The sequence below is a fragment of the Sphingomonas sorbitolis genome (assembly GCF_036663875.1).
GTDB lineage: Bacteria > Pseudomonadota > Alphaproteobacteria > Sphingomonadales > Sphingomonadaceae > Sphingomonas.
In genome coordinates this window covers 115343-173013 of sequence record NZ_JAXOJS010000001.1, presented here as the reverse complement: position 1 = coordinate 173013, position 57671 = coordinate 115343, and the positions used below count along the sequence as shown (strand labels likewise).

General features: G+C 66.8%; 48 protein-coding genes (2 of these 48 running past the window's edge). 21 read left to right on the top strand and 27 right to left on the bottom strand.

Annotated elements, in window-relative coordinates:
* Positions 1-236: the final stretch of a glycosyltransferase gene (locus tag U1763_RS00730; RefSeq protein ID WP_332753671.1), read on the top strand. Its footprint begins 850 nt before the window's first position; the window shows 236 of its 1086 coding nt (coding positions 851-1086); the start codon falls outside the window, past its left edge; the stop codon is at positions 234-236.
* On the opposite strand, the gene U1763_RS00725 is transcribed toward U1763_RS00730, so the two are convergent.
* Positions 196-1266: a PepSY-associated TM helix domain-containing protein gene (locus U1763_RS00725; RefSeq protein ID WP_332753670.1), complete on the bottom strand. Its 1071-nt coding sequence runs from the start codon at positions 1264-1266 to the stop codon at positions 196-198. The genes U1763_RS00730 and U1763_RS00725 overlap by 41 nt on opposite strands.
* A 1-nt stretch (position 1267) precedes the next feature.
* Positions 1268-3415 carry a TonB-dependent receptor gene (locus U1763_RS00720; protein ID WP_332753669.1) on the bottom strand — a complete coding sequence of 716 codons (2148 nt, stop codon included), beginning with the start codon at positions 3413-3415 and terminating at the stop codon, positions 1268-1270.
* A gap of 169 nt (positions 3416-3584) precedes the next feature.
* On the opposite strand from U1763_RS00720, the gene U1763_RS00715 reads away from it, so the two are divergent.
* Positions 3585-4058, top strand: coding sequence for a nuclear transport factor 2 family protein (locus tag U1763_RS00715; protein ID WP_332753668.1), 474 nt, complete (start codon positions 3585-3587; stop codon positions 4056-4058).
* A gap of 151 nt (positions 4059-4209) precedes the next feature.
* Positions 4210-5661 (top strand): NAD-dependent succinate-semialdehyde dehydrogenase, encoded by a 1452-nt coding sequence (locus U1763_RS00710; protein ID WP_332753667.1) that lies wholly within the window; start codon positions 4210-4212, stop codon positions 5659-5661.
* Positions 5662-5847: 186 nt separating this feature from the next.
* Here U1763_RS00710 and U1763_RS00705 read toward each other — a convergent pair whose 3' ends face one another.
* Entirely contained in the window at positions 5848-6078 is a 231-nt protein-coding gene (locus U1763_RS00705; RefSeq protein WP_332753666.1) for a hypothetical protein, read from the bottom strand.
* Between the two features lie 240 nt (positions 6079-6318).
* On the opposite strand from U1763_RS00705, the gene U1763_RS00700 reads away from it, so the two are divergent.
* Together U1763_RS00700 and U1763_RS00695 are read left to right on the top strand one after the other, a co-directional pair.
* Positions 6319-9024 (top strand): TonB-dependent receptor plug domain-containing protein, encoded by a 2706-nt coding sequence (locus U1763_RS00700; protein ID WP_332753665.1) that lies wholly within the window; start codon positions 6319-6321, stop codon positions 9022-9024.
* 264 nt (positions 9025-9288) lie between these two features.
* Positions 9289-10032 carry a glutathione S-transferase family protein gene (locus U1763_RS00695; protein WP_332753664.1) on the top strand — a complete coding sequence of 248 codons (744 nt, stop codon included), beginning with the start codon at positions 9289-9291 and terminating at the stop codon, positions 10030-10032.
* 80 nt (positions 10033-10112) lie between these two features.
* On the opposite strand, the gene U1763_RS00690 is transcribed toward U1763_RS00695, so the two are convergent.
* The 9 genes from U1763_RS00690 to U1763_RS00650 form a co-directional block, all read right to left on the bottom strand.
* Positions 10113-10682, bottom strand: a complete 570-nt coding sequence (locus U1763_RS00690; RefSeq protein WP_332753663.1) for an ankyrin repeat domain-containing protein — start codon at positions 10680-10682, stop codon at positions 10113-10115.
* A gap of 67 nt (positions 10683-10749) precedes the next feature.
* Positions 10750-12453 (bottom strand): catalase, encoded by a 1704-nt coding sequence (locus U1763_RS00685; protein ID WP_332753662.1) that lies wholly within the window; start codon positions 12451-12453, stop codon positions 10750-10752.
* A 208-nt stretch (positions 12454-12661) separates the two neighbouring features.
* Positions 12662-13936: a histidine-type phosphatase gene (locus U1763_RS00680; RefSeq protein WP_332753661.1), complete on the bottom strand. Its 1275-nt coding sequence runs from the start codon at positions 13934-13936 to the stop codon at positions 12662-12664.
* Positions 13936-16836: a TonB-dependent receptor gene (locus tag U1763_RS00675; protein ID WP_443026865.1), complete on the bottom strand. Its 2901-nt coding sequence runs from the start codon at positions 16834-16836 to the stop codon at positions 13936-13938. Before U1763_RS00675 ends, U1763_RS00680 begins: the two co-directional genes overlap by 1 nt.
* Positions 16837-16936: 100 nt before the next feature.
* Positions 16937-17860, bottom strand: a complete 924-nt coding sequence (locus U1763_RS00670; protein ID WP_332753659.1) for a FecR family protein — start codon at positions 17858-17860, stop codon at positions 16937-16939.
* Positions 17857-18363: an RNA polymerase sigma factor gene (locus tag U1763_RS00665; protein ID WP_332753658.1), complete on the bottom strand. Its 507-nt coding sequence runs from the start codon at positions 18361-18363 to the stop codon at positions 17857-17859. Before U1763_RS00665 ends, U1763_RS00670 begins: the two co-directional genes overlap by 4 nt.
* 110 nt (positions 18364-18473) lie before the next feature.
* Entirely contained in the window at positions 18474-19391 is a 918-nt protein-coding gene (locus tag U1763_RS00660) for an EthD domain-containing protein (RefSeq protein WP_332753657.1), read from the bottom strand.
* Between the two features lie 26 nt (positions 19392-19417).
* Positions 19418-20395: a TIGR03571 family LLM class oxidoreductase gene (locus U1763_RS00655; RefSeq protein ID WP_332753656.1), complete on the bottom strand. Its 978-nt coding sequence runs from the start codon at positions 20393-20395 to the stop codon at positions 19418-19420.
* Positions 20395-21600: an MFS transporter gene (locus U1763_RS00650; protein WP_332753655.1), complete on the bottom strand. Its 1206-nt coding sequence runs from the start codon at positions 21598-21600 to the stop codon at positions 20395-20397. The genes U1763_RS00655 and U1763_RS00650 overlap by 1 nt, the downstream gene beginning before the upstream one ends.
* A 108-nt stretch (positions 21601-21708) precedes the next feature.
* On the opposite strand from U1763_RS00650, the gene U1763_RS00645 reads away from it, so the two are divergent.
* Positions 21709-22617, top strand: a complete 909-nt coding sequence (locus tag U1763_RS00645) for a LysR family transcriptional regulator (RefSeq protein WP_132896488.1) — start codon at positions 21709-21711, stop codon at positions 22615-22617.
* Between the two features lie 13 nt (positions 22618-22630).
* Here U1763_RS00645 and U1763_RS00640 read toward each other — a convergent pair whose 3' ends face one another.
* Entirely contained in the window at positions 22631-23989 is a 1359-nt protein-coding gene (locus U1763_RS00640; protein ID WP_277982398.1) for a chloride channel protein, read from the bottom strand.
* Between the two features lie 436 nt (positions 23990-24425).
* Between U1763_RS00640 and U1763_RS00635 the strand changes: the two genes are divergently transcribed.
* The 7 genes from U1763_RS00635 (at position 24426) to U1763_RS00605 (ending at position 34522) form a co-directional block, all read left to right on the top strand.
* Positions 24426-24740, top strand: coding sequence for a phosphonate transporter (locus U1763_RS00635; protein WP_277982397.1), 315 nt, complete (start codon positions 24426-24428; stop codon positions 24738-24740).
* A gap of 10 nt (positions 24741-24750) precedes the next feature.
* Positions 24751-26040: a sensor domain-containing diguanylate cyclase gene (locus tag U1763_RS00630; protein WP_277982396.1), complete on the top strand. Its 1290-nt coding sequence runs from the start codon at positions 24751-24753 to the stop codon at positions 26038-26040.
* A gap of 2 nt (positions 26041-26042) precedes the next feature.
* A complete protein-coding gene (locus tag U1763_RS00625; protein WP_332753654.1) occupies positions 26043-27257 on the top strand; it encodes an AMP-binding protein in 1215 nt (404 codons plus the stop codon).
* Positions 27258-27337: 80 nt separating this feature from the next.
* On the top strand, positions 27338-28903 hold the full coding sequence (locus tag U1763_RS00620) for a tetratricopeptide repeat-containing sulfotransferase family protein (RefSeq protein WP_332753653.1): 1566 nt from the start codon (positions 27338-27340) through the stop codon (positions 28901-28903).
* 141 nt (positions 28904-29044) lie between these two features.
* A complete protein-coding gene (locus tag U1763_RS00615; RefSeq protein WP_332753652.1) occupies positions 29045-31609 on the top strand; it encodes a TonB-dependent receptor in 2565 nt (854 codons plus the stop codon).
* Between the two features lie 63 nt (positions 31610-31672).
* Positions 31673-33058 (top strand): M20/M25/M40 family metallo-hydrolase, encoded by a 1386-nt coding sequence (locus U1763_RS00610; RefSeq protein ID WP_332753651.1) that lies wholly within the window; start codon positions 31673-31675, stop codon positions 33056-33058.
* A 180-nt stretch (positions 33059-33238) separates the two neighbouring features.
* The gene (locus U1763_RS00605) at positions 33239-34522 is read left to right on the top strand and encodes a DEAD/DEAH box helicase (protein WP_332753650.1); all 1284 of its coding nucleotides are present in this window, start codon (positions 33239-33241) and stop codon (positions 34520-34522) included.
* 85 nt (positions 34523-34607) lie between these two features.
* Here U1763_RS00605 and U1763_RS00600 read toward each other — a convergent pair whose 3' ends face one another.
* Positions 34608-35516, bottom strand: a complete 909-nt coding sequence (locus U1763_RS00600) for a LysR family transcriptional regulator (RefSeq protein ID WP_332753649.1) — start codon at positions 35514-35516, stop codon at positions 34608-34610.
* An 86-nt stretch (positions 35517-35602) separates the two neighbouring features.
* On the opposite strand from U1763_RS00600, the gene U1763_RS00595 reads away from it, so the two are divergent.
* Together U1763_RS00595 and U1763_RS00590 are read left to right on the top strand one after the other, a co-directional pair.
* Positions 35603-36637 (top strand): aldo/keto reductase, encoded by a 1035-nt coding sequence (locus tag U1763_RS00595; RefSeq protein ID WP_332754384.1) that lies wholly within the window; start codon positions 35603-35605, stop codon positions 36635-36637.
* 11 nt (positions 36638-36648) lie between these two features.
* On the top strand, positions 36649-37854 hold the full coding sequence (locus tag U1763_RS00590; protein WP_332753648.1) for an MFS transporter: 1206 nt from the start codon (positions 36649-36651) through the stop codon (positions 37852-37854).
* Positions 37855-37907: 53 nt separating this feature from the next.
* Here the strand turns inward: U1763_RS00590 and U1763_RS00585 are convergent, their stop codons facing one another.
* The 7 genes from U1763_RS00585 to mdcA are packed head-to-tail and all read right to left on the bottom strand — an operon-like array spanning position 37908 to position 43967.
* Entirely contained in the window at positions 37908-38819 is a 912-nt protein-coding gene (locus U1763_RS00585; RefSeq protein WP_332753647.1) for an acyltransferase domain-containing protein, read from the bottom strand.
* A complete protein-coding gene (gene mdcB, locus U1763_RS00580) occupies positions 38816-39649 on the bottom strand; it encodes a triphosphoribosyl-dephospho-CoA synthase MdcB (RefSeq protein WP_332753646.1) in 834 nt (277 codons plus the stop codon). Before mdcB ends, U1763_RS00585 begins: the two co-directional genes overlap by 4 nt.
* On the bottom strand, positions 39646-40275 hold the full coding sequence (mdcG, locus tag U1763_RS00575; protein WP_332753645.1) for a malonate decarboxylase holo-[acyl-carrier-protein] synthase: 630 nt from the start codon (positions 40273-40275) through the stop codon (positions 39646-39648). The genes mdcB and mdcG overlap by 4 nt, the downstream gene beginning before the upstream one ends.
* A complete protein-coding gene (gene mdcE / locus U1763_RS00570; RefSeq protein ID WP_132734388.1) occupies positions 40275-40991 on the bottom strand; it encodes a biotin-independent malonate decarboxylase subunit gamma in 717 nt (238 codons plus the stop codon). The genes mdcG and mdcE overlap by 1 nt, the downstream gene beginning before the upstream one ends.
* A complete protein-coding gene (locus tag U1763_RS00565; RefSeq protein WP_332753644.1) occupies positions 40978-42000 on the bottom strand; it encodes a biotin-independent malonate decarboxylase subunit beta in 1023 nt (340 codons plus the stop codon). The genes mdcE and U1763_RS00565 overlap by 14 nt, the downstream gene beginning before the upstream one ends.
* Complete coding sequence (mdcC, locus tag U1763_RS00560; RefSeq protein ID WP_332753643.1) at positions 41997-42314, bottom strand: malonate decarboxylase acyl carrier protein; 318 nt, start codon at positions 42312-42314, stop codon at positions 41997-41999. Before mdcC ends, U1763_RS00565 begins: the two co-directional genes overlap by 4 nt.
* 6 nt (positions 42315-42320) lie before the next feature.
* Complete coding sequence (gene mdcA / locus U1763_RS00555; protein ID WP_332753642.1) at positions 42321-43967, bottom strand: malonate decarboxylase subunit alpha; 1647 nt, start codon at positions 43965-43967, stop codon at positions 42321-42323.
* A 164-nt stretch (positions 43968-44131) separates the two neighbouring features.
* On the opposite strand from mdcA, the gene madL reads away from it, so the two are divergent.
* Genes madL through U1763_RS00540 form a run of 3 tightly spaced genes read left to right on the top strand, consistent with a single transcriptional unit; the run spans position 44132 to position 46041 of the window.
* Positions 44132-44566 (top strand): malonate transporter subunit MadL, encoded by a 435-nt coding sequence (gene madL / locus U1763_RS00550; RefSeq protein ID WP_332753641.1) that lies wholly within the window; start codon positions 44132-44134, stop codon positions 44564-44566.
* Positions 44567-44577: 11 nt separating this feature from the next.
* A complete protein-coding gene (gene madM, locus U1763_RS00545) occupies positions 44578-45342 on the top strand; it encodes a malonate transporter subunit MadM (protein WP_332753640.1) in 765 nt (254 codons plus the stop codon).
* 6 nt (positions 45343-45348) lie between these two features.
* Complete coding sequence (locus U1763_RS00540; protein ID WP_332753639.1) at positions 45349-46041, top strand: GntR family transcriptional regulator; 693 nt, start codon at positions 45349-45351, stop codon at positions 46039-46041.
* Positions 46042-46179: 138 nt separating this feature from the next.
* Here U1763_RS00540 and U1763_RS00535 read toward each other — a convergent pair whose 3' ends face one another.
* Positions 46180-47247, bottom strand: a complete 1068-nt coding sequence (locus U1763_RS00535; protein WP_332753638.1) for an LLM class flavin-dependent oxidoreductase — start codon at positions 47245-47247, stop codon at positions 46180-46182.
* Positions 47244-48074, bottom strand: coding sequence for an aldo/keto reductase (locus U1763_RS00530; protein ID WP_332753637.1), 831 nt, complete (start codon positions 48072-48074; stop codon positions 47244-47246). The genes U1763_RS00535 and U1763_RS00530 overlap by 4 nt, the downstream gene beginning before the upstream one ends.
* A 104-nt stretch (positions 48075-48178) precedes the next feature.
* Here U1763_RS00530 and U1763_RS00525 point away from each other — a divergent pair, with 104 nt between their 5' ends.
* The 3 genes from U1763_RS00525 (at position 48179) to U1763_RS00515 (ending at position 52917) form a co-directional block, all read left to right on the top strand.
* Positions 48179-49267 carry a Gfo/Idh/MocA family protein gene (locus U1763_RS00525; protein WP_332753636.1) on the top strand — a complete coding sequence of 363 codons (1089 nt, stop codon included), beginning with the start codon at positions 48179-48181 and terminating at the stop codon, positions 49265-49267.
* A gap of 99 nt (positions 49268-49366) precedes the next feature.
* The gene (locus U1763_RS00520) at positions 49367-51682 is read left to right on the top strand and encodes a TonB-dependent receptor (RefSeq protein WP_332753635.1); all 2316 of its coding nucleotides are present in this window, start codon (positions 49367-49369) and stop codon (positions 51680-51682) included.
* A gap of 5 nt (positions 51683-51687) precedes the next feature.
* On the top strand, positions 51688-52917 hold the full coding sequence (locus U1763_RS00515) for an MFS transporter (RefSeq protein ID WP_332754383.1): 1230 nt from the start codon (positions 51688-51690) through the stop codon (positions 52915-52917).
* Here the strand turns inward: U1763_RS00515 and U1763_RS00510 are convergent.
* The 4 genes from U1763_RS00510 to U1763_RS00495 form a co-directional block, all read right to left on the bottom strand.
* Positions 52889-53896, bottom strand: a complete 1008-nt coding sequence (locus U1763_RS00510; protein WP_332753634.1) for a LacI family DNA-binding transcriptional regulator — start codon at positions 53894-53896, stop codon at positions 52889-52891. The two genes, U1763_RS00515 and U1763_RS00510, sit on opposite strands and share 29 nt — an antisense overlap.
* 186 nt (positions 53897-54082) lie before the next feature.
* Complete coding sequence (locus U1763_RS00505; RefSeq protein WP_332753633.1) at positions 54083-55399, bottom strand: MFS transporter; 1317 nt, start codon at positions 55397-55399, stop codon at positions 54083-54085.
* Entirely contained in the window at positions 55396-57192 is a 1797-nt protein-coding gene (locus tag U1763_RS00500; RefSeq protein WP_332753632.1) for an alpha-amylase family glycosyl hydrolase, read from the bottom strand. The genes U1763_RS00505 and U1763_RS00500 overlap by 4 nt, the downstream gene beginning before the upstream one ends.
* Before the next feature lie 199 nt (positions 57193-57391).
* Positions 57392-57671: the final stretch of a TonB-dependent siderophore receptor gene (locus tag U1763_RS00495; RefSeq protein ID WP_332753631.1), read on the bottom strand. It continues 2204 nt past the right edge of the window; only the last 280 of its 2484 coding nucleotides appear in the window; its start codon lies off the right edge, out of view; its stop codon occupies positions 57392-57394.

Below are 57671 nucleotides of genomic sequence, written 5' to 3'. Positions count from 1 at the left end.
CGTTCGATTCCGGTGCGGTCCGCGAGATCATCGGCGAAACCGGAGCGTTCGCGCCCGCGGGCGATGTCGCGGCGCTCGCCCGCGCGATCGTCGCTGCGCTCGACGCACCCCGCGCGGTGCAACGCGAGCGGGTCGAGGCCGCGTTCACGCGCGACCGGTGGCTGGACCGCTGCGAAGCCTTGTACCGGGCCGTCCTCAGCGGCGCTCCGGCATCGACGACCGGCGCGGCCGCTTGAACCAGAAGCTCCAGACGCTGAGCGTTCCGAGCAGGCCGAGCACGAGCCCCGACAGCGTCATCACGAGGCGGTAGCCGAGACCGCCGACCTTCGCCGCGTGGAGCGGGTACAGGATGTTGTAGGCCGCGACCACGCGCGAGAGCGACGCGGCGTCGCGTGCCGCCAGCAGATGGCCGTCATCGGCGGCGAACCACAATGTCGTGCGGCCGTTCGGGAGCCATTCCGCCGGTCGCTTCATGCGCAGCGTAACGACGCCGCTGCCCTTGCGCGGAAGCGACAGGCTGCGCAGTTCGGCGTCGGGAAAGCGGGTCCGCGCGGCGATGATCATGCCCCGCCAGTCGAGATGGTCGGCGAGCGCGACCTTGGCGCCGGTCGGCGGCTTCAGCGCCGCGTCGATCGTCGCGGGTGCGGCGGGCCCGAGGAACACCGCCGTCAGCGGCCGGAACACCAATGTCGCGCCGGTGAGCAGCGACAGCACCAGCAGCGGCGCCGCGACGATCCCCAGATCGCGGTGATGCCGGACGATCGCCGGACGACTGAGCCGCTTCGGCAGCAACCGGAACGCGAACGTCTTGCGCGTCCGCCACCACAGGATCGTGCCGGTGATCACGAAGAACAGCCCCGCCACGCCTGCGATACCGATGATCGTCTCGCCCGTGTCGCCTGAAAGGAGATGATGGTGCAAGTCGAACAGCCACAATTCGGGCCGCGCCCATTGGCTCTGCCACTGGCTGACGATCGTGCCGGCCTGGTCGGTATAGGCGCCTGCCCCCTTGCCGAAATCGAGCCGGTCCACGCCGAGATTGGCGTTGGCGAACGTGATGCTCTGCGGCCGGGTCGCGGGGTTCACCATCAACCGCTCGGTGGTCGCGGCAAGCAGGCGCGTATCCTGGATCTGCGCGTCACCGGCGTGGGGCACCATGATCCACGCATCGCGGTGAACGAGGATCGCGCCGGTCAGCCCGAGGATCGCGAGTACCAGTCCGAGAAACCCGCCGGTCCAGCGGTGCAACGTGTCGAGCAGCGCCATGCTAGAACCTGACGTCCCAGCCGAGCGTGAAATTGCGGCCGCGCCCGGAGAAGAAATGCGCGTTGTCGGTCGGCCGCACCGTGTCGCTGTAATAATCGATGTAGAACTGGTCGAAGATGTTCTGCGCGCTCAACGTCAGCGCGCCGATCGGCAACGCGTAGCGTATCGACGCATCGGTGACAGTGTAGCCGCTGAAGTCATTGGCGGCGGGCAGCCCGGCATATTTGCGCGCCAGGTAGAATTGTTGCTGGACGCGGGCGGACACCTTGCCGCGGACATAGCTGGCGGCGAGGTTCAGGCGATCGGGCGAGATGTTCGCGCCGTCGAGATCGATATCGACCGCGCCGTCGTCGTTCGAGTCCGTCCGCCCGACCAGATGCGCAAACCCGGTCGACAGCGTCAGCCCCGGTAGCGGCATCCGCGCCTCCAGATTAACCTCGATGCCCTGGATCTCGACACGCTGGCGTTGCGCTTCATACGCACCGCCCGTGAACACCAGAACCTGTCCGCGCGTGCTGGTCGACCAGAAATAGGTCGCGCTCGCGTTCATCGGCCCGCGCTTCACCTCGACGCCGAGTTCGCGGTTGTTCGACACGATCGGCGCGATGTCGACATAGCTGTCGAGGTCGACCCCGTCGCGGTTGATCGCGCGTGAGATGCGGCCGACATCGGGCACGGTAAACCCTTGCGCATAGCTGCCATAGGCGCGGATGCCGGGGATTGGCTCGACGATGACGCCGCCGTTGAACAGCGCCTTGCTGAAGCTCGGGCTGCCGCCCGCCACCGCGTGGCTGCCGTAGGAAGCGAGCGTGGTGTAGTCGTCGATGACGATCTTCACATTCTCGTAGCGCGCGCCGCCCGCGATCCGGACGACCTTGTCGAACAGCGCGAGATTGACCTGTCCGAACGGCGCGAGGCTGCGAAAGTCGGCGGGTGGCACCCAGACGCGGTCGGTCGCGATCAGGCGTTGTTCGGTACGGTCGTACAGCGCGTCGAAGCCGAGCGTTGCGGTCAGCGCCTCGAAGCCGGGGACGGCGCGCTCGTAACTGAACTTGCCACCATATTTGCGCGAGCGGTTCTGCGACTGGTCGAACAACTGGCCGACGGGCGCGAGCCGCACGTCCTGAAACGTCGCGATCGGCGCGACCTCCCCGCCGAACGTGTCGCGCGACCGGTTGAAGAAGACCTGGGTCACGAGATTGCCGCCCCACAGGTCTGGATCGGTCAGCGACAGCGCGATGCTCTCGGTCCGGTTCTCGGCGGGATCGCCCGGCGGCGTGCCGCGCACCGACGTCGTCGGCAGGTTCGTGCGGAAATCACCATTGCTGGCGATGTAATTGCCGCCGCCCTTCAGTTCGAAGCGATTGGCGATCAGGTCGATCCGCGCGGTATCGGTCAGCGCATAGCCGGCGCGCGCGAATACCGACCAGCTGCGCGAATCCTGCGTCTCGCCCTGCGTCAGGTCGGTGCCGACGCGGTTGCCGTGACCGTCGTAGAACGCGCCGCGCTTGTCGTATGCGCCGCCCGCCATCACGTCGAAACGCCCCGACTTCCACGCGAGCAGCCCGGCGACCTTGCCGCCATTGCCGTCGCCGCTGAAGCCGGTGTCGGTCGTCCCCTGCACCAGCGCGCGGCCCGACAGCCCTTCGGTGCGTGGCGGTTGCACGGTCACCTGGTTGACGATCCCGCCGGTGCCGCCGATCCCCTGCAGCGCGTTCGAGCCGTAGATCAGCTCGACCCGATCGATGAAGAACGGATCGATCGTAAAGCCGTCGCGCGATCCATCGCGCAGCGGCGTCGACTGCGGGATGCCGTTGATCGCATAGAGCGGCGAGCGCCCGCGCAACGTCTCACCCGCGCCCGACAGCTTTTGCCGCGTCGGCGAGAAGGACGGCGTCAGGTTCGACACCGCATCGACCACGGACCCGCCGATCGCGACCTGCTGATCGAGCGCAGCACGGTCGATCACGTCGATCGTCAGCGGCAATGCGTTGGGCGGCAGGATGCTGCGCGTCGCACTGACGATGATGTCCGGCGAGGGTTGATCCTCGGTATCGCCAGGCGCCGAAACCGTAGCGACCTGCGCCGCCACCGGCGCCGTCGTGCCGATGATCGGCAGCGTCAATATCCCGAGAAGTCCGTACCGCATGATGTCCCCCGATTGCGGTTGCGCCCTAGCCGGGTCGGAACGCTAATGCAAATCGTTCGCACTTGCCGTTTAGGGAGCGCAGTAATTTGTCTATGTCGCCAGCTGGCGCTGTCGCTCGTGGTCGAGCAGGATATAACGTTCACCGGACACGAACTCGTTTGGAACCGTCATGACCAGCCTTCGCCTGCCGATACCTCCCTTCACCGCCGAAACCGCGACCCAGAAGGTCCGGGCGGCCGAGGATGGCTGGAATGGCCGTGATCCGTCGCGCGTCGCCAGCGCCTATACCGCCGACAGCGTATGGCGGAACCGGGACGTGTTCATCACCGGTCGCGACGCGATCACCGCGTTCCTTGCCGACAAATGGACCCGCGAGCAGGACTATCGCCTGATCAAGGAGCTATGGGCGTTCACCGACGACCGGATCGCGGTACGCTTTTCCTATGAGTGGCAGGACGACGCAGGAAACTGGTTCCGGTCCTATGGCAACGAGAACTGGGCATTCGCCGCGGACGGGCTCATGCGCGAACGGCACGCTAGCATCAACGACGTCGCGATCGCCCCGGACGAACGGCTGTTTCATTGGGATCGCGCGGGGGTTCGGCCAGCGGACCATCCCGGCCTTTCGGACCTGGGACTCTGATCCGCGGGCGAGATTGCGCTCGACCGGTCGGGCGATTGCCACGCACGATCTCTTGATCGCGCAGCGGGGCTTATCGTGGCGCGCCGGGACAACGACATCCCAGAAACGACATCATCGTTCAGCTACCTTCACGCCACAACGGAGACGATTCATGACGACGGCCTATGATACCAAGCTCGGTCTGTATATTGCCGGCGAATGGCTGAGCGGCGACGGTCGCGACACGCGCGACGTGCTTAATCCAGCGACCGGTTCGGGTCAGGCGGCCTTGCCGCTTGCCAATGCCGTGGACCTCGATCGCGCGCTCGAAGCGACGCAGCGCGGGTTCGTCACGTGGCGCGCGACGCCGCCCGAAAAGCGTGCGGCGATCCTGGTACGGACCGCGCAGTTGTTGCGCGAACGCGGCGATCATATCGCGCGCATCGCGACGCTGGAGCAGGGCAAGATCCAGGCCGAGGCAAAGGGCGAGGTCGCGTTCGCCGCAGCGCTGCTCGATTTCCACGCGGCCGAGGCGCAGCGGATCTATGGTCGCGTCCTGCCGCGCCCATCGGGGTCGCGCAGCTTGGTCCTGCACCAGCCGGTCGGGCCGGTCGCGGCGTTCTGCGCCTGGAATTTTCCGATCATGAACGTCGTGCGCAAGATCGCCCCCGCGGTCGCGGCCGGGTGCACGATCATCATCAAGCCATCGGAGGAAACCGCGGGTAGCGCGGTCGAGGTCATGCGCTGCTTCCAGGATGCCGGGTTGCCGGGCGACGTCGCGCAGTGCGTGTTCGGCGTACCCGACATGGTGTCGCGCCATCTGCTGGCCTCGCCGATCACGCGGAAGCTGAGCTTCACCGGATCGGTGCCGGTCGGCAAGGCGCTGATGAAGCTGGCGGCGGACACGATGATGCGGACGACGATGGAGCTTGGCGGGCATGGCCCGGTGCTGGTGTTCGACGATTGCGATCTCGACAAGACGCTCGACACGCTGGTCGCGCACAAGTTTCGCAATGCCGGGCAGGTCTGCGTCGCGCCGACGCGGTTCCACGTCCAGGACGGCATCTACGACCGGTTCGCCAAGGGCTTTGCCGAGCGGACGCGGACGCTGAAGATCGGCGACGGCATGGATGCGGCAAGCCAGATGGGCCCGATGGCCAATGCCCGCCGCCCCGATGCGATCGCCGAGCTGGTCGGCGACGCGACCGGGCACGGTGCCAAGCTGCTGGCGGGCGGCGACTATGGTGGCGGCGACTATGGTGGAGGGGGCGGGTTCTTCTTCCAGCCGACGGTGCTGGGCGACGTTCCGCTATCGGCGCGCGCGATGAACGAGGAGCCGTTCGGCCCGCTCGCGTTGCTCAGCCGCTTTGGGTCCGACGAGGAGGCGATTGCCGAAGCCAACCGCCTTCCGTTCGGTCTGGCGGCCTATTGCTTCACCGAGAATGGCCGTCGCCAGAACCTGCTCGGCGACGCGATCGAGGCGGGGATGATCGCGATCAACAATGTCCGGCTGAGCTATCCCGACAGCCCGTTTGGCGGGGTGAAGGAAAGCGGCCACGGATCCGAGGACGGTCCCGAGGGCATCGCCGCGCATCTCGTCACCAAGGCCGTGCATATCAGCTGATCCGGACACGTCGTCCGGCCGCTGGCCTGATGATCCCGTAGCACATCACGCCGCAGGGCTTTCCGTTCCAGGACGGAAAGCCCTGCGTTTCTGCGCGCGTTCGGCGGCGATCGAAGGAGGTCCGCGGATCGGCGCACTTGCGTCTTCAAGGTCGCTCGTGCGGCTCGACCGCTCCTCTCCCGCGCGTCATCGCATGAGATAAAAATGCAACAAAACGGCAGAAGGAATGCCTTCTGCCGCATTTTCTATTGTCAAACCGGCCCCGCTATGGCGAATTGTTGCAATAATGTTTCCCGGTCCACGCGACCGGGAACCATCGGTTGTCGCCTTGGCCCGGGAAGGAAGGTTTGCGTTGCAGTCTGCCGTTCGTCCTCCCAGCCCGATGCCGTCCGCATGTGGTTCGATCAGGGCCTTCATCCCTGTCCCGGCTACCCATGCCGACAACGCCGCCAGTGTTCATCGACGCGCGACCGTCGCGCGAGACCGTGCCCAGTTTGCCGTTTCGGCCGAGGGGCTCGCACCGCGCGCGCTGCCGCGCCGTGCCCGTCGCACCGAGTATAAAGACACTTGCAAACACGCCGAGCGCAATCGGCGGTCCAAAGCGAGGACGCGTTAGGGAAGGATCCTGAAAGCCACTTTTCAAGGGGGCTAAGGATAATGAAGTACACGACCTCAACCGTCGCCATGGCGGTAGCATTGGTATCCGGATCCCAGGCACATGCCGCTGGCCGAGCACCGCCGCAGGACTCCGTCCCCGCATCCGCGCAGGATACGGCACCGCAAGCCGTCGCGCCGGTCGAAGCCGAACCCGCTGGTGACATTCTCGTGCTGGGCACGCGCCGCACCGATCGCACGCTGGCAAATTCGGCATCGCCGGTCGACATTATCAGTTCGGCCGACCTGACGACGCAGCCTGCGGCGAACATGATCGATGCGCTCAAGAATATCGTGCCTTCGTTCTACGCCGGTCAGAATTCGATCTCGGACGCGTCGACCTTCGTCCGCTCGCCGTCGCTGCGCGGTCTGTCGGGCGACCAGGTGCTGGTGATGCTGAACGGCAAGCGCTACAATCGATCGGCGCTGGTGCAGGTCTATGGCGGCAGCGACACCGGGCTCGGCCGCGGTGCGCAGGGCCCTGACATCTCGGCGATCCCGTCGCTCGCGATCGGCAACCTGCAGGTGCTGCGCGAAGGCGCCACCGCGCAATATGGCTCGGATGCGATCGCCGGCGTGCTCAACTACGGGTTGCGCGAGGATCAGGGTATCGAACTGGTCGGACGCACCGGGCAATATTATGCGGGCGACGGCGAAAGCTATCAGATCGCGGGCAATGCCGGCATCAAGGGCGATTGGGGCTTCATCAACGCGACCGGCGAATATGTCGATGAGGGCCAGACCAGCCGAGGCCGGACCCGTCCGTCGGCGGCGAACTTCGCGCAGAACTTCCCCGAACTGGCGTCGCAGCTGCCCAATTATCCGCTGCCCGTGCAGATCTGGGGCAATTCGCCGTCGCACGGGTTCAAGTCGGTGCTCAATGCGGCAATCAACGTCACCCCCGACAGCAAGCTGTATTTCTTTGGCAACTACGCCGAGAACAAGGGTAACCAGAGCTTCAACTATCGCGCTTCGGTGAGCAGCACCGCGGTCGACACGAATGGCGTCGTGCGCAATCAGGGGGCCAATGGCGCGTTCAACAACACGTTCTTCCTGACCCCCTGCCCCGCTGGCAGCGCGACCTGCAAGGCGGGTGGCTTCGTGCGGGACGGCAACACCTTCAAGTTCAACCAGCTCTATCCGGCCGGCTTCACGCCGCGCTTCGTCGGCAAGACGCAGGAGCTCTACGGCGTGCTCGGGTACAAGGGGACCAGCGGCGACTTCAGCTACGACCTGTCGGGGACGCTGGCGCGCAACAAACTGTCGCTGTCGATGTATGACTCCGCCAACTTCTCCTACGGGCCGGCGACGCAGACGAGCTTCGACTTCGGCGATCTGATCCAGCGGGAAGTGAACTTCAACGCGGACTTCACCTATGCGGCCGAGGTCGGATTGGCGGCGCCGTTGACGATTTCGGCAGGCGGCGAATTCCGCAAGGAGACTTACGAGCAGACCGCGGGCGACCTGCAATCCTATGCCGCCGGTCCCTACGCCGTCGCGCAGCAGCTCTACACGCAGACCGCGCCGGGCGTGTACGTCGATTCGGGCACGACCGCGGCGCAAGGCGTCGGCGCCAGCGGCTATGCCGGCACCAGCGAGGCGACCGCGGGCAAGTTCGACCAGAAGGCCTATGCCGCCTATGTCGGTCTCGAAACCGATCTCACCGATGCGCTGACGGTCGGCGCCGCCGGTCGCTACGAGCATTACAACACGTTCGGCAGCGCATGGGTCGGCAAGGTCAACGCACTCTACAAGCTCGTCGAGGGCCTCTCGGTCCGCGGCAGCTTCGGCACCGGCTTCCACGCGCCGTCGCCGGGCCAGTCGAACGTCTCGATCGTCACGACGTCGTTCAACAACGGCAACGCGTTCCAGGCGGGCACCTATCCGGTCGACAGCGCACCGGCGCAATATTACGGCGCGGAGGCCCTGACGCCGGAGAAATCGACCAACTATGGCGTCGGCGTCATCCTCGAGCCGGTCCGCGGCATGACGATCACGATCGACGGCTATCAGATCGATCTGCGCAACCGGATCGGGCTGACGTCGCCGTTCATCGTCGACGCGGCGGCGGTCGCCGCGCAGCCGGCGCTGCAAGCGGTCGGCGTCGATGGCCAGGTGCAGTATTTCACCAACGGCTTCAAGACGCAGACGCGCGGCGTCGACTTCGTCGGTACCTATCGTACCAAGTTCAGCGGGGCGATGCTCAACTTCTCGCTGGCCTACAACTACAACAACACCAAGCTCAAAGCGTTCGACCAGCAGGTGATCGGGCTTGCCCAACGGATCGATGCCGAAAACCTGGCGCCGAAACATCGCCTGGTGGCAAACGCGAACTGGTCGTTGGGCAATCTGAGCTTCAACGTGCGGGAAAACTATTATAGCTCGTGGACCAGCGCGCAGGATTACGGGGTGACCGTCACCAAGGCGGCTACCGCGACGACGCCGGCGGAGGGGTACGCCAATCAACGGTTCGGCGACAAGTTCACCACCGATCTCGAACTGAGCTACATCTTCGCCGAGCATTTCACGCTGTCGATCGGGGCGCAGAACTTTACCGACGAGCATCCCGATCGCCTTGCGGCGAATTCGACGGTGCAGATCTATCCGCTGACCGGGGGCACGTCCGACGGTCAGGTCTATGCGCGGAACGGCGGACCGTTCGGGTTCAACGGCGGCTTTTATTACACCCGCCTGCGCGTGAAATACTGATCCGGACAGGGACGCAGGATGCGCCCCTTTTTGGCCAAACCGGTCTTTCTCGGCGGAGCATGCTTTGCGGCGTGCTCCGCCTTACCGATTCTGCTGTGGTTGAGCGCATCGGACTCCTCACGGACCGTCATCAGGCCGGCAAGGACCTGGCCGCACGGTTCGCACTAGGCATCTAGCAGACCAACCAAGTGGTAGATAGGCATTGACACGAGCGTGGTATGCGGACATTCAATGCGCTACCGATCACTTGGTAGGGATGAAACCTTGATTGCTCAGCTGCCCTCGACGCCCGCGACGACCCAATCAAACACGCCCGCGAAGCTTCGCCTGTTCACGTCGCCGTCCGCGTTCCCCAACCCGCAGCGTCTGCGCATCTTCCTGCACGAAAAGGGCATCGCCGACCGGTTCGACGAAACCGTCTACGACATGGCCCCGGTCGGCGAGCAACGGCAGTGGAAGCATCTGAAGATGAACCCCTGGGGCGAGACGCCGACGCTTGAACTGGCGGACGGCAGCTTCATCTCGGAGACCGCGGCGGTCGTGCGCTATCTCGACCAGGCGTTTCCGGGTCGGCGGATCATGGGCGAGACACCGGAAGACCAGGGTCTCGACACGATGTGGGACAATCGGATCTGGGTCCATATCCTCTACCGCATCACGACCGCGTTCCACGTCCTGCACCAGGGTCTCGGCCCCAAGCTCGAACTGACCGCCAACGCCGCGTGGGGCGAGCATTGCCGTAAGGAGGCGCTGGCGCATACCGCGCTGGTGGACCGGCATCTGGCCGATAGCCGCGAGTGGCTGCTCGGGGGTGACGAACCCACGTTCTCGGATATCACGCTAGCGACCGCGATCGCGTTCTCGAAGTTCGAGGTGAACGCGATGCCGCTCGACGAGCGGTATGAGCATATCGATGCGTTCTGGCAGCGTTGGCAGCGCCGGCCGACGTTCCTCGCCGCCTATGCGGACCGGAGCAGCGGCGTGCCGGAACTCGACAACCGTCGCTAACCAGCGCGCGGTCGGCGGACCGCACGTGCCGATGACCGGCACGTACGGTAGGAATAGGGGCGGTTCGGAATGAGGGCGCCCTAGCGCTTCACCCGCACGGCCATCGGCGCATTGCCCTGATCGGCGGCGACCGAACTTGCGGATCGACCTGCAGCGTCCTGGATCGTGCGGTCCGCGCCCGCCGCGAGGAGCATGTCGACCTGCCGCGTGCGGTTGAAGAGCGAGGCCATCATCAGCGCGGTCTGCCCGGCATTGTTGCGCGTGTTGACGTCGCATCCCGCCTTCAGCAGCCGCGCCGCGATCGCGTCCTCGCCCTTGAAGGCGACGCCCATCTGCGCGGTGTTGCCCTGATCGCGGTCCGGGCGGCATGCATTCGCTCCCTTCGCGATCAGCGCATCGACGGTCGCCGCCTGCCCGTTATACGCGGCCAGGATCAGCGGCGTGAAACCGCGATCGTCATAGGCGTTGACGTCCGCGCCTGCCTTGAGCAGCGCATCGATCATGTCGACGCGACCAAGCCGGGCGGCGTCGAACAGCAGTTGCTGGCGGCGTTCGGGCGATGGCGCGACCACCGCAGGCGATGCCGGGCGGTTGGCGGGCGCGACTTGCGGCGTCGCGGCGGCGGCCAGCGCCGCGAAGAATATCAGCATCGTCAGTCTCGTTTCTCGAAAGCCAAATGGAGGGGGCACGGATCACGCCGCACCCCCTGCCCGCTTCTCAGCGGCGCGCAGTCTGCGCCGGGTTCGCGGTGCGGTATTCCGCGACGGCGCGCGACACGTCCGCCATCGGCACGTTGACCGCGGTCGCGAGGCGCGTGCCGAAGTCCTGATCCGCCTGGTAGAAATAGCTGACCATGATCGTCTTCGTCCGCGCCGACGTGACGACGTTCAGGTCGCCCGCCAGGTTGGTGACGAGGTCGGTCCGGTCCTGCGGCTTCAGTGCGCGGTAGAACTCGCCCGCCTGCGCAAAGTTGTTGGTCTTGGCGATCGGCTTGGCGTCGACCGTCGCATCGACCGCGTAGGTCGAGGCGCGGTAGCGGGCGTCGGTCGACTTCGCGGCGGTTGCTGCCGGGAAATAATTGACGTCCGAGGTCCGCGTGGCGTGATCGAGCTGACCGTCTTGATTGTTGTTGACGACGCTGGCAAGCGGCCGGTTGACGGGCAACTGCATGACGTTGGCGCCGATGCGGTGACGCTGCGTATCCGAATAGGAGAACAGCCGGCCCTGGAGCATACGGTCGGGCGACGCCTCGATCCCCGGCACCATGTTGGCGGGCGCGAACGCCGACTGCTCGGTGAACTCGAAGAAGTTGGTCGGCACCTTGTTGAGCGTCATCTCGCCGATCTTGCGGAACGGCACGCCCAGCCACTCCTTGGTGTCGTCGAACGGATTATAGTCGAGCTTGGCGAACTCGGATGGCTTCATCGTCTGCACCATCAGATCCCAGGTCGGGAAGTCACCCTTGGCGATCTCGCCGTAGAGATCGTCGGTGAGGTAGTTCCACGACGCGGTCGCGACCTGTGCGCCGTTGAGGTTCTTCACGCCCTGGCGGCTGATCCAGCGGAACTTGGCGAACACGGTTTCGCCCTTGGCATTGACCAGCTTGAACGCGTGGACGCCGTTGCCGTCCATCGTCCGGTACGACGCGGGCGTGCCGAGGTTCGAATAGACGTGGGCGAGCATGTTCGTCGCCTCGGGCGTGGCCGAGAAGAAGTCGAAGAAGCGGTTGGGGTCCTGCTTGTTGGTGACCGGCGAGGGCTTCAGCGAGTGGATCATGTCCGGAAACTGGATCGCGTCGCGGATGAAGAAGATCGGCAGGTTGTTGCCGACGAGATCCCAATTGCCCTGATCGGTGTAGAACTTGGTCGCGAAGCCGCGTGGGTCGCGCATGCCCTCGGGGCTGCCCGACGGGTGGATCACGGTCGAGAAGCGGACGAACACAGGCGTCTGCTTGCCGTTCGCGAACAGCGATGCGCTGGTGATGTTCGAGATATCGGCGGTCGCGGTGAACACGCCGTGCGCGCCGGTGCCGCGCGCATGGACGACGCGCTCGGGCTCACGCTCGCGGTCGAACCGGGCGAGCTTTTCGATCAGCGTGGTGTCTTCGAGCAGCACCGGACCAAGATCGCCAGCTGCCTTCGAGTTACGGTTCTCGCCGATCGGCGCACCGTTGTCCCGGGTCATCTGCAGGGTCGTGGCGCTGCCTGCATCGCCCTTCGCATCGACCGTTCCTGCGACGCCCGCCTGCGCGAGCGCGGGCTTGCCGGCGCTGACCGGCGCGGCCGCGGTGGTCATGCGGGTCTCGGCCTGCGTGTCGGCTGGCGTCATCGTCTGCGCGGCAACCGGCTGGATGAGGGCGCTGGGCGAGGCTGCGACGAGCAGCATCGCCGCCATCGCCTGACGGCTGTTCAAGTTCTTCATCGGGACCCTTTGTCTGTGCTCGCGCCCGTAGACGCGTGCCCGCACGGAACGTGCGGCGAGCCGCGGTCCCTGGTCGAACGATGCCCGCTTTCGAAACGGGGAATATCCATGACAGCGATCGAGTCCGTCGATCGGCCGTTCCGGAGGCGTTATCGTCGGTTATCCTTGAGGGCGGCAGAAGCACCGGCGCCCTGCGTTTCGCACGCCGTCAATGTTGCGGGTCGGCCGACACCGTGCCGAGCAGGTGCGTCGTAAAACGTGGCAACGAACAGGGGTCGGCGCAACCGGCGATGGACAATGCGGCCAGCTCCGGCGGTGCGTCGATCGACAGCGGCGTGCGGTATCGCATCTGGTCGAGCCGTTGTGCGACATAGTTGATACGGACGACCTGCTGGCCGGTCGTGGTGAGACGCCAGACCTCGAACACGAGCCCGCCACCGGGTGCAGCTTCGCCCTTGCCATAGTCCCGCAGTTTCCAGTTCAGGCCGAGCAGTCCGGCGAGCATCGTCACGGTGCCGTCGTGCCCGCTGAGGACGACGATCTTCTCCGCATCGCCGATCGGATCGGCGAGTGCGGTCGCGCCGGCACCGCGCTGGAGCGTGGCGAGTAGCCGCATCGCGAGGTAGCTGCTGGTCTGGCGTCCCACCTCCGGCGTGCGGGTGCGCAGGTCGATGCCGGCGCCGTGCACGACGAGCGCCTTGCCGATCGTCGCCGCATCGATCCCGCGCCATCCGGGGAAGGCGAGCCCGTCGGCATAGGCCATCACCAGGCTCTCGGCGATCCCGGCGACTTGCAGGCTGGGGGATGTCAGGTCCGGTTTGCCATCGTCGATCCGCACCCCGACGGGCGTGTCGCTCAGGCGGCGCTGCACCCTGGTCCGCTCGACCGCCGAGCAGGGGATGCGGTGACATTGCAGCAACAGCGCCTCGAACCGGTCGCGATCGGGGGCCTGCCGCGCATCCCAGGCGGCGAGGTTGCCGTCCACTCGCGCGGATATCGCCGCCAGCATCCGCTGCGGGTCGAGTGGCGCGAGCGGCGTCTGTGGTGCCTCGAACAGCGGATCGGGGGCCGCGGCGAACTGGTGGATCGTCGCTGCACATCCCGGCGTCAGGCCGGCGGCGAGTGCGGTGGCGGTCGCCTCGGTCCGCTGCGTATGGTTCGCCCAATAATAGACCGCGCAGTCGTTTGCGCCGAGCAGCCCCAACTGCCGGTAATGGTCGCGGTACCAGCCACCGAGCATCGTCACGAGCGTCGCGCCGTTGGCGGTCAGATGGCCCGGCGGTACCGCGAACCGCGGCCACGCCCGGCGGCTGTAGCGGCCGAGGTCTTCCGGGCTCGACATCGCGCTGCGAACGCCGTGGCGCATGACGATAACGACGCGTTCGAGTTTGTCCTGTGGCGGCGGTGTGGTCTGCGCCGCAACCGCCCCCGCCATGGTCGAGACGACCAGTGCGAAGCCGGCTGCGAGCGGTGCGACCCGCATCAGAACTTCGCCCGGACGCCGGCGGTGAACGTGCGGCCGTAATCCGTGTAGCCCGCAAACTGATTGTCGCGGACATATTGCCACTGGACGCCGCCGGCGACGTTCATACCCTGCACGACGAAGGTGACGTTCGGCGTGACCTTGTACGACATGTCGAAATCGAGACTGCCGAACGCGCTGTCGTTGTTCGCAGCAAGCCCGGCCCCGCCGACGTCGCGCAGCACGTTGCCGCGCCAGCTGTAGCTGACGCGTGCGCCGACGCGGTTCTTCTCGTAGAACGCCGTCAGGTTGAAGCTGTCCTTGGCGACGTCGACCAGCGCGTCGCGGAACGTGCCGCCCGTCGCCAGCGCATAGGTGCCGCCAGTCGCGGTGTGCGTGTAGTTCGCCTGCGCGCCGAGACCATCGAACGGCGCGGGGAGCATCTTGAAAAGTTGCTGATAGGCGACCTCGATCCCTGCGACATAGGCGTCGCCGCCATTCTTGGGCGCGGTCAGGCGATAGGTCTGGCCATCGAGGACGAAGTCGCGCGTCTGCTGGAACACGAAGGTGGTGATGTCCTTGTAGAACACGCCGCCGACCAGCGCGCTGCCCGGCGCGAAATACCATTCGACCGTGCCGTCATATTGCCACGCCTCGAACGGCTTCAATTCGGGGTTGCCGCCGACCGCGGTGAGGACGGTCGGGCTCGAATTGATCGTCAGGCGCGGGGCCAGATCGGCGAGCGACGGCCGGGTGATCACCTTCGAGGCGGCGAAGCGCATCTGCAATTTGGGGGTGAACTCGGCGACCAGATTGAGCGAGGGGAGGAAATTGTCGTAGGTCTTCGCGTAGCTGACCGGCAGCGCGACCTTGCCGTCGTCGGCATAGCCCGACGAGGTCTGGCGCGTCCGGGCATAGCGCACGCCGACGTCGCCGCGCACCGCGATGCCGCCAATCGGGAACGCGAAGTCGGCCATCCCGTAGCCCGCCAGGATCTCCTCGCCGATCGCATAGCTGTTGCGCAGATCGCCGCGCGCGAGCGGGGCGGCGAGCAACGCTTCCTTGCCGGTGGCGGCGGCGAGGAACTTGGCTGGGTCCGGTATCGCCCAGGTCGTCGGCAGATCGCCCTTGGCACCGTCCAAGAAGTCATCGACCGGGAACGGCACGAAATAGCTGGCGTCGAAATACTTGCCGGTGATGCCGCTCGTGAAGTTGATGTCGCGGCGATTATAGGCGCGCGTCCGCTTCTGGTATTTTGCGCCAGCGTGCAGCGCGCTGAAGACGCCGGTGAGGTCACGCGTGATGTCGAGTTTCGCGGCGCGTTCGCGGTCCTTGGAGTCGTTGACGCGGTATTCGATCCGCCGTCCGGGCAGCAGTGCCGGGTTCGACAGGTCGGCGTTCAGCAGCGTGACGTTGGGCAGCCGGTCGCCCGCCTTGCCGAAGTCGAACATCGTCGCGCCGACTGTCCCGAGCAGGCGGGTCCGATAGATCGGCTCGGGCGTGTTCGAATACGCCTGGCCGATGCTGCCGTCCGCGGCGATCGTCCAGCCGTCCGCCTGCCACCGGGCATTCGTGCCGACCAGCCAGTTCTTGTACTGCAACACCGACGTCTCGCGACCGATCTGCGTGGTCGAGGCGGTCGTCGTCGCGCCGGTCAGCACGCCATTCTCGATCACCGCGCTACCCGGTACAATCCCGCGCGGCAGGCCGGCGCCATCCGCCGCCGAATAGGTCAGCTCGTCATAGGCGACGTTCAGCCGGCTCCAGAGCCCGTCGACGTTCAGCTCGAACCGGTCGTCGGGCTTCCACTGCGCCGCGCCGTTGAGACCGATGCGGTCGCGGTTCTCGCGCTCCAGCGTCGGGCGGATCGCGGTGGGGATCAGGATCGTCTCGCTGTCGAGCGAGCCGTTGCCGTCGGTATCGATCTTGCCGTCCGCCCAGCCGACGCCGGTGATGCGGTCCTGACGGGTGGTGCGCTCGTCATAGACGGCGGCGATCAGCGCGCCGATCTTGCCGTCGGGGCTCGCCCAGCTCGCCATGCCGGACAGGCGCGGGTCGACCGTATCGGCAAGCCGCGGCGAACTGGCGGTGGCGGACAGCGACAGCACGGGCTTCTTGAGGTCGAGCGGGCGGAAGGTGCGCAGGTTGATGGTGCCGCCGATGCCGCCTTCGTCGAGGCTCGCGCGCGGGCTCTTGATCACCTCGACCGCGGACATCAGTTCGGACGGCAGCGTGTCGAAGCGGAACTGGCGGCCGCTCTGGCCGCTGTCGCGGACGTTCTCGTTCACCGCGACCGAGCGATCGTTGAGCGTCACCACCTGGAAATTGGCGCCGAGCCCGCGGATCCGGACGAACACGCCTTCGCCGCGATCGCGGACGATCGAGACACCGGGGACGCGCTGGAGCGCCTCGGCGATGTTTTGCGCGGGGAATTTGCCGATGTCCTCGGCCTTGACGACGTCGATGACGTTGGTCGCCTTGCGCTTCTGCGCAAGCGCGGTGGTCAGGCTGCTGGCATAGCCGGTGACGACGATATCGGCGGTGTCGGTCTGAGGAGCATCGGTCGCCACCGTCTGTGGCGCGGTGCCGACGATCGCACCCGAGACGAGCAGCGCGCCATTGGCCTCGCGACGCACGGTGAGCCGCGTGCCGCTAATCAGGCGCTCGACCGCAGCCTGCGGGGCCATCGTGCCGTTGAGCGCGGGGGCGGTCATTCCGGCGACCGCGGCGGGCGTGAACAGGATGTCGGTGCCGCTCTGGCGGGCGAGCGCTTCGAGCGCCTTGCCGAGCGGTTGGGCTACGAGATGCAGCGTTACGCGCGCCTGCGCGGTCGCGGCGGTGGCGAGAAAGGCGGTCGACAGCGCAGCAACGGCGGCGCCCAGCACGAACGATCGGCGCAGACGCCGGCGATTGGTGATCACGGTGTTCATCCCCCCAAGGAAGGCGGCGATGATGCCGCACCTCCTCGACGGGCGAGGATCGATCTACCCCACCCCACCCCACAGCGAATTGCGGCAAACTTTATCCGCCGAGCAGGACCGCGCCCTCGATTGTCCGCACCCGCAGCTCGAGCAGCGTGGCGAGCGACCGGCCGAGCGCGACGTTGTCGCCCATCCGGTACATCCCGCTGACGCGCACTTCGGCGACCGCCGGGTCGGCGATCACCAGCCGGGTCGTGCTGTAGCGGTTGGCCTCTTCGGCGACTGTCGTCAGCGTATCGTCGTGGAACGCCGCGCGGCCGCTCGTCCAGGCCTGCGTCGCGGCGAGGTCGGGGCGGTCGATCCGGCCATCGACCAGGCGCTCGCCACCGGTCAGCTGCCTTGCGCCGCCGGTGGTCTCTGTAGCGCTCCCCTCGATCGCGGTCACCGCCACCCGGTCTTCGCGGTCGCGGCGCAGGTCGAACCGGCCTGCGCTTGCGGTCATGTCCCCGCGCCCCGCGTCGATCGTGAACGGGATGGTCCGCGGCGCCACGGTCAGGTCGACCCGACCGCGCTCAAGCCAGAGCTGACGCCGCTCAGCGGTCGCGATCAGGCGAACACGCGTTGCCGCGTCGAGCAGCAGCGACGAACCATCGCGAAGCCCGATCCGCCGCTGTTCGCCGATCCCCGTCTCGTACGGCGTCGCGGCATGCGCGGCCTGGAATGCGATCGTTCCGCCGGCGGTCGTCGCAGTCAGCGCCACGAGACCGGCGATCGCCCGGCGCCGCGTCACCGGTGCTCGCGACGGCGCCGTTCCCCGCACCATGTCCCAAAGATCGGTAGCACGCTCGAACCGGTCGGCATGATCGGGGTTCGCGGCGAGCCAACGCCGGAAGTTCGCCGCGTCCTGCGCGGTCGCGTCGTCGGCATTGAGCCGCGCGATCCAGTCGGCCGCGCTTCGGTTGGTTGCAGCCGGGTTCGCATCAAAGCTGTTCGAGGAACGGCGGCCGGGCATCGCGAAACTCACCAACCCTCCGTCCAATCGGCCAAGAAGGTCATCGCCTTGGCCATGTGCTTCTCGACCGCGCCCTGGCTGATGTCCAGCCGTTCGGCAATCTCGCGGTATTTATACCCGTCGAGCCGCTGCATCAGAAATATCTCGCGGGTCCTGGGTGTGAGCCGGTCGATGCCCTCGCGAACCCGCGCCAGCCGCGCCTTGGCGATCATCACCTCGTCCTGGATCGGTGCGGGGTCGCGCAGCCAGTCGATCGTCTCGGCCGGTTCGCACGCCCCGCGCACCGCCTCCCGGCGAAACGCATCGCGACCCCGGTTGACCGCGGCGTGGACCAGAAACGCCTCGTCGTTGCGCGGCGCGTTCGCCAGCCCCGCCATGCTGACATAGGCGTCATGGAGCAGATCCTCGCCATCCGTGCGCCGCGTCATCCGCTCGACCTGCGCGCGCAAACGCGACCAACCCTGCCACAGACTGCGTGGCGCAGGATCGGTGGCGGTGAGGTTGGCAGCAGTCATCCCCCGACCGGGTATGAGCCTGCCGGTACAGTTTGATGACGTCACGGGGTCGGATCAATGACACGGACGTCGCCGATCCCGATCCGCAAACACCGCGACGTCAACGATCGCTAGTCGACGGAGCCCGTGTGCATCAGACCGCGCACGTCGGCGGCCACCTGATTGTTGGCGCCGAGCCGCTCGATCAGCTGCGCCTGACGGCTGCCGCGCAACCCGGCGGTGGTGAGCTGCTTGTCGCGGACATAGGTGTAGACGCCGCTGACCGCGAAGGCCGAGACATACGCGATGTGCGCCTTTTGCGCAGCGTGCGTTGCGGTGAACGCGTCGGATTCGAAGAACGCACGCCGGGTCAGCGGGCTTTCGAAGGCGAGTTCGATTACCGCGATCCGTGCGCGCTCCGGGGGTACCAGATGATCGACATTGGGTGCCGGCGGGGCGGGTTCGGCATTGTCGTAGCGGTCCGGCACGTGGAGGCGAAGCTTCAACACCGCGGCGTCGGCGGCGAGCGTTTCGGCAAACTCGGTCATGAACGTGGCGAACGTCTCGGCGTCGCCGTCGGCCGCGCCGAAGTGGACGTGGATACGGTCGAAGCCGTCGTCGCCATTGGGGATCGGATCGGCGATGCGGTCGACCAGCGTGCGCGATCCGTTGGGCAGCGCATAGGCGACGGTGGCCGCGAACATGTTCTGCTCGTCGGCGAACAGGATGTGGCTCGCCGCGTTGAAGACGTCCTGATCGGCCTTCGATGCGAACCCGATCTCGACCCCGCCATCGAGTTCATAGTCGTCGAACGGTGCAATGCCGTCGATCGCTGGCCAGAGATGCGCGTCCTGTTCGCGGTTCAGATGGTTCTGGACGTACCAGCCGAGACCCGGGATGCGCGAGCACAGCGGGCCGTGGACGTCGCGCCAATAGGTCGCGAACACGTCGTGCGGCACGCGGGGGCGGCGCAGGACGGTCGTGTAGCTGTTGATCGCGATACTCGCGTCGCGCGATGCGTAATCGGTCGTGGTGGAAACCTTGGGCATGGGTGACATCCTGATGATGAGGGGGGTTAACGCGCGTCGGTCGGAAAATGCGGCAGGACATAGGCCGCGAGTTCGTCGGCCACGTCCGCGAAGGGGCGGCGCGACGGCTTGGGGTTGAGCGCGACGTGCGCCACGCCCTCGTCTCGCTGACGCTTCCAGAGGTCGATCAGCGCGTTGCGACCGCTGCGGATACCGCCGCTGGCATAGGCCAGCGGTGCATCCGGGTCCGCGAGCAGGTCGAACATCGCACCGTAGCCGTAAGGCTTGTACGGGCCGCCGGCGGTTGCCGTTCGCCACCGGGCGAGAACGTCGGGCAGGCGCCGCGCGTCGCTGAGATGCCAGATCCAGCCATCGGTGTTCGCACCGAGCCAGTCCAGCGTCTGCCCGGCGCGGCCGATCGCGAGGATCGGCAACCGCGGTCCGATCGGTTTGGGGACCATGTCGATGCTGCCGTCGAGCGTGCCGTAATACGCAGACGCATGCCGGGCGAACGACCGTTCGGTCGCGGCGCGGATGACGTCGATCGCATCGCGGTAGCGTTCGGGACGATCGTCGAGATTGCTGTTGAACGCGGCGAACTCCGACGGCCGGTCGCCGGTCGACAGCCCGAGCAGAAAGCGCCCGCCGAGCAACTGGTCGACGCTCGCCGCCTGCTTGGCGACGATCAGCGGATCGCGCAGCGGCAGGACGATACCCGCGGTGCCGATCGCGATCCGAGTCGTCTGCGCGGCGAGCCAGCCGGCATAGACCATCGGATCGAGGACTTGCCCGACGTCGCCGAAGCCCGGATCGTAGAACGGCACGTCGCGCAGCCAGATCGCCGCGAAGTCGAGCGCATCAACCTTTCGCGCCAGTGCCGCGTGATCGGCAAGCGTCGGCCACGGCGCGGTCGGATACGCTTCGAGCGGGGCGATGAAGCCCAGCGTCAGCCGGCCGGGCTGGAACACGCGCGCATAGGCGGCGTGTCCGGCCAGATCCGGTGCCAGTGCGTCCGGCGTGTCCATCAGCTGGCGCTCCGGGCCTTCAGCCGGTGCACCAGCGGCGTCACCAGCACCGCGAGGATCGCGATCGCGGCGGCAACATAGCCGACTGCGCCGAGCCCGAGATGCTGGATCACCGAACCGCCGATGATCGCGCCGAGGCCGATGCCGGCATTGGCCATCGAGACGTTGAGCGTGCCCGCCAGCGCCTGCGCATGGCTCGCCGACTGCATGACGCGCACCTGGCAGATCGGATAGAGCGCGGTGTTGGCGATGCCCCAGACCGCGAGCGCGATCGCCAGCCAGACGGTCGAGCCCGCGACCAACGTCGTCGCCGCCATGCCGATCGCCAGCACCAACGCCGTGATCGCCGTCACCAGCAGCGGCCCGCGGCCGACGAACTGCCCGCCCAGCCAGTTACCGGCGAGACCGACGATCCCGAAGCCCATCAGCCACCAGCCGACCTGCCCTGCCGGGATATGCGCGATCTGCTCGAGCGTGTCGGCGAGATAGGTATAGGCGGTGAACATCGCGGTAAAGACGATGACCGACAGCACGACGTTGCCGAGGAAATACGGGTCCTTGAGGATGCGGGCCTGTTCGGCGAGCCTGACGCGCGCGGGGCGTGCCAGCGTCGGCATCACGACCAGCAACAGCACCGCCATCAGCAGCGACAGCCCCGACAGCCCCCAGAACGTCCCGCGCCAGCCGAACGCGGTCGAGGCGAGCGTACCGAGCGGAATGCCGAGCACCATCGCGCCGGAAATCCCGAGATAGACGTTGGCGACCGCCTTGCCGGCCTTTTCCGGACCTGCGAGCTCACCTGCGGTTTCGCTGGCGGTGCCCCAAAACACCGGTAGCGCCAGCGCCGGCAGGAACCGCGCGAGGCCGAGGACCCAGATATCGGGCGCTGCGGCGGCCAGAGCGTTCGCACCGGCGAAGATCACGAGGATCACGACGAACAGCCGCTTGCGCTCGAAGTGCGAGAGCATCGCGGTCAGGAACGGCCCTGCGAGCATGACCGTGAAGGCGAACAGCGTGACGAGCTGCCCCGCGACGGTGATCGAGATGCCGAGATCGCGCGCGAGGCTTGGCAACAGTCCGACGATGATGAACTCGGTGGTGACGATCACGAACGCGGAGATCGCCAGTAGCAGCACGGCGAGGCCATGCCCCGCCGACTCGGTGCCCGGCGGGGCGGCGTGGATAGAATGGCTGGGGGACGACATTGGCAAAGGACTCCTAAATGTCGCCCTCTCTACGCGCGACGAAAACGCACGTCGTGCGGCATTAATTCGTGCATAGAGCGACAATTATTCCATAATGGACGCATCCCCATGATCCCGTCGGAACGTCTCAAGGGTATCGAAGCCTTTGTCTGCACCGCCGATGCGGGCAGCTTCACCGCCGCCGGGGCGCGGCTCAACCTGACCAATTCGGCGGTCAGCAAGAGTGTCGCGCGGCTCGAGGCGCGGCTGGGCAGTCGGCTGTTCGAACGGACCACCCGCCGCCTGACGCTGACCGACGTCGGTGCCGCTTTCTACGAAACATGCGTGCGGGTACTCGGCGAGCTTGCCGATGCCGAGGCGGTGCTTGCAGCGCACCGATCGGAGATCGTCGGGCGGTTGAAGGTCGACGTGCCGATCGCGTTCGGGCGGATGCAGGCGATGCCGCTGCTGCTCGCCTTTGCCGAACGCCACCCGAACTTGCGCCCGAGCATCACCTTCACCGACCGCAAGATCGACATCGTCGAGGAGGGCGTCGACGTCGCGATCCGGATCGGCGCGGGGGAACCCTGGCCGGACAATCTCGGTCACCGCTACCTCGGCAGCGAGCGCGTCATCATCTGCGCATCCCCCGCCTATCTGGAGCGGCGGGGCATGCCTGCGAATGCCGATGCGCTCGCGGCGTTCGACTCCATCCTCTATGGCCGCGGCGATGGCAGCACGGCCAACTGGCGGTTCGCCCGCGACGCCGGGCGCATCGAGGAATACCCGATGGAAGCCCGCATCGTCCTCGGCAGCGCCGAAGCGCAGGTCGGCGCGGTGAAAGCAGGGTTCGGGATCGCGCAGCTCGCGACGTGGCTGATCAAGGACGAGCTAGATCGCGGCGAGCTTGTCGAGATCCTCCCGGAACTGGCGACGGTCGGCCTGCCGCTGCATCTGGTCTGGCGCCGAAGCCGCCAGCTTACGCCCAAGGTCGACGCGCTGCTCGAAGCGCTGACCGAGGGGTTGCGGATCGAGTGACCGGCGGTGCCGGTCAGCGTGCCGGGGTGACGGGCGGGACGGCGGACGGCTGGGCGGCCGGGACGGCGAACGTCCTGGACAACCCGTGATAGAGTTTCTCGCGACAGACCCACTGGCTGGCGGCGTCGGCGATGAACGCGGTCGCGAACATCGGCAGCATCAGCCCCCGGCTCGCGGTCGTCTCGGACAGGATGATGACCGCGGTCAGCGGCGCGCGGACGACGCCTGCGAAATACGCGACCATACCGAGGATGACGATCGCGCTTGCCGGCTCGCCGGGGAATACCTGCCGCAGCAGATTGCCGACGCCTGCACCGACCGCGAGCGATGGCGCGAAGATCCCGCCCGGCAGCCCTGCGATCGCGGTCGCGGCGGTCGCCACGAACTTGGCCGGTCCGAACCACAAGGGCGCATCGACCCCGACGATCATCGCGCGCGCCGCGGAATAGCCGGTGCCCCAGGTCAACCCGGTCGCCACGCCCAGAACCGCCACCACCACGCCGCAGCCGCCCGCGAATGCGACCGGGTTGGCGCGGGTCCACTGCGTCACCCGGTTGCGGGCGAGCGCCATCGCCAGCAGCGTGCGCGAGAACAGGCCACCCGCCATCCCGCCGGCGATCCCCGCGACCGGTGCGACGAGCAGCGCCGACAGCAACGGCATATGCGCGCCGATCGCACCAAAATAGATATAGTCGCCCTGGACAGACTGCGCGACCATCCCGGCGATCACGATCGCGGCGAGCACCAGCAGCGTCACGCGCTGTTCATAGGCCGACGCCAGTTCCTCGATCGCGAACATCAGTCCGGCCAGCGGCGTGTTGAAGGCAGCGGCGACGCCTGCCGCACCGCCGGCGATCAGCACGCCGCCACGCAGCGGCACGCGCAGGATGCGGTGCGTCGCCCCCATCACCGCGGCGGCAAGCTGGACGGTCGGTCCCTCGCGCCCGACCGACGCGCCACCGAGCACCGCGCCGATCGTCAGCACCGCCTTGGCCGCGACCGTGCGCACCGAGATCAGCGTCCGCGTCGCGGCGTTGGGATCGGCCTGCGCGGCGATGACCTGTGGGATACCCGATCCGCGCGCGAACGGTGCGTATCGACGCGTGAGCCAGACCAGCGCCATGAACGTCAACGGAGTCGTCAACAACGGCAACCAGTGCCAGCGGCGGGCATAGCCGGCGAACATCGCCGCCGCCCGGTCAGCCGCCTCGGCGAACAGCGTCGCAACGATGCCGACGAGGATCGCGCCGACGAGGATGGCCGCGCGCGTCCGGAACTGGACCGAGCGAGGACCACGTGCTCGCAGCAGCGCGCGATACCGGGACGGGGTCCAGCGCTTTGCCGGCATCAGACGATCGAGAAACGCAGCCATGAGGCCGACCTAGATCAGGATGCGGGCGGCGTCACCCCGATGCGGACCTCTGCCCGAGACACCGACGATGCGGGAGCAGAAGCGGATGCCGTGATAAGACAGACGCGGACACGCTTGCGCGCGACCGTGACGCCTATGCGGCGCGGCACCGCTAACGCGCCAGCCGACGATCGGGCGCGACGTCCTGGCGTGGACAGCGGGAGCGTCGCCAACCGGCGTAATGGAGCGCGGCAACCGCAAACTCGGCCGCGTACATGCGCGCTCGTACCGGGTCATGTGCGGCCCTTCGGCGCGATCCCTAACGCACTGCGACCCGACACTATTCTTAGCTGATGTTTAACGATCTTGGGGCATTATCCAGCCGTTGAGGGAGCTATTGTTCGTGCCGACCACAGATGCGAGTTTTGACGTCGTTTCGCTGAACGATCTCGAGTCCATGTCCGACGAAGATCGCGATGCGCTGCCGTTCGGGGTGGTCGGCTTCGGGGCGGACACGATCGTGCAGACCTACAACGCGACCGAGGCGCGGATGTCGGGACTGGATCCCTCGACGGTCATGGGTGTGCCGTTCTTCGACGCCGTCGCGCAGTGCATGAACAACTTCCTGGTTGCGCAGCGGTTCGAGGACGAGCCGGACATCGATGACATCGTCCCCTATGTGCTTACCTTGCGGATGCGCCCGACGAAAGTTCGCCTGCGGCTGCTCGCGAACGCGGGGATGCCACGCCGCTACATCCTGATCGAACGATGAGGTTGCATCGATGACCGGCAAGTCGAGCGAGGAACAGCTTCTAGAATTCCTGTATGCATGCCCCGTCGGGTTGATCGAATGCGACCTGACCGGCGACATCGCCTTGATGAACCCGCATGCGATGCAGCATCTGCTACCGCTTGCCGGGCCGCGCGATGCCGGCAATCTGTTCACCGCGTTCGAGCAGCACGCCCCGGAATTGCGGAGCATCGTCGCGGGCTATGCCGCCGCTACCGGCAAGATCTGCGACGGGCATCGGATCTTCGTCGATCTCGGTCAGGGCCGGCGCGCACAGGCACCAAAGGTGCTCGCCTGTACGATCGTCAAGCTGGGCGCGGATCGCCTGATGGTGACGCTGAGCGATATCAGCCAGCAGGTCGTCCAGGAGGAGCGGCTGCGGCAGGCGGACACCTGGTTCGCGACTCTGCTGGACGGGGTCAACGAATATGCCGCGCTCGCGATCACGCCGGATGGCCGGATCGCGTCGGCCAATGCCTGCTTCACCAAGCAGACCGGTCATGACTGTGCTGCGGTGACCGGCCATAATCTGGCGGACGTTCTCGACAGCGACACGTCCGGCGGCGACCTGCGTCTCGACGAGCAGCTCGAAATCGCTGCGCGCGATGGCTGGCATCTGCAAGAGGGGTGGCAGCAACGCGCCGATGGCGAACGCTATTGGTGCCAGCGCCTCGTGGTCGCGCGATCCGATGGCGATGGTCCGCGCCCGACCGGCTTTTCGGTGATCCTGCGCGATGTCCCGCGGCGCGAGGCAGCCGCCGAGGACATGCGCCGCCTGCTGACCTGCGATCACCTGACGGGTGCGTCGAACCGCCGCCACTTCAGCCAGATCATGGAGCGCGAGCAGGCGCATTGGCGCGAGCTGCGGCAGTCATTGTCGTTGATCGTCCTCGATCTCGATCATTTCAAGGCGGTCAACGATACACATGGCCATCCGGTCGGCGACGTCCTGCTTCGTCGGGTCGCCGAGGTCTGCACGCTGCTTCTGCCGCCCCGCGGCATCTTCGCGCGACTGGGTGGCGAGGAGTTCGGCGTCCTGCTGCCCCGCTTCGATCACGAGCAGGCGATCGGGTTGGCCGACGACATGCGCAAGGCCATCGCCGCACTGGAATTGGACACGCCGCGCGGGCCGCTAAAGGTCACGGCCAGCCTGGGCTGCGCGACGCTCGACGAGGCCGGCGGATCGATCGATGCGGTCATCGCGCTCGCCGACAAGCGCCTGTACGCGGCCAAGCGCGAAGGACGCAATCGGGTCTATCGGTCCACCGCCTGCGCGGCGTGACGGTGACCGCCCTCTCCCGCGCCGCCCTCTCCCGCGCCGTCCTCTCCCGCGCCGCCGTCCACCGGATCGCGTGCGCCGTCGTGGCCGCAGAACTGCGTCGCTGGCGCGCAACCGGCGGTGCGCCGGTTCAGCCGGACGACTGGCTCGAAGCCCTGCCGATCGGCGACGACGGACTGGGGCTGGATTCGATGGAGCAATTGGGCGCGCTGGGCGCGTTGGCGGAGACGTTCTGCCTCGACGACGCGCTGCTGGGCCGGGAACCGCCGCGCATCGTCGGCGAGTGGATCGATTGGATCATGCTCGGACAGGATGCGACCAATGGTCGGATTACGGTTCGGACATCGGGGTCGACCGGCAGTCCCAAGTCTTGCGCCCATGCGACCGTCGACCTGCTCGACGAGGCCGCGTTCCTCGCGACGCAGCTTGCCGGACGCCGCCGCGTGGTAGCGCTGGTCCCCGCGCATCATCTCTACGGAATCATCTGGACCGCGCTGCTGCCGGCTGTGCTGAATGTCCCGGTCGTCGTCCGGACGATCGGCACGCCGCTCGATCTGATCGCGGGAGACCTCGTCGTCGCCGTACCGGACCAGTGGCGCGCGATCGTGCGCCTGACCCGCTGCTTCCCCGCGGACGTCGTCGGCGTAAGCTCGGCGGGGCCGCTCGACGACCGGCTGGCGGCCGACCTGCTCGCGATCGGGCTGACGCGACTGGTCGATATCTACGGCTCCTCGGAAACCAGCGGTATCGCGCTGCGCGATCTGCCGGCCACTGCGCATGCGTTGCTGCCACGATGGCAGCTGATCCCCTCCGGCACCGCGCAAGGTGACGGCGCCGGCGCATGGCAGCTGCGTGACGCACGTGGCGGGCATCATGACCTGCCCGATCATATCGAGCGGATCGGTGACCGCTGCCTGCGTCCGATCGGCCGGCGCGATGGCGCGGTGCAGGTCGGCGGCCACAATGTCTGGCCCGGACGCATCGCCGACATACTGCGGGCGATAGACGGGGTCGCCGACGCGGCGGTCCGGTTGCACGTCGACGGGCGGCTGAAGGCGTTCATCGTGCCGGACGATGATGATTGCGACGCCGACGAACTCCGCGGGCGGATCGACCGGGCGGCGGCCGATCAACTGACGGGACCCGAACGGCCAAAGTGTATCCGGTTCGGAAATATGCTGCCGCGCGATGCGATGGGGAAGCTTTGCGACTGGGGGTGACCTGCGCAAAGATCTGGCGCCGCTGGACCGCGCGACGGCGCGCTTGACGTTCACGTTGCGCGTCGCGACTGTCCGGACCGATGGCTTCCACCGCTCCCCCCCGCTGGCCTGAAGATCTGATGCAGGCGGCGCTGGCGCTGCACGACAATCAGCTTCACGTCGCCGAACCGTTGCTCAAGGCGTATCTCAAGCGCGATCCGTTCGATGCGCGTGCAATCCGGATGCTGGCCGAACTGGCAGGGCGGATCGGCCGCTATGGCGATGCCGAGGCGTTGCTGCGGCGCGCGGTCGAGCTGGCGCCGGGCTTTACCGCGGCGCGCGCAAACCTCGCGCTCGTGCTGTACCGCCAGAACCGCGCACCCGAGGCGCTGACCTTGCTCGATGCGGTGATCGCGGACGAGCCGGACAATCCGGGGCATGCGAATTTGAAGGCCGCCGCACTTGGCCGGCTCGGCGGGTTCGAGGATGCGATCGCGCTGTACGAGAAGGTCCTGCACGATGCGCCCGGCCAGCCGCGGGTGTGGCTGAGCTATGGGCATATGCTCAAGACGGTCGGGCGTCGCGACGACGGCATCGCCGCGTATCGCCGCGCGCTGTCGCTGTTGCCAACGCTTGGCGACGCGTGGTGGAGCCTCGCCAACCTCAAGACGGTAAAGTTCGACGACGACGATATTGCGGCGATGGAGGCCGCCCTCGCGCGCGACGATCTGGACGACGAGGACCGCTTCCACCTCGATTTCGCGCTCGGCAAGGCGTTCGAGGACCGCCGCGATCCGGTGCAGTCGTTCGCGCACTACGCGGCGGGCAACGCGCTTCGCCGGACGCGGATCGTGTACGACGCGGACGAAACGACGGCGTTCGTCGATCGCAGCATCGCGCTGTTGACGCCCGAATTTGTTGCGGCTCGGCACGATCATGGGTCGACCACGCCGGACCCGATCTTCGTGCTCGGGATGCCGCGCGCGGGCTCGACGCTGATCGAACAGATTTTGGCCAGCCACAGCCTGGTCGAGGGGACGACCGAACTGCCCGACATGCCCGCGCTGGCCCGCCGGATCGTGCACTATCCGCAGGGACTGGAGGCGCTGTCCGCCGACGCGTTGCGTGACATCGGCGAAGACTATCTGCGTCGTGCCGCGATCCAGCGGCGCACCGATAGGCCGTTCTTCATCGACAAGCTGCCCAACAACTGGGCGCATGTCGCGCTGATCCACCTCGCGCTGCCCAATGCGCGTATCATCAACGCACGTCGCGATCCGCTCGACTGCTGCTTCTCGAACTTCAAACAGCATTACGCTAGAGGGCAGACGTTCAGCTATTCGCTCGACGATCTTGGCCGCTATTACACCGACTATGTCCGGCTGATGACGCATGTCGACGCAGTGCTGCCAGGAAGAGTCCACCGCGTCGATCACGAGGCGCTGCTGGAGAATACCGAGGTCGAGGTCCGCGCGTTGCTCGCGGCCTGCGGACTGGATTTCGAGCCTGCCTGCCTCGCCTTCCACGAGACCGAGCGCGCGGTCCGCACCGCCAGCTCCGAACAGGTGCGCCGGCCGATCAATCGCGACGGCGTCGATGCGTGGCGTCCCTACGACCAGTGGCTCGGGCCGCTGCGATCCGCCCTGGGACTCGCCGCGACGACCTGACCCGTGGCGAAAACGTCACGGATGCGTCACAAAATGTTTATTGCCGCGAAGCTTCGTTTGACGTTTGTTGCGCCGCAACACAGGTTGCGGACACAAATCGTCGTGGGGGCAACGAGCATGCACATAATCGATCGTCGCGTAGTGATCGCGTCGCTCTTGGCGTCATCGGCCATCGTCACGCCAACCTTCGCGCAAACTGCGACCACTGCCGCGCCGACCACCGCCCCGCAGACCACCGCCCCGCCGACCATCGCTGCGCCGACCCCGGACGCGACGGCACCGCAGGCCGGCGAGTATGAAGGCGATATTGTCGTCACCGCGCAGAAGCGCGACCAGAATATCCAGGCGGTCCCGATCAGCATTCAGGCGATCGGCACCAAGCGGCTCGACGATCTGAACATCTCGAACTTCAACCAATACACGCAGCTGTTGCCGTCGGTGTCGTTCCAGACGACGCAGCCGGGCTCGACGGTCGTCTATATGCGCGGCGTCGCATCGGGCGGCGATGGCAACCATTCGGGGCCGCTGCCCTCGGTCGGAACGTATCTCGACGAGCAGCCGGTGACGACGATCGGCGGCACGCTCGACGTCCACATCTACGACATCGCGCGGATCGAGAGCCTCGCCGGGCCACAGGGCACGCTCTACGGCGCGTCGTCCGAAGCGGGTACGATCCGGATCATCACCAACAAGCCCGACACCAGCGACTTTTACGGCCGTGTCGATGGCGAGGTGAACAGCGTCAAGTCGGGCGGGATCGGCAGCAAGATCGAGGGCATGCTCAACATGCCGCTGTCCGAAAGCGCGGCACTGCGCGTGGTCGGCTTCTATCAGCGCGATGCCGGCTTCATCGACAACGTCGCCGGGTGTCGCAGCTATCTGCCCGAGCCGACCGCGACCTCGTGCACCTCGGCGAACGGCGGCGTGGTCGTCGACAATGCCGCGTTCGTGAAGAAGAACTACAACGATACCGAGACCTATGGCGGCCGCGCCGCGCTCAAGGTCGATCTCGACAGCAACTGGACCGTGACACCGACAGTGCTGTACCAGGAACAGCGCAACCACGGCACCTATGGCTATGATCCGAAGGTCGGCGATCTCCAGGTCCAGCATTTCTTCCCAGAGTTCCGCCGCGACCGCTTCATCCAGGGCGCGCTGACGATCGAGGGCAAGGTCGGCAATTGGGACGTCACCTATGCCGGCGCGTATCTCGACCGGAAGACCTACACGTCGAGCGACTATACCGATTACGCCGAGGCGTATGACTCGGCCTACTCCTCGGTCGGCGGACTCGCCGGCTATTTCTATTACCAGGACAATGCCGGCCGGACGATCGATCCGCGGCAGAAGATCATCGGCACCGACCATTTCAAGAAGACCAGCCAGGAACTGCGCGTCGCCTCGCCCGTCGAGGATCGGTTCCGGATCGTCGCCGGTGCCTTCTACCAGCGCCAGACCAACGCGATCTTCCAGGATTACCAGATCGCCAATCTCGGCACCGCAGTGTCGGTCAACGGCTCGCCGGGCACCTTGTGGCTGACCCAGCAGAAGCGCGTCGACAAGGATTACGCGATGTTCGGCGAGGCGAGCTTCGACATCCTGCCGAACCTGACCGCGACGGCGGGTGGCCGCGCGTACATCTACGACAATTCGCTGATCGGCTTCTACGGGTTCGGGCGCAATCCCGCGGTCGATCCGGACGATGGCCGGCCCTACACCGCCACGCCGTTCAATGCCGCGGGCAGCAGCCAGACCGGCGTCGCGGGCTGTTATCTGGCGAACGGCCAGACCTTGCGGGAAGCCTATCTGAGCGGTGGCGACACGTCGACGTTGTTGCCCGCAGCCGTGTCGGGCTCGCCGTGTACCAATCTGGCGACCTACACGACCACCGGCCTGATCCCGAAGAAGACGCAGGGGCAAGGCGGGACCTACCGCTTCAACCTGACGTTCAAGCCCACCGACACGGTCATGGCCTATGCCACCTTCTCGCGCGGTTTCCGACCGGGCGGGATCAACCGCCGGGGCGACGTCGCGCCGTATGACGCGGATTTCCTGACCAATTACGAGCTCGGCCTGAAGACCACCTTGTTCGACCGGCTGCGGTTCAATGCGTCGATCTATCAGCAGGCGTGGGACAAGTTCCAGTTCTCGTTCCTCGGGCTGAACAGCTTCACGATCATCCAGAACGGGCCGAATGCGCGGATCAGGGGTGCCGAGGCGGATGCGAACTTCTCGACGGGCGGCCTGTCGCTGACCGCGGCGGCGGCGTACACCGATGCGAAGACGCGCAGCGATCTGTGCGCGACGCAGATCTGTAGCGGCGACGGTACCGATGTGCTGGCGCCATCGGGTACGCGCCTACCGATCACGCCGCGGTTCAAGGCGAGTGGCACGGCGCGCTACAGCATGCCAATCGGCTCGGCAAAGGCGTATATCCAGGGGCTGGTCGCGCATCAGAGTTCGGCGTCGGCGGATATCCGACTGGCGCAGGCGGCGACGCTGGGACGACTCAAGGCCTATACGACGGGCAATGCCTCAGTCGGCGCGGAGGTTTCGAACTTCACCTTCGAGGTGTTCGTCCAGAACCTGTGGGACGAACGCGCGCAATTGTCGCGGTATCAGCAATGCGGGACGTGTTCGCAGCGGACCTACATTGTGACCAGCACGCCGCGGACGATCGGGCTGCGCGCTGGGGCGAAGTTCTAAGAATGGCTCGTTGCGATCCTCCCCCGCCAGGGGGAGGATAGTTTTCTCCGAAGAAAGATGATGATGACGTCAAAGCTCAAGCTTCTCCTGGCCTGCACCGCCGCGATGACCGCCCCGCCCGCTGCCGCGCAGGCGCAGACCGCCGCGACCAACGGGCTCGAGATTGCCAAGAAGATGATCGCGTTTCGTAGCGTTCGTGGTCCCGGCAACCAGACGCCGCAGCTCGCCGCCTATCTGAAGTCGGTGCTGGTTGGCGGCGGCTTTGCGGCGAGTGACGTGACGGTCACGCCGGTCGACGACACCGCTTATCTGATAGCCACCTGGAAGGGCAGCGATGCGGCGTTGAAGCCGATCGTGATCTCCGGGCATATCGACGTGGTCGAGGCCAAGCCCGCCGACTGGCAGCGCGATCCGTTTACCGCAGTGGTCGAGAACGGCTATCTCTACGGCCGCGGCGCGACCGACATGAAGCTCGACGCCGCGCTCGCGATCGCGACGCTGCTCGACATGAAGAAGGCAGGCTATGCGCCCAAGCGCGGCATCGTCCTGGCGCTGTCGGGCGACGAGGAAACCGTGATGAAGACCTCGTCGCTCATCGCCGAAAAGCTAAAGACTGCCGAGATGGCGCTCAACATCGACGGCGGCGGCGGGCTGTACGCGGAAAGCGGCAAGGCCGAGTATTTCACGATCGGCGCCGCCGAAAAGACCTATGCCGATTTCCAGCTCGAGACGACCAGCGCGGGTGGTCACTCGTCCGCGCCGCGCAAGGTCAACGCGATCAACCAGCTCGCCGCGGCGCTGGTCAGGATCGGCGACTATCGTTTCACGCCGCAGCTGTCGCCGATCACCAAGGGCTATTTCGAGGGTGTCGCCCCGCGCCAGACGCCCGAGATCGACGCCGCGATGCGCGCCTTCGCGGCGAACCCGAAGGACCAGAAGGCGATCGAGACGCTCGCCGCCAATCCGGGGTATGTCGGCCAGATCGGCACGACCTGCGTCACATCGATGATCAACGGCGGTCATGCGCTCAACGCGCTGCCGCAGCGCGCGACCGCCAACATCAACTGCCGGATCTTTCCCGGCGTGAAGCCCGCGACCGTGATGGCCGAACTCGCCAGGGTCGCCGCCGACCCCGGCGTCAAGTTCAGCGACGTCACCGAGGGATCGAACCCGACCGACGCCTCGCCGCTGCGCGCCGACCTGACCGGTGCGGTGAAGAAGGCAATGGGCGCGATCCGTCCCGGCGTACCGATCTTTCCGAGCATGTCGGCGGGCGCGAGCGATTCGATGTGGTATCGCTCGGTCGGCGTGCCGAGCTACGGCGTGAGCCCGACCTTCATCAAGCAGTCCGACGACTTCAGCCACGGCCTGAACGAGCGCACCCCCATCGACAACATCCCGCTGGCGATCACCTATTACCGCTCGCTGCTGACCGACCTGACGAAGTAACGCGCAGAAAAGGCGCGCGGTCCTCTCGCGACGTGACGAATTGGTAGGGGAGCCGGGCATTAAATGCCGCCGCCCGGCTTTCTACATTGACGCAGTGCAGCATCACTTCTAGCTGCCCGCGCTCACCCTACGCTAAGCCCTTCGGCGCAGCTTGCCCAGCGCCGGAGGCGCCGCGTTACCATGACCATGACCTTTGCCGATCTCTCCCTCGCACCGTCTTTGCTGCAGGCGCTAGCGGAGGAAGGCTATGTGAGCCCTACCCCGATCCAGGCGCAATCGATCCCGATGCTGCTGCAGGGCCGCGACATGCTCGGCATGGCGCAGACCGGGACCGGCAAGACCGCGGCGTTCGCGCTGCCGCTGCTCCACCGCCTCGCCGCCGATCCCCGGCCGGCGCCCAAGGGCGGCGCGCGTATCCTCGTCCTCGCGCCGACGCGCGAGCTGGTGTCGCAGATCGCTGCCGGCTTTGAGAGCTTTGGTCGGCATCTGAAGCCGAGCGTGATGACGATCTTTGGCGGCGTCAGCCAGTTCCACCAAGTCAAGGCGCTGGAAACGGGCGTCGACATCATCGTCGCCGCGCCGGGACGCCTGCTCGACCTGGTCGATCAAGGCGTTTGCGACCTGTCGCAGCTCGAAGCGTTAGTGCTGGATGAAGCGGACCAGATGCTCGACATGGGCTTTGCCAAGCCGATCGAGCGGCTCGTTGCGACGCTGCCGACGGATCGGCATACGCTGCTGTTCTCGGCAACGATGCCGAAGTCGATCGCCGCGCTGGCCGAGAGCCTGTTGCGCGATCCCGCCAAGGTCGAGATCGCACCGCCATCGACCACCGTCGACCGGATCGACCAGTCGGTGATGTTCCTCGACGCCGCCGACAAGAAGGCGGCGTTGCTCGCGTTGCTCAAGACGCCCGACATGGGCCAGGCAGTGGTGTTCACACTGCAAAAGAACATCGCCAACGACGTGTGCGCGTTCATCGGCGAGGCGGGGATCACCGCCGAGGCGCTGCACGGCAACAAGTCGCAAGGCCAGCGCGAGCGGGCGCTCGACGCGTTCCGGGCGGGTACCGTGCAGGTGCTGGTCGCGACCGATATCGCCGCGCGCGGCATCGACGTCGATACCGTCACCCACGTCTTCAACCACGATTTGCCGAGCCTGCCGGAGAGCTATGTCCACCGGATCGGCCGCACCGGTCGCGCCGGCCGCAGTGGCTTTGCGATCACGCTGTGCGATGCCGAGCAGCGCGCGTGGCTGCACGATGTCGAGCGCGAGATCGGTCGCACGCTGACCGTGCAGGACGACCATGAATGGCATTGCGAAGTGGCGCGCCACTCGACCAAGCGCGCGCCCGTGCTGGGCGGCGGTCCGGTCAAGCAGGTCAAGCCGGCCAAGGCACCGCGCGAGCGGAAGGTCTGGACCGAGGAAGAGAAGATCGCCGCGCGGATGGCCGCCAAAGCCGCTTGATGCGATCCTGACCGGCGTGACGGGGCGAAGGAACCGCCCCGTCACGCCGGTCAGGATCACCGGTCGGAATTGGGGCCGATAAAGCTCAACCGGCGAGGCGGGCGGCCAGGAAGTCGACGAACACGCGGACGCGCGCAGGCATGTTCCCACCGCCGACGAATACCGCATGGATCAGCTCGACATCGCCGGGATTGAAATCGTCCAACACAGCGATCAGCCGACCAGCGGCGATATCGTCGACGACGCTGAACGCACCGACCCGCGCGATGCCGACGCCCGCCGCGGCAAGCTGGCCGAGCGTTTCGCCGTTGTTCGCTTCGATATTGCCCTTCACCGACAGGGTGACGTCGCGTCCTTCGACGCGGAACGGCCAGACTGGCTCGACCCGACGGAAGTTGAAGTTGAGGCAATTATGCTGGTGGAGATCTTCGGGACGCATCGGCATGCCGCATCGCGCCAGATAGTCGGGTGCGGCGACGATCACCCGCCTGCTCTCGCCGAGCTTGCGCGCAGTCAACAGGCTGTCACCAAGCGGCCCGAACCGGATCGCCACGTCCGCCTGCCCCGCGGCCACGTCGGCGATCGTATCGGTCAACGCGAAGTCCACCAGGATATGCGGGTAGAGGCGCGCGAATACGCCGAGTAGCGGCACGATGCACAACCGCCCGTGCGACAGCGCGGCGCTGATCCGCAGCCGTCCACGCGGCGCGCCCTGATCGGCGATCTGTTGCTCGGCATCGTCGAGATCGGCTAGGATCCGCCGGGCCATCTGCAGATAGGCCTGCCCTTCCGCGGTTACCGTCAACGCGCGGGTGGAGCGGAGCAGCAGCCGTACCCCGAGCCGCGCCTCGATCCGATCGAGCGACCGGGCGACCGCCGATGGCGTCAGCCCCAGCACCCGGCCCGCACCCGAGAAACTGCCTTCGCGCATCACCGTCGCGAACAGTTCGAGCGCGCGCGCCCGATCAGCCCCCAGACCCATCTTTGCGTTCATTTCACAAATCCTTCGCGCACTCGGCCGCTAATAGATTGGCCTCGATCCACCCATCTATGCATCAGGTTAATAGCGGGGATATGGATATGGACTATCGGCAATTGGGATCCTCGGGACTACGCGTCCCGGCCCTCAGCTTCGGAACGGCTACTTTCGGCGGATCCGGGCCGTTGTTCGGCGCCTGGGGACACAGCGACGAGACCGAAGCACGCCGCATGGTCGACATTTGCCTCGACGCCGGCGTCACGCTGTTCGACACCGCCGACGTCTATTCGAACGGCGCGTCGGAAACGGTACTCGGTGCCGCGATCAAGGGTCGGCGCGATCAGGTGCTCGTGTCGACCAAGACCGGACTGCCGATGGGCGATGGGCCCGGCGACTGGGGCACGTCCCGCGCGCGCCTGATCCGTGCGGTCGAGGCGTCGCTGCGACGTCTTGGCACGGATCATGTCGATATCCTCCAGGTTCACGCCTATGATGCGTCCACCCCGGCCGAGGAGCTGATGGGGACGCTCGACACGCTGATCGCCGCCGGCAAGGTGCGCTACGCGGGAGTCTCCAACTATCCGGGCTGGCAGGTGATGAAGGCGCAGGCGATTGCCGACCGGTACGGCTGGCCGCGTCTCGTCGCGCATCAGGTCTATTACTCGCTGATCGGGCGCGCCTATGAAGCCGATCTGATGCCGCTCGGGGCCGACCAGGGTCTCGGCGCGCTGGTGTGGAGTCCGCTCGGCTGGGGCCGACTGACGGGCAGGATCGGGCGGGATCGGCTGATCCCCGCGGGCAGCCGCCTCCACGATACCGAGCAATTCGCGCCGCCGGTCGAGACCGACCATCTGTACCGCGTGATCGATGCGCTCGAGGCGGTTGCAGCGGACACCGCCAAGACCGTGCCGCAGGTCGCGATCAACTGGCTGTTGCGGCGTCCGACCGTGGCGTCGGTCATCATCGGCGCGCGCAATGAAGAGCAGTTGCGTGACAATCTCGGGGCGGTCGGCTGGACGCTGTCGGCGGATCAGGTCGCCACGCTCGATGCCGCCAGCGATGTCCTGCCGCCCTACCCGCACACGCCGTACCGGCAGCAGGAAGGCTTTGCCCGCCTGAACCCCGCGCTGGTCTGAGGAGCGCCATCATGAAACTCAATCCCGGCCTGCTGGCCCTGTCCGTCGGCGCCTTCGGCATCGGCGTGACCGAATTCGCGCCGATGGGGCTGCTCCCCGTCATCGCCACCGATCTTGGCGTGTCGATCCCGACTGCCGGGCTGCTGATCAGCGCCTATGCCTTGGGCGTGGTGATCGGCGCGCCGCTGATGACGCTGACCACCGGACGCGTGCCGCGGCGAACGCTGCTGATCGCGCTCGCCGGGATCTTCACCATCGGCAACCTGCTTGCGGCGGTAGCGACCGGATACGGCATGCTGATGGCGGCACGAGTCCTGACGTCGTTCAATCACGGCGCGTTCTTCGGCGTCGGCGCGATCGTCGCGGCCAGTCTCGTCCCGGCCGAGCGCCGCGCGGGCGCGGTCGCGGCGATGTTCATGGGGCTGACCATCGCCAACGTGGTCGGCGTGCCGCTTGCAACCTGGGCCGGCGATCATCTCGGATGGCGTTCGGCATTCTGGGGAATCTCGGCGCTCGGCGTCGCGACGATGGTGGCGCTCCGCCTGACGCTGCCGGCGCTGCCCGCGCCCGTGGGCAGCGATCCGATCGCGGAACTCCGCGTGCTGACGCGGGGACCGGTGCTCGGGGCGCTGGGCCTTACCGTCTTCGGTGCGAGCGCGATGTTCACGGTCTTTACCTACATCACCCCGATCCTGCGCGAGGTGACGCACGCCTCGCTCGGCTATATCACCGCGATGCTGGTGACGTACGGCGTCGGCCTGACGATCGGCAACTGGCTCGGCGGACGCTTCGCCGATCGCTCGGTCGACCGGACGCTGATCGTGACGCTCGCTGCGCTGGCCGCAATCCTCGTCGGGTTCGCGATGCTGATGCCGTTCAAGGGACCTACCGCGATCCTGATATTCCTGTGGGGCATCGCAAGCTTCGCGCTGGTCCCGCCGCTCCAGGTCCGGGTGATGCACGCTGCTGCGGACGCGCCCAACCTCGCGTCGGCGATGAACATCGGTGCGTTCAACCTAGGCAACGCGATCGGCGCAGCAGTGGGCGGCGGCGTGATCGCGGCGGGCACCGGCTATCCCGCCGTGGCGCTGGCGGGAGCCGCCGCCTCCGGTCTTGGCTTGGTCGCGGTGATCGTCGCACGGCACCGCGCGTCGAAACGCGATCGCCGACAGCCAGACGTGGCGATCGAGGCGGCGGCTCGGTCTGCCAATGCCTGACGATCGGGGCTGACTTCGCGCACTGTGCTCGGGCGCGCTACCGGTCCCGCCGGTTACCGCGCCAGCCAGTCCCTGATCCCCGATACGCTGCGAAAATCATCGATGGCGCGGACGTCGAGCGCCGGATCGACCGCACGCACCATATTGGCGAGCGCGGTGCCCGGCCCGAGTTCGAGTATGCGATCGACACCGCGTTCGAGGACCGCCTCAAGGGTGGCCGCCCAGTCGACCATCGTGTCGATCTGCCCCGCCAATCCGGCTATTCCGCGCGTGCCGCTTACGATCGACGCGTCCGCAGCGCCGATAAGCGTGCGGCCTCGCGCACGTTTCACGGGTTCCGAACTGTCCAGTGCGGCACGGAACGGTGCGACCGCGGTCGAAAGACGTGGCGTATGCGAGGCGACGTGTACCGCGATCGATCGCGCAGACGTCGCCCCCTCCTCCAACGCAGCGCTGCAACACTGCGCGACGTGGGTCCGCTCGCCACCGATAACGAACAGCAGATCGGGATTGACGATCGCGATGGCGCAGCCGAACCGGGCGACAAGCGCATCGACGCGCTCGCGTGGCAGACCCCGGATAAAGCCTAGCCCGTCGTCGGTACCGCTTGCAGCATCCATCGCTTCGGCGCGCGCGGCGGTCAGATGCAGCGTGCGTTCGGGTGACCAAATCCCTGCAATGCCCCATGCGGTCATTTCGCCGACGCTGTATCCTGCGACGACAAACGGCATCGTCGGCGCGAGACAGGCCGTCGCTACGAGTCCGCGGGTGACACAGAGGATCTGGCTCGTCCGGTTGGCGAACAGCGTCGCCTCTTCTTCGGTGCGCAGGACCGTGAAGACGTCTCGCCCCAGCACGTCGCTCGCCTCGGCGAGGATCGGTGCGGCGCGCGGATCGTCGGCGAACAGGTCGAGCATCGCGCGATCCTGTCGGCCCTGGCCTGAGCACAAGAGCGCAAGCGTCATAGCGCGGTGGTTTCGACGAACAGCGCCATCGCGAGCAGATCGGCACAGCCGCCTGGGCTGAGCCGTCGTGCCGTGAACGCGTGATGGATCTTGATTGCACGGTCGCGCCAGTCGGCGGCGTCACCCCCCCCGGCGTCGAGGAACCCGCGCGCCTGCCGTTGCGCGAAGGCGAGCCCTTCTGCGCCACCGCGGTAAAGGAGATTGGTGTCGTCGACCCCGACGATCAGCGCCATGAGCGCGTGGACGCGACAGGCTTCTTCGTCCGCGCTCCGATGTCGCGCTTCGGCGAGCGCGGGCACGGCGATCCGGTAGAGCGAGGGAAAGCCGCCCGCCGCCTCGGCGCGCGCGCCACCGGCGGCATGACGTCGCGCGACGCTGCTGCCGTGGCTGTGCAGCGCAACCGGTCCGTGCATGATCTCCGCGCCCCAGCGTTGGGCGACGATCACGCCGAGTGTGCCGCGAGCGCCGTACACCATGCGAAACCCGGCGGCGGCGGCTAGCAGCCCCATGCCGAAGATCGCGCCGCGATGCGTGTTCACGCCGCCGGTGGCCGCCATCATCGCGACTTCGGCCTCGATCCCGATCGCGCGGAGGCGGTCCATGGCTGCACCGGCCGCGCCCGCTTCGGCGAGGCTTGCGAAGAACGGTTCGAGCGCGTCGGCGCTGCGGTTCATCATCGCCGCGTCCATGTCGTCGTGTGCGCCGGTATCGACCGGGCTGACCAGGCCGGGCTTGGGATAGGTCGCGATCTCGAGCTTGAGGCAGTCGGTCGCGAGCCGGCCGATGCCATCGCTGTTGATCGCCGTTGCCGAGCGGGCCAGCGCGGTCATGTAAACAGTTCGGTTCGCGCGATCATGCGGTTGCCGTCTGCTGCCTTGGTGAGCAGTTCGGGCGCGTCGGAAGCCAATTCGCGCCACTGGACCGCGAGCCCCGTCGGCGTCACGATCTCGCCGTCGAGCCGCATCGGCGCCGCCGCGTCGATCCGCGCCAGTGCAGCAACCAGGCGGGCGGCTTGGTCGGCTTTTGATACGTGCCAAACGAGATCCAGATCGGACGTCTCTGACAGATACGGCAGGCCGGTCAGGTACGTCCACGCCAGGCTGCCGAAGCACCGCGTCTCGGGATCTAGCACGACGAGTGCCGCAATCGTTGCCTGCCACGCGGTCGGCGCTTCCCGCAACGCATCGGAGAGCAACGGCGATGGCGCATCGGACGTGATCGCACCGGGCGGCACCGCAAAGGCCAGACGCTGCTTTCCCAGCGACGGCGACAACGGCAGGCCGAGCGGTACGCGGCCCGCCATGTCTTCGCATACGGGGCGACGCGCGATTAGCGGACGCCCCGAGCCGACCCAGTCGACCACCACGGGGATCGCCTGAAGTGCCGGATAGGCGGCTAGCGTCTCGTTCCAATGGGCTGGATCGAGATAGACCAATCGGTGACGCTCGAACCGCATTACGCCGTCGCCGCCGCCGCCACTTCACCGGAGATGCGGGCCGATTTCGGCCGCCCGCCACGCTCCGCGCCGAGGGAGGCCCGGTCGTCGCCCTTGCGCGAGCATGCGAGCAACGTTTGCAACTGGTCCGCGAGACTGTCGTCCGGATCCCAGACCGCCGCGATACCGCCGACGCTGACGAGGTTGTCTAGGCCGGGTGCGAAGACCGGCGTGGTATTCGCCTTCGCCTCCAGTACGTCGATCGGCAGTTTCGTCACGCGGGCCATTGAGGCTAAGTCCATCACCTCGGGATGCGCGCCGGGCAATGCGACCAGCGTGCCGCAGGCGAGTGCTGTGGCAATAAACGCGCCGGCCGCGCTGCCGCCGTAGAGCAGCCCGATCGTGCGGTGGCCACGCGCTTCGGCAAGCAGCAGCGACTTGGCGAGGTGCGCGAGGTATTCGCTGAGCCCGAGCAGTTCGTCGCGGCGGCTCATCCGCTGGCTAGCGCTGTCGACGAGGAACAGGATCGGCGTGGTGTCGTCACTGCGCGCGATCTGCAGCACCGCGGCGGACAGCCGGATCGCCTGGTCGATCCCGATCGGCGCACGCGCGGTCGCGCCGACGACATGGACCACCGCGCCACCGGGCAATGTTCCCTGCCCGAACAGCAGGTCACCCTCGGCGGTCACCGAATGACCGGACGGAAACAGCGAGGCGAGGATCTCAACGGGCGTCATCGGCGCTCTCCCGATACTGGGCGGCAAGGGTTACGAAAGCGGTGGCCGGCATGTCGGGGATAGCCTGCGGATCGTCGATCCCGAGTGCGTGCCAGATGTCGGTTGCGTCGGCAGCCGTCCCGAACCGTTCGATCCGCCGTTCGAGCCGCGCCTGCTCGGCTGCCAAAGTATCCAGATCGAGATTGGGTCGCCCCCCCCTCCCGTTCGTGCCGAGCAACGTCGAAGCATCGTCGATCGGGCCAAGCCCTTCGACTTCGCTCAGGGCGAACGGATGGGGAGAGGCGCTCCGATCGGATAGCGGTCGAGCCGACCCAGTCAGCGCCGCGCGCGCCGCGCCGCGGAATGCCGCCGCGTCGTCGTCGACGAACACGTCGGCGCCACCGATCAACGTGCGGTGCTTGCCGCCCATCGTGCGCCAGACGAGCGCGCGGTCGCGTGAGTCGAACTCCTCGACGCCCATGTTGGTCTCGATCACCTCGGGGCCGGTCACGCTGATGCGGCCCTGTTCGGAGACGATCAGCGTCGAGCAGCACCCTGCGATCAAACCGCCGCCGCCGTAACAGCCGGCGCGACCGCCGATCAGGCCGACGACGCGGACGCCCGCCATCCGCGCTTCGGCGACCGCGCGCATGATCTCGGCGATCGCAATCTCACCGGCGTTCGCCTCCTGCAAGCGCACGCCGCCGGTGTCGAACGCGATCACCACGTCGCGCCCGAGCGCATTGGCCGCGCGCAACAATCCGGTCAGCTTGGCGCCGTGGACCTCGCCAAACGCGCCGCCCATGAAGCGGCCCTCCTGCGCAGCGACCAGGATCGGCGTGCCGTCGAGCGCTGCGCTGCCGACTACGATCCCGTCGTCGAACTGCGCGGGCAGGTCGAAGATGCCGAGGTGCGGACTCGTCTCGCGCTGTTCCGGCCCGACGAACTCGGCGAAACTGCCGGTGTCGACCAGCGCGGCGATCCGCTCGCGCGCACCCGCCTCGTACCAGCTCAGGCGGATATCACTCATGCCTCGGGCTCCTCGATCATGCGGACGCCTTGCGCGAGCCGCAGCGACACCGTGTCTGGCCGCGCGCCGCCGTCGTTGATCGCGATTCGCAAGCCGCCGGCCGCACGCCTGCCGACGAAATCGGCGACCACCGCGTCCCACAGATCGCGAAACCCGTGTGCCGCGGTGCTGATCTCGATCGCACACCGGTCGGGTGCGTCACTACGCTCGACCAGCACCTCGAGATTACCCGACGCGACCACGCCGACCAGCGCCATTTTCCGCGTGCCGCCTGCCGGGATCGGCGCGGCGATATCGAAATGGAGAATTTCCATGTTGTCCTACCAGTTCCGGAAGCGGCTCGGTGGCCGGTACAGCCCGCCCGAGGCGAGCATGAGGTCCTTGATCGATCGGGCGGCGAGCATGTTCCGGTTCGCATCGAGCGGATCGATGCCGAGATCCTCGGGTCGCTGGATGATCTTCCGTTCGCGCAACCGTTCGACCATCGCCTTGTCGCGTCCTCGGCCGATCTCGGTGAAGCCCGCGACGCCGCGGATCGCCTGCTCGCGCTCGTCGACGGTGCGGCACAGCAACAGGTTGGCGATGCCCTCCTCGGTGACGATGTGCGTGGTGTCGTCGGCATAGACCATGATCGGCGCCAGATCGAGATCCAGCTTCTCGGCGAGTTCGAGCGCGCCGAGCTTCTCGACGAACAAGGGTGCATTGCCCTCGCCGAACGTCTCGCCGATCTGCACCACGAGCTTACGCCCGCGCCTCAAAGGCGCTGCGGTGTCGGGATCGGCTTCCGCCCCCGCCTGGAGCCAAGGCGCGCTCGGATGGCGCCGACCGCGCGCGTCCGACCCCATGTTGGGCGCGCCGCCAAAGCCGGCGATTCGGTTCGCGGTGATCGTCGAGCTATGCCCGGCAAGATCGATCTGGAGCGTCGAACCGATGAACATGTCGCAGGCATAAAGCCCCGCGGTCTGGCTGAAGGCGCGGTTCGAGCGGAGCGACCCGTCGGGCCCGGTGAAGAAGATGTCGGGCCGCGCGGCAAGGTAATCCTCCATGCCGACCTCGGAGCCGAAGCAATGCACCTGCTCGACCCAGCCCGCCTCGATCGCCGGGATCAGCGTCGGATGCGGGTTGAGCGCCCAGTGCGTGCAGATCTTGCCCTTCAGCCCGAGCTTCTCGCCATAGGTCGGTAGCAGCAGTTCGATCGCGGCGGTGTTGAAGCCGATGCCGTGGTTCAGCCGGCGCACGCCATACGGCTGGTACAGGCCCTTGATCGCCAGCATCGCGGTCAGGATCTGCGTCTCGGTCATCGCCGCCGGATCGCGCGTGAACAGCGGCTCGACATAGAAGGGCTTGCCTGCGTCGAGCACGAAATGGACTTGGTCGCCGGGGATATCGACGCGTGGCAGCGTATCGACGATCTCTCCGACTTGCGCGATCACCAGCCCGCTGCCGAAACTGGTCGCCTCGACCACCGTCGGCGTGTCCTCGGTATTGGGGCCGGTATAGAGATTGCCTTGGCGGTCCGCGCTGACCGCGGCGATCAGCGCGACCTGCGGCGTGAGGTCGACGAAATAGCGTGCGAACAGCTCGAGATAGGTGTGGATCGCGCCCAGCTCGATCTTCCCTCCGAACAGCATCTTGGCGATCCGCGCCGATTGCGGCCCCGAATACGAGAAATCGAGCCGCTTCGCGATGCCGCTATCGAACACGTCGAGATGCTCGGGCAACACCACGCCCGACTGGACCATGTGCAGGTCGTGGATTCGCGCGGGATCCATCGCCGCCAGCCCCTTGGCAAGCACGTCCGCCTGTTTCTGGTTGTCACCCTCCAAGCAGACCCGGTCGCCGGGGCGCAGTACCGCCTCCAGGAAATCGACCAGCGTTTCGGGATGGACCAGCTTGCCGGTGGCGAAGCCAGACCCGGCCGCGATCCGCTCCTCGCGCAAAGCCTTCCGCGTATTCCACTGCCGCACGCATCGTCTCCTGACGCTCATTCTCGACTCTTTGTATTCTCTATTGCTCCAAACACAACCCTGTGCATACTTAAAGGTATATAAGACGATAGATCGAATACAGTGAGAGGATACGCCATGAGCCAGTCCATACCCACCCCAGCTCTTGATGCGGAACGTGGCGCATGATCGCCGGAGTCGCGCTGCTAGCGATCTGCACGTTGATCGGGCAATTGCTTGGTGAAGGCCTCGGCGCGCTGCTCGGCGTGAAGGCCAATGTCGGCGGGGTCGGCATCGCGATGATCCTGCTGATCGCCGCACGGATGTGGCTGAAGTCACGCGGCCGCTATGTCAAGGGCGTCTCGCGCGGGATCGGCTTCTGGGGTGCGCTGTATATCCCGATCGTCGTCGCGATGGCGGCCCAACAGGACGTCGTCGCCGCGGTCGAGGGCGGGCCGGTTGTGCTGATCGCCGGCGTCGGCGCGCTGCTGGTGTGCTTCAGCGCGGTCGCGCTCATCAGCCGCCTGTCGGGCACACCCGAGACGATGGACGAGATCGAGGCGCGCGAAGCCCGCGAGGCTGACGCCGCGCTCGCCCCCTCCCCTGTAACCCAGCACTGAGGCGCACCGACATGGACATGATCACCAAGGTGCTGACCGCCAACGCGCTGCTCACCGCATTCGCGGTCGTCGGCATCGTCCTGTGGCTGTCGAACATGCTGTCCGCCAAGCTGACGATGGGCCGAGTCCATGGTTCGGCGATCGCGATCCTGATCGGTCTAGCGCTCGCCTTCTGGGGCGGGATCGCGACCGGCGGGCACAAGGGGCTCGCCGACCTGCCGATGCTCGCCGGGATCGGCCTGATGGGCGGCGCGATGTTGCGCGACTTCGCGATCGTCGCCACCGCCTGCGAGGTCGATGTCGAACAGGCGAAGAAGGCGGGGCTGATCGGCGTGGTCGCGCTGCTGCTCGGCACGGTGCTGCCGTTCATCGTCGGTGCGCTGGTCGCGGCGTCGTTCGGCTATACCGATGCGGTCTCGATGACGACGATCGGCGCGGGCGCGGTCACCTATATCGTCGGCCCGGTCACCGGCGCGGCGATCGGCGCCTCGTCCCCGGTGATCGCGCTGTCGATCGCGACCGGCGTGTTCAAGGCGGTGATGGTGATGGTCGGCACGCCCTTGGTCGCCGGGCTGATCGGGCTGAACAATCCGCGCAGCGCGATGGTGTTCGGCGGACTGATGGGCACCGTCAGCGGCGTGTCGGGCGGGCTCGCCGCGACCGATCGTCGCCTCGTCCCCTATGGTGCCTTGACCGCGACCTTCCATACCGGGCTAGGCTGTCTGGTGGCGCCGTCGATCCTGTACCTGATCGTCCGCGCGATCGTGGGGGGCTGAGGAAACGTGGGCGTTATCGACATCGAAGACACCGGGCTGCTGTCCGACCGGATCCGCAATGCGCTGACCGATGCGATCTCGGCGGGCGAACTGGCGCCGGGCACGATGCTCGACGAACAGCAACTGGCGGATCGCTACGGCGCCTCGCGCACCCCGGTCCGCGAGGCGCTGCGGCAACTGGCGACCAGTGGCATGGTCGAAGTCCGGCCGCGCCGCGGCGTCATCGTTCGGCATGTCACTGCAGAGGAGGTGATGGACATGTTCGAGGCGATGGCGGAGATCGAGGCGGTCTGCGTCCGCCTCGCCACCTACCGCATCACGCCGCTCGAACGCAGTCGCCTGCTCCGCATCCACGAAGCCAGCGAAGCGGCGGTCGAGGCAGGCGACGTCGACGCATACGATGCGCTCAACCGCGAGTTCCACGAGGCGATCTATCGCGCCGCGCACAACGACTTCCTGGCGGAGCAGGCGATCGCGGTCCGCACGCGGCTCAACGCGTTCCGTCGCATGCAACTCCGCCAGGACCGCCGCCTCGCCAAGTCGCGCGCGGAACACGACGCGGTCATGCGCGCGATCGCCGAGGGCAACGGCGACGAAGCGGCTCGCCGGATGCGTGCGCACATGCTCAACGCCGCGAGCGCGCTCGACAGCTACATCGCGCACCAGGACGCCTTGCATATCCAACCGGCCAAAACCTGAGGTTGAGCATTTCTGCCGCCTGCTGGCCTCGGTGGTTGCCCACGCCCAGCGCCTAAGGATTAGTGCTGGAAAGGCCGTAAAACTCGCACGTTCGTGCCGTACGTTAGCCGGGGTCCAACTATCGCACGGCAGCCTGCCCTAAAGGCTGTTCAGCGGCGCGTGCGTCATCCTGGGCAGCACGTGGCGTGCGAACAGGTCGGCTTCCGCGGCGTGGGGGTAGCCTGAGAGGATGAACGCCTCGATCCCCATATCCTGGTACATGGCGAGCTTGGCGAGCACCTGGTCGGGATCGCCGACGATCGCGGCACCGCAGCCCGAGCGTGCGCGGCCGATGCCGGTCCATAGATTGTCCTCGGCATAGCCATCGGCCGAAGCGCCTTCACGTAATGCCGCCTGCGCCGCGACGCCGGCAGACCCGGAATCCAGCGACTTGGCGCGGATCGCCGCGCCCTGCTCGGCATCGAGCTTCGAGAGCAGGCGATCGGCGTACACCCGCGCCTCGTCCTCGGTCTCGCGGACGATGATATGCGCGCGGTAGCCGAACCGCAGCGTGCGGCCGTGGCGAGCGGCGCGTGCGGTCATGTCGGCGATGATGTCGGCGACCCTCTCGCGCGTGTCGGGCCACATCAGATAGACGTCGCATTCTTTCGCCGCGGCCTCGCGCGCGTCCGGCGACAGCCCGCCGAAATACAGCAAGGGCGCCTTGCCCGAGACCGTGCCGATCCGCGGCGGGTCGAGCTTCAGCTTCCAGAACTCGCCGTCATGATCGAGCGGCTCGCCGTTCAGCAGCGTCTTGAGGATGCGCATGAGCTCGACCGTGCGGGCGTAGCGCGGGCCGGACGCCAGCGTCTCGCCGGGGAGGTCGGACGAGATGATGTTGATGTTGAGCCGCCCGCCGAGCATCCGGTCGATCGTCGCGATCTGGCGCGCGAGTTGCGGCGGCCAGCTTTCGCCGACGCGCACCGCCATCAGCAGCGCAAGCCGCCGGAGCATCGGCGCAATCGCCGCGGCGAACGCGGTCGTATCTAGGCCGAGCGCATAGCCCGAGGGGAGTAGGATGTTGTCGTAGCCACCGGTCTCCGCTTGGAGGACGATGTCGCGGCAATGCTCCCACGTCGATTGCAGTCGGGGATCGGGCACGCCGAGAAACTCGTAGTCGTCGTCGCACAGCGCCGAGAACCAGCTGACTTCGCAGGATTTGGTCACGGCAGCGGCTCGCCCCGTGCCGCGATCAGGACATCGTACCAGTCCTGCCGGGTCCAGGTGATCGCGAACGCCTGCGCGAGTTCGGCGATCCGCGCCGGGTTTTGCGTGCCGACGATCGGGATCGCGCGCACCGGATGCGCCATGATCCAGCTATACGCGGTCGCCGCCCGGCTCGCGCCCGTCTCGGCTGCCTTGCGATCGAGCGCCGCCGCCACTCCTGCGCTGCGCGCGTCTGCGGGCACACCGAGCCGGCCACCGCCGAGCGGCGACCAGGCGAGCACCGCCATGTCGCGCTCCATCGCCTGATCGAACAGCCCGTTTTCGAGCGGTTCGAGGTGGAGTGGCGAGAACTCCGGCTGATGGCTGACGAGCGGGATGGTCAGGAACGACGCCAGCGCCTGGGCCTGCGCGGGCGTGTAGTTCGACACGCCGACCGCGCGCACCTTGCCCGTCGTGACCATATCCTCAAGCGCGCGCGCCGCTTCCTGCGGGTGCGTGAGGATGTCGGGGCGATGGATCTGGTAAAGGTCGACCTGCTCGACACCGAGCCGGGTCAGTGAGGCATCGAGCGCCTTCGCCAGATAGGCCGGACTGGAATCATACGGCAGCGGCGGGAGGATACCGCCCTTGGTGGACAGGACCATCCGCTCGCGCAGGCCGGGCGAGTCTGCGAAGATGCGGCCGAGCAGCACTTCTGCATCGCCGAACCCGCCGGCGCCGTCGAAACCATAGATGTCGGCGGTGTCGAACAAGGTGACGCCCGCCTCGAACGCCGCCTCGATCAGCGTGCGTCCTTCGGCCACGCCGACTCCGGCGAACCGCCACATGCCCCAGGCTATCGGGCTGACAAGGATTCCGCTCTTGCCGAGGGGAATGGCTTTGGGTGTAGGATCAAGCTGCGACATCGCTGTCACGAATAGGGGTAATAGGCTTGGTCGAGCAAGTACGTTATGGTTTGGTCGGAACCGGCATGATGGGGGTCGAGCATCTCCAGAACCTGGCGGTCACCACCGGCGCGGTGGTGACGGCGATCGCCGATCCGGTGAGCGCGTCGCTCGGCTGGGCGCGCGATGCGCTGGGTCCGCGCGGCGACGGCGTGCAGGAATTTGCCGATGCGGCAGCGCTCGCGCGCAGCGGACTGGTCGATGCGGTGATCGTCGCGAGCCCCAACTATACGCACCGCGACGTGCTGGCGCCGCTGTTCGATGCGGACGTCGCGATCCTGTGTGAAAAGCCGCTGGCGACGACGCTGGAGGACGCGCGCTGGGTTGTCGACCGCGCCGCGCAGATGACGCGGCCGTTCTGGACCGCGATGGAATATCGCTACATGCCGCCCGCCGCAGCGTTCATCGACCAAGTGCATGGCGGCCGGATCGGGCGCTTGCGGATGCTGTCGATCCGCGAGCACCGCTTTCCGTTCCTGCCCAAGGTCGGCGACTGGAACCGCTTCAGCCGCAACACCGGCGGGACGATGGTCGAGAAATGCTGCCATTTCTTCGATTTGATGCGGCTGATCGTCCAGTCGGAACCGGTCCGGGTCTATTGCTCGGGCGCGATGGACGTGAACCATGTCGACGAGCGCTATGACGGCGAACGGCCCGACATCATCGACAACAGCTATACGACGGTGGATTTCGCCAACGGCGTGCGCGCGATGCTCGACCTGTCGATGTTCGCGGACGGCGCCGAGAACCAGGAGGAGATCACCGCGGTCGGCGATGCCGCCCGGCTTGACGTGTTGATCCCCGAGGGCGCGCTGGTGTTCAGCCCGCGCACCGGGTTCCTCAATCCGAAACGGGTCGAGCGTCAGGTGATCGCGGTCGACCAAACCGCACTCGACGCCGGCAGCCATCACGGCTCGACCTTCTATCAGCACCAGAAGTTCATCGCCGCGGTGCGCGGCGAAATCGGCGTCGAGGTTACCGCGCGCGATGGGCTCATGGCGGTCGCGATCGGCACCGCAGCGGAGGTCAGCGCGCGCACCAAGCGCGTGGTAGAGATGGCCGAACTCGGGTTTTGAATGAAGCGGTACTTTGCACCCTCCAAGGCGAATTGGTGTATGACAGCGCAGGACACTGTATAACCTACTCGTGAAGTAGGAATTGTGGAGGGGACGCGCATGAAAACGCATTGGTTGCTGACGGGGGTGGCCTTGGCCGCGGGGCTGAGCGCACCGGCTTGGTCGCAGGATGCGCAAGCGATACAGTCCGCGCCGGACGCATCGAACGACCAGGCCGCCGCCAGCCCGCCCGATGCGTCCGTGCCGGGCGAGATCGTTGTGACCGCACAGAAGCGGTCGGAGCGTCTGCAGGATGTGCCGGTCGCGGTGTCGGTAATCTCGGGCGCGCAGATCGCCGCGCAGGGTGCGGTGAACCTCGAAGGCGCGCAGTACCTCGTGCCGACGCTCAACTTCCGCAAATCGGGCACGACGATCAACCAGTCGCTGTTCCTCCGGGGCGTCGGCACCTCGACCTTCTCGGTCGCGGGCGAGCCATCGATCTCCACGGTCGTCGACGGCGTCGTCTACAGCCGCGCGGGCGAAGCGTTCAGCGACCTGATCGACATCGACCGGATCGAAGTCCTACGCGGTCCGCAGGGCACGCTGTTCGGCAAGAACACGAGCGCCGGCGTCATCAACATCGTCACCCAGCGTCCCGGCAACGTGCTCGCCGGGTCGGTCGAGGGCGCGTTCTTCACCGGCAACGGCAACGAATATCGGACGCGCGCCGCACTCGACATTCCGGTAAGCGAGACGATCAAGAGCCGCTTCACCGGTTTCTACGGCAATTACGCGGGCAACATCCGCAACGTCGCGCACGATAACCGGCGCGTGAACGGGTACGAGCATTACGGCTTTCGTGGCATGGTCGTCGCCGATGCGACGCCCGACCTGACCTTCACGCTGATCGGCGACTATCGGCGGAGCAACGACGATTGCTGCGCCGAGGTCATCGGCACCACGCCGACCACAGGCCTAACCGCCAGCGTCCTGCCCGATCGCAACGGCAACAAGTCGCGTACCGTCAACCAGGACCTGATCACGCATACCGACGAGAAGAGCTGGGGCGTTTCGCTGCAAGCCGACGCGACGCTCGGCACGCAGACGGTGACGTACATCGGTTCCTACCGCGAATACGACAATACCGAGATCCGCGATGGCGACTGGCTGCCGACCGCCTATGTCGGCGCCAACCAGCTGCACGATTTCGGGCCGCAGACGAGCAACACCTTCACGCAGGAAGTCCGGATCGCGTCGCCGTCGAACCAGTTCTTCAGCTACGTGGTCGGCGCATTCTACTCGCGCGCGGAAACCGAGCGGACGTTCCGCCGCGACGACGTCGTCTGCACCGCCACGCCGACGCCGACCGTGCTCACCCCCTGCTCGACCGCGGGCACGACGGTCACCCGGCCGACCGGCACCGCGGTGTTCGGCTCGACGTTCAAGAACCTCGCCTTTTTCGGGCAAGGGGTCTTCAACCTGACCGACCGGTTCCGCGCGATCGCCGGCGTCCGCTATACCAGCGACCAGCTCGACGTCTTCCACAGCCGCGTCACCACGCTTGCGGGGCCGGGCATCAACCCAAGCTTCGGGCCGTTCGCGGGCAAGACGACCAACACCAACTGGTCCGGCAAGGGCGGCTTGCAGTTCGACGTCTCGCCGCACTCGACCAGCTACGCGACCTATTCGCGCGGCTATAAGGGCCCGGCTTTCAACATTTTCTACAATCTCGGCGCGACCGGCACCAACGTGATCGATCCGGAAACCGCCGACAGCTATGAGGTCGGCCTCAAGAACACGCTGTTTGGCGGCAAGCTGGTGGTCAACCTCGCCGCCTATTACGCCAAATATCACAATTTCCAGGCCAACAACCCCGACGTGGTCGCCGGCGTGCTCGTCACCCGCTTCACCAATGCGGGCGACATCTCGACCCGTGGCGGCGAGCTCGACCTGCTCTACCGCCCGGTTCGCGATCTCAACATCTCGGGCGGGCTCGCCTATACCGACGCGCATGTCGACCAGTTCAAGATCCCGACCAACGGCTCGACCACCGGCGTCGTACCCGCAGGTACGCAACTCGGCTACGCGCCGCGGTGGAAGGGGTCACTCGGCGGCGACTACCGAATCCGCACCGGCAGCAGCATCGATTTCACGCTGGGTGCGCAAGGCTCCTACCAGTCCAGCCAAATCTCGCAGTTCGATGCGAGCGCCGCGATCCGCGATGCGACCACGATCAAGGCATACGGCCTGCTCGATCTCTCGGCCGGCATCGTCGACGCGAAGGATGCATTCAGGATCATACTCCAGGTGAAGAACGTGCTCGACACCAGCTTCGCTTCGTCGATCGTCAGTGGCGGGCCCGGTGGCGCCTATCGCTACATCATCCCGCGCGAGGCCGATCGCTACGCCGGCATCACCGCAAGGCTGAACTTTTGACGGAAATGGTACAGAGCCCCACCCCGGCCCCCTCGCCCGCCCAATCCAAGGCGCGCTGGGTGGTCGTGGCGCTCGTGTTCTTCGCGATCATGCTGAACTATGTCGATCGGCAGATCCTGGCGTTGTTGAAGCCGACGCTGGAACTCGAGTTCGGCTGGTCGGACCAGGATTACGGCAACATGGCGTCGGCGTTCCAGTTCGCCGCCGCGGTCGCGTTTCTGGGGACCGGCTGGTTCATCGACCGGGTCGGTCTCCGGATCGGCTTTGCGGCGGGGGTCTTCGTATGGAGCCTCGCCGGGATGGCGCACGCGTTCGTGTCGGGCGTGAGCGGATTCATTGGCGCGCGCGTTGTGCTCGGCGCGGCGGAGTCGATCGGCACGCCAGCCGCGGTCAAGTCCGCAGCGACCTATTTCGGCCCCAAGGACCGCTCGATCGCATTGGGGATCGGCAACACCGCGCCCAATGTCGGTGCGGTCATCACCCCGCTCGTCATCCCGGCGCTGGCGATCGCGTTCGGCTGGCGCGCGGCGTTCCTCGTCGCCGGTGGCCTAGGGCTGGTCTGGGTCGTTGCGTGGTTCGCGTTCAAGATGCCCGCCGCGATCGCCGAGACCGGCGGCCCCGCGCCGATCCGCTGGATCGATCTGTTCAAGGATCGCCGGACGCTCGCCATCGCGGTCGCCAAGGTGCTGTCGGATCAGGTCTGGTTCTTCATGCTGTCGTGGCTGCCCGATCTGTTCCACCGGCTGTTCGGACTGCCGCAGGGTCAGGTCGGACTCCCGGTAGCGCTCGTCTATGCACTGGCGGCTTGCGGCGCGCTCTCCGGCGGCTGGTTGCCGACCCGGTTGATGGCGCGCGGCTGGAGCCTCGACCGTGCGCGGAAATCCACGTTGCTCCTGTATGCGCTGCTGATCCTGCCGGTGCCGATCGTGCTGTCGCTGCAAAGCCCGTGGACCGCGGCGCTGGTGCTCGGGCTCGGGCTGTTCGCGCATCAGGGGTTTTCGACCAACGTCTTCGCGCTGACCACCGACGTCATGCCGGCGCGGTCGGTAGGGTCGACGATCGGGATCGCGGCGTTCTGCGGCAACATGGGGTCGATCGGGATGATCCAGCTATCCGCTTGGTCGCTCGGCCATGGCTTTGGCTATGCGCCGATGTTGGCGATCTGCGCGGTCAGCTATCTGCTGGCGCTGGGGTTCATCCAGCTGCTCATCCCGCGGATCGAACCGGCCCGGTAGAGTCGCGGCGGATCAGTTCGAATGGGACCTCGATCCGCTTCACCGCGAACTCGGCGGCGAGAAGCAGATCGGCCGCCGTGTAGCCAAGCGTCCGCGTCGGCTGGCGGATCGTCGTCAGCGCGGGCCAGACGAAGCGCGAGATCGCGTCGTCGCCAAAGCCCGCGATCGACAGGTCGGCCGGCACCGACAGCCCGCGGCGGTGCGCGACGCTGAGCACCCCTGCTGCCATGTCGTCGTTCGAGGCGAAGATCGCGGTGGGCGGCAGGCGGAGCGCGAGCAGCGCCTCGGCCGCGTCGGCGCCCGACGCGAAGTCATAGTCGCCGGGGCGGACCAGGACGGGATCGAACGCGATCTCGGCTTCATCGAGCGCGGCGCGATAGCCGGCAAGTCGCTGCACGCTGGTCGCATAGCTCGCATGCCCCGAGACGAAGCCGATGCAGCGGTGGCCGAGCGCCAGCAGATGCCGCGTCATCACGGCCGCGGCGCCGATATTGTCGATGAACACCGATGCGGTGAGGTCGAGATCGGTGCCCGGCGAGACGCGGACGAACCGGACGTTGCGACGCGCCATCAGCGCCAGCACCTCGGGATAGTCGGTCGCGGGCGGCGTCAGGATCAGTCCGTCGACACCCGATCCATCGATCAGGCTCTCGATATCGTCGATCAGCCGGTCGGAATCATGGTCATAGGGCTGCGCGATCATCCGCACACCATCGAGCAGGCAGCGGTCGCGGATGCCCGACTGCATCTCGTACACGTAATAGGGGCTGGGATTGTCGCAGGCGAGCGCGATCTGGAAGCTGCGATGCCCTGCCAGCGTTCGCGCCGCCATGTTCGGCCGGTATTTGAGCGTCGCGAACGCCGCCGTCACCCGCGCGCGCGTCGCATCCGACACGCGTGCTTCGTTGTTCAGGACGCGCGACACCGTCTTGATGGACACGCCGGCAAGTCGTGCGACATCGTTGATCGTTGGCCGCACGCAGTCCCCTTCCCTCGCCGCCCGCGCTTCGGAAACTCCGGTCCGACATCGCCGCAGGCTTAAGGCTGTACAGTCTTCCTATCGACCTTCCAGCCGCGCACCACGAAAATCCTTCGTTCTTGTCGACCAAGGTCGTCGACCATCGGTAATAGGATTGCAGGGGCGGCCCTTGTGCGTGCCGTAACCTTACCGATCGGCGACAGCCCGCTTCGGCCCCCCGGCGTTCACGCGCAGCGTCGCGACGGTTCCGGCGAGCATCAGCGCTCCCGCGACGTACAGCATCGCGCGCGCATCGCCGCCCAGCAGCGACCGGTAGAACAACGGCACGGTCAGGCTCTCGATCATCATCGGCACGACGATGAACATGTTGAAGATGCCCATGTAGATGCCGAACCGCGCTGGCGGGACGGTATCGGTCAGCATGACATAGGGATTGCCCATCATGCTCGCCCAGCCGAGCCCGATGCCGATCATCGGCAGGTACAGCCAGCCCTCGACGCCGATACCGGGGATCGCCAGCATCGCCGCACCCGACGCGGCGAGGCACACCGCGTGGACGACGCGTGCGCCGTAGCGCTTCGTCACCGGGACCAGCATAAGCGCGCTGACGAACGCGACCGCGTTGTAGAATGCGCCGATCTGCCCGACGGTCAGCGCGGCGTCGCGAAACCCCTGGCTTGCAGGATCGGCGGTGCCGTGAAGCGAACGCGCCAGCGCGAACGCGATGAACTGCCAATAGGCGAACATCGCATACCATTGGCACAGCATCGCGACACCGAGTTGGCGCATCGCCGGCGGCATATCGCGGATCGCGGCGACGACATCGCGCAACGCACTGCCGAACGTGACCTTGTCGGCCTGCATCGCCGCACGCTCATCAGCCGACAGCGGCAGTTCGGGGACGCGGATCACCGACCAGACGATCGTCGACAGCGACAGCACCGCACCAACGAGGAAAGCGATCCGGGTGATGTCGGGAATGCCGTTGGCATCGACCGCATCCTTGTTCATCCCCCACCACACCAGCAGCGAGGGCGCGAGATAGGAGAGCGTCTGCGCGAGACCCGTGAACGCGGCCTGGATCAGGAAGCCGGTCGGTCGCTGGTCCTCCGACAGCCGGTCGCCGACATAGGCGCGATAGGGCTCCATCGTGACGTTGTTGGCGGCATCGAGGATCCACAACAGGCTGGCGGCGACCCACAGGGCCGGGCTGTACGGCATCGCCAACAGGCACAGGCTGCACAGGATCGCACCAACCAGGAAATACGGCGTACGCCGGCCCAGCCGGCTGGTGGTCTTGTCGGACAGTGCGCCGATCAGCGGCTGGACAAGAAGGCCGGTCATCGGTCCCGCCAGCCACAATAGCGGCATCGACGCCTCGTCGGCGCCGAGATAGCCGTAGATCGGCGCCATGTTCGCTTGCTGCAAGCCGAACGAGAACTGCAGGCCGAGGAACCCGAGGTTCATCTCGATGATGCGCGCCAGCGACAGACGGGGTTTCATGCGCGATCTCCCATGAGCCACACGGCCTGCCAGGGTGCGAGCGTTGCAGCCGCGGCGCTGCCGGACAGGCGGTCGGTGCCGGTATCCGACAACGGCACCGCACGATCCGAGAAGTTGAGATACACGCGATCGGTGCCGCAGCGGATCCCGAGCAGCGCCGGAACCGATGCATCGGTCGCCAGCAGGGTCGGTGCACCCGCCCCTGAACCGGCTACGCGCGCGGCGCGCAACCGGGCGAGGTCGCGGGCGATCCGCGTCGCCGCGGGGGTATCGAGCGCCGACCAGTTCATCTGCGGCCGGTGAAGCCAGCGTCCCTCATGCGCCCGGTCGGGGTCGTCGCGATACGCATAGTCGTTCAGCATCCCCGCCTCGTCGCCCATGTAGATCGTCGCGACGCCGCCGCTGGCGACGGCGAGCGTGTTGAGCAACGCGATACGCCGGTACGCCGTCTCCCGCGATACGTCGTCGGTGGCCGCCTCGAGTCCGGCAAGCGACGCCAGCGTGCCGTTGGTGCCGTGCAGCGCCGAACCGTCAGACTGGAACGGTACGCCCCGCGCCCAGCTGTCGCCCGTACCTTCGATGAAGTGCGCGGCGTCGGTCAGCCGCGCTTCGGGATCGGGGTCGATACCGCGCAGATCGCCCAGCACCGCGCCCCAGCCGATATCGTCATGACAGCGCGCATAGGTCAGCCAGTTCGCACCATGCGGCAGCCCGCCGCTGGCGTCGACGATCGCGGCGGGCAACGCCGCCGATTGCTCGGCCAACGCGACCCAGCCGGCGACCATCATCGAATTATTGTAGACGAGGTGGCATTCAGGCTCGAACCCCTCGCCCTCGTCAGCGCCGAAATAGGGCGGCACGAACGCGGTCGGCACGATCGCCTCGGCCTTGAGCAACGTCGCCGGCGCGACGATGTCGAGCGCAGCGCGCAACGCGCGGACGATGAAATGCGATTGCGGCAGGTTGCGGCAATCCGTCCCCGCCTGCTTCCAGAGGAACGCGGTGGAATCGAGCCGAAACGCCTCGAACCCGTGATTGGCGAGCCGCAGCATCGTGTCGACCATCGCCAGCATGACCTCGGGGTTCGCCCAATTGAGGTCCCACTGGAACGGGTAGAACGTCGTCCAGACTTCGCCGCCCATCTCGGGCACGTGCGTGAAATTTCCCGGCGCGGTGGTCGGGAATACTTGGGGCAATACGGTTTCGCGCGCCGCCGCCTCGGCCTCGTCGAGGACGATGTAATAGTCGCGGTAGTGCGGATCGCCGGCCTTGGCCTTCAGCGCCCAGACGTGGTCGTCCGCGGTGTGATTGAGCGCGAGGTCGACGCACAGGCTGATCCGGCTGGCACGCAGGCGGCCGCAGAGCGCCTCGACATCCGCCATCGTCCCGAGCGTCGGTTCGATGCTCAGATAATCCGCCACCGCAAAGCCGCCGTCGCTGTCGCCGGTACGCGCCTTCAACAGCGCGAGCAGGTGGAGATACCGGACCCCCAGCGTATCGAGATACTCGACCTTTCGGGTCAGGCCCGACACGGTTCCGGCGAAGCGATCGACATAGGTCGAATAGCCGATCATGTCGGGCGCGACGAACCAGTCGCGATCCGCGATGCGCGTGACGTCGAGCGCCCGCATCACCGCCGGACGCTCGGCCATGCGGTCGCGGAGCACGGCCTCGATCCGCGACCACAAGGCGTCGCCGTCGTGCGTAGCGCCGTACAGCCGCTCGAGCTGACGACGCAGCGTGGTACCATGCTGGCGCAGTCGGGTGTCCAGTTCGGACGATGTGGTGGCCATGACGGTCACGCCCCCCGCACGAGACGGGCGGCGCCTGCCGGACCGAAGTCCCGGCATGACGCCCGACATGACGGGTGCAAGGCTGTCTGCTGTTCCAATCCGTCCACCTCGTATTCGCGCGGCAGGACATCGCCCGTGCCGCGGCAGTCTAACGATGGTCCCGGGTGCCGTCCTTGGCATCCGGGACCACGGCCTGTCATCAGAACTTCAGGCCGATCGTTGCGCTGATGTTGCGGCCGGGGAATGCCCGCGCGGTGTTGATACCGTTCGTCGGCAGCGTGTCGGTCGCCAGCCCCAGCTCGGTGATCGCCAGCACGTTGAACAGGTTCTGCGCATTGACCGAGACATGGACCGCAGGCGTGATCGCATAGGATGCGAACGCACCGGTCAGGACATAGCCGGGCATCTTCAGCTGGTTGAGATCCGACGCATAGGACGACGTCGTGCCGATGACGTTGGCGCCGACGGTCAGCTTGTCC

What these genes read in the sequence shown, in the direction of transcription:
- U1763_RS00530 (WP_332753637.1), bottom strand. Translation starts at nt 48,074, where the DNA reads ATGTGGCGGTTCGCCGGAGTCGGCGTGGCCGAAGGACGCACGCTGATC.
- U1763_RS00720 (WP_332753669.1), bottom strand. Translation starts at nt 3,415, where the DNA reads ATGCGGTACGGACTTCTCGGGATATTGACGCTGCCGATCATCGGCACG.
- U1763_RS00660 (WP_332753657.1), bottom strand. Translation starts at nt 19,391, where the DNA reads ATGCCCAAGGTTTCCACCACGACCGATTACGCATCGCGCGACGCGAGT.
- madL (WP_332753641.1), top strand. Translation starts at nt 44,132, where the DNA reads ATGATCGCCGGAGTCGCGCTGCTAGCGATCTGCACGTTGATCGGGCAA.
- U1763_RS00715 (WP_332753668.1), top strand. Translation starts at nt 3,585, where the DNA reads ATGACCAGCCTTCGCCTGCCGATACCTCCCTTCACCGCCGAAACCGCG.
- U1763_RS00680 (WP_332753661.1), bottom strand. Translation starts at nt 13,936, where the DNA reads ATGCGGGTCGCACCGCTCGCAGCCGGCTTCGCACTGGTCGTCTCGACC.
- U1763_RS00685 (WP_332753662.1), bottom strand. Translation starts at nt 12,453, where the DNA reads ATGAAGAACTTGAACAGCCGTCAGGCGATGGCGGCGATGCTGCTCGTC.
- mdcB (WP_332753646.1), bottom strand. Translation starts at nt 39,649, where the DNA reads ATGACCGCGCTGGCCCGCTCGGCAACGGCGATCAACAGCGATGGCATC.
- U1763_RS00605 (WP_332753650.1), top strand. Translation starts at nt 33,239, where the DNA reads ATGACCATGACCTTTGCCGATCTCTCCCTCGCACCGTCTTTGCTGCAG.
- U1763_RS00630 (WP_277982396.1), top strand. Translation starts at nt 24,751, where the DNA reads ATGACCGGCAAGTCGAGCGAGGAACAGCTTCTAGAATTCCTGTATGCA.
- U1763_RS00650 (WP_332753655.1), bottom strand. Translation starts at nt 21,600, where the DNA reads ATGTCGTCCCCCAGCCATTCTATCCACGCCGCCCCGCCGGGCACCGAG.
- U1763_RS00710 (WP_332753667.1), top strand. Translation starts at nt 4,210, where the DNA reads ATGACGACGGCCTATGATACCAAGCTCGGTCTGTATATTGCCGGCGAA.
- U1763_RS00665 (WP_332753658.1), bottom strand. Translation starts at nt 18,363, where the DNA reads ATGACTGCTGCCAACCTCACCGCCACCGATCCTGCGCCACGCAGTCTG.
- U1763_RS00645 (WP_132896488.1), top strand. Translation starts at nt 21,709, where the DNA reads ATGATCCCGTCGGAACGTCTCAAGGGTATCGAAGCCTTTGTCTGCACC.
- U1763_RS00515 (WP_332754383.1), top strand. Translation starts at nt 51,688, where the DNA reads ATGGTACAGAGCCCCACCCCGGCCCCCTCGCCCGCCCAATCCAAGGCG.
- U1763_RS00640 (WP_277982398.1), bottom strand. Translation starts at nt 23,989, where the DNA reads ATGGCTGCGTTTCTCGATCGTCTGATGCCGGCAAAGCGCTGGACCCCG.
- U1763_RS00585 (WP_332753647.1), bottom strand. Translation starts at nt 38,819, where the DNA reads ATGACGCTTGCGCTCTTGTGCTCAGGCCAGGGCCGACAGGATCGCGCG.
- U1763_RS00700 (WP_332753665.1), top strand. Translation starts at nt 6,319, where the DNA reads ATGAAGTACACGACCTCAACCGTCGCCATGGCGGTAGCATTGGTATCC.
- U1763_RS00500 (WP_332753632.1), bottom strand. Translation starts at nt 57,192, where the DNA reads ATGGCCACCACATCGTCCGAACTGGACACCCGACTGCGCCAGCATGGT.
- U1763_RS00590 (WP_332753648.1), top strand. Translation starts at nt 36,649, where the DNA reads ATGAAACTCAATCCCGGCCTGCTGGCCCTGTCCGTCGGCGCCTTCGGC.
- U1763_RS00635 (WP_277982397.1), top strand. Translation starts at nt 24,426, where the DNA reads ATGTCCGACGAAGATCGCGATGCGCTGCCGTTCGGGGTGGTCGGCTTC.
- U1763_RS00520 (WP_332753635.1), top strand. Translation starts at nt 49,367, where the DNA reads ATGAAAACGCATTGGTTGCTGACGGGGGTGGCCTTGGCCGCGGGGCTG.
- U1763_RS00610 (WP_332753651.1), top strand. Translation starts at nt 31,673, where the DNA reads ATGACGTCAAAGCTCAAGCTTCTCCTGGCCTGCACCGCCGCGATGACC.
- U1763_RS00505 (WP_332753633.1), bottom strand. Translation starts at nt 55,399, where the DNA reads ATGAAACCCCGTCTGTCGCTGGCGCGCATCATCGAGATGAACCTCGGG.
- mdcG (WP_332753645.1), bottom strand. Translation starts at nt 40,275, where the DNA reads ATGCGGTTCGAGCGTCACCGATTGGTCTATCTCGATCCAGCCCATTGG.
- U1763_RS00725 (WP_332753670.1), bottom strand. Translation starts at nt 1,266, where the DNA reads ATGGCGCTGCTCGACACGTTGCACCGCTGGACCGGCGGGTTTCTCGGA.
- mdcC (WP_332753643.1), bottom strand. Translation starts at nt 42,314, where the DNA reads ATGGAAATTCTCCATTTCGATATCGCCGCGCCGATCCCGGCAGGCGGC.
- U1763_RS00705 (WP_332753666.1), bottom strand. Translation starts at nt 6,078, where the DNA reads ATGAAGGCCCTGATCGAACCACATGCGGACGGCATCGGGCTGGGAGGA.
- U1763_RS00565 (WP_332753644.1), bottom strand. Translation starts at nt 42,000, where the DNA reads ATGAGTGATATCCGCCTGAGCTGGTACGAGGCGGGTGCGCGCGAGCGG.
- U1763_RS00620 (WP_332753653.1), top strand. Translation starts at nt 27,338, where the DNA reads ATGGCTTCCACCGCTCCCCCCCGCTGGCCTGAAGATCTGATGCAGGCG.
- mdcE (WP_132734388.1), bottom strand. Translation starts at nt 40,991, where the DNA reads ATGACGCCCGTTGAGATCCTCGCCTCGCTGTTTCCGTCCGGTCATTCG.
- U1763_RS00595 (WP_332754384.1), top strand. Translation starts at nt 35,603, where the DNA reads ATGGACTATCGGCAATTGGGATCCTCGGGACTACGCGTCCCGGCCCTC.
- U1763_RS00655 (WP_332753656.1), bottom strand. Translation starts at nt 20,395, where the DNA reads ATGGACACGCCGGACGCACTGGCACCGGATCTGGCCGGACACGCCGCC.
- U1763_RS00600 (WP_332753649.1), bottom strand. Translation starts at nt 35,516, where the DNA reads ATGAACGCAAAGATGGGTCTGGGGGCTGATCGGGCGCGCGCGCTCGAA.
- madM (WP_332753640.1), top strand. Translation starts at nt 44,578, where the DNA reads ATGGACATGATCACCAAGGTGCTGACCGCCAACGCGCTGCTCACCGCA.
- U1763_RS00690 (WP_332753663.1), bottom strand. Translation starts at nt 10,682, where the DNA reads ATGCTGATATTCTTCGCGGCGCTGGCCGCCGCCGCGACGCCGCAAGTC.